The sequence below is a fragment of the Paenibacillus sp. GYB003 genome (genome assembly GCF_036577625.1).
Taxonomy (GTDB): domain Bacteria; phylum Bacillota; class Bacilli; order Paenibacillales; family NBRC-103111; genus Paenibacillus_AB.
In genome coordinates, this window is record NZ_JARBDC010000002.1 from 1 (window position 1) to 57671 (window position 57671).

Sequence of the window (57671 nt, forward strand, 5' to 3'; positions counted from 1 at the left end):
TCATCCTGCACCCTCTACAATGGAGATTTTTTTCGGTTTTGTCCACGAAAATGGTATAATATTTGGAACAAATAGTAAATTATAGATCGTTTTTTTATATGTGAGCTTTGATGCAACGCTAGTGGAGCTTTTCCCGTTCATACGCACCGAGTCTTGTCCGGAGTCAAAAATAACAGGACATTTTCCGGTATTGCGGTTCAGCATTTCGCTGTTCGCTTCAATTTTAGGCCCAATCCGGCGAAAAAAAGAGAGCGCCTCCGGGGAGCTCCCTCCTTCCGTCGGCTTACGCCGCCGCTTGCATAAAAGCGGCAATGCCCCGCCTGCCTTCTGCCTTCTGCCTCTGCCGCCGCCCGCCTCGCGCCGATGCGGCCGCTTTACTTTTGCTGCTCGGCCAGCTTCTGGTTCGCTTGGTCCTGAACCTTCCGCACGATCGTGTTGACGTCCGTCCCTCCGGCCGCAATGTCTTTTCTCGCCGCCTCCACGTAGGTGCCGACGATGCCGTCGTATTTCGTGATCGCCGGCAGGCCCGGCTTCGTCTTGAACGGCGCCTGCACGTTTTTGCCTTGAAATTCCGGCAGCTTGGAGCCGTACACCTTTTTGATGTCGTCGCTGCGCAGCACGCTCGGCGTGCCGTACTCGCTCATCAGCTTCTGCACTTCGTCGGACGTGATCACCTTCAGCACTTCGACCGCCGCCTCGCGATTTTTGCCGACGTTCGACAAGGCGAGCAGATGAATGTCGACCGACCGGCCGCGGCCCAGGTTTTCCTTGAAGTTGGGCAGCGAGACCATATCCCATTCCATTTTGGCCAGCTCCGCCCGGTTGTTGACGACCTGCAGCGCCCAAGCCGGCAGCATGGCGACGTTTTTGTCCTTGAAAAATCCGTTGGCGCCGTAATCGTATTTGCCCTGATTGACATAGCCCGGAATTTCGTAAGCCACCTTGAACATGCCGAAAATGTTGCGCCAGCTGTCGTTGTCGATCAACGCTTTGACCGTCTTCGCGTCGGCGTACGGCAGCGACAAGCCGGAGGCGACGTCCGCGACCCGTCCCGGATCGAAGCCGATATAATTGACGCCGCCGTCCGTGCGCGTAAGACGCTTGCCGAGATCGATCACTTCGTCCCACGTCATCCCGTCCTTCGGATACGGAACGGCGAACTTGTCGAAAATCGCCTTGTTGTAAATGAGCACGCCCATATTGGCCGAAAACGGCACGCCGTACACTTCCCCCTTTTCCCCGAACGACTTGATCGCGTCGAGATACGTCGCGTCGAACCGGTTCAGGTCCAGGCCGCGCGACTTGATGACGTCGCTCATGTCCTGCTGCAGCTGCAAATTCATATACGTCGGAAAGCCGACGTTGCTGCCGTAGTAAAAATCGGTGAAGCTTTTGGCGGCGACCAGCTCGTCGATCGTCGAGCCTTTGTCGTGCTTGACGACCTCGAGCGTCACGTGCGGGAGCTTCTGCTTCAGCGGCTCGATGATGAACTGCTGCAGACGCTCGTCGGAAATGTTGTTGAAATGGTTGTACATCGTAAGCTTGACCGGCTCCGGAGGCTTGGCCGCCGTTTCCTTCTCCTTCGTGCCGGCGCCGTTCGCCGGCCCGCCCTGATTGCCGCAGCCGGCAAGCGCGCATACCGCCGCGATCGCGACGATCGGGCCCATCCTGCATCCGTGCAACGCTTTCATCGTACTACCCCTCTCTTTTTGTGTCGTAACCGTTTTCATCATCATCATACATGCCGGGAGTTCCGAAAGCTTTATTCATTTAATCGTTTTTTTTGTGATTCTTCTTATGATGTTGTACGTTTTTTTTGCACTATCGTTCAAGTCGCCTCGCGCCCGACTCGCGCCCGACTCGCGCACGACTCGCGCACGAGCCGTACGGTTTGCGCGGGCATCGGGACGATCGCCGAAAGGATTTTGCCCCGCTTCCGTGGAAATACAACGTTGCAGTCATCCTGACCGCGGGAAGGGGATGGGTCGAACATGCGGTTTCCGCGCTTTCGGATCAAACAGGAATTCGTCATCCGCAAGCTGATCACTTGCTACTATTTCGAGCTGGCCAAAAACTACGCGTTCGCCGGAGAATCGCACGACTTCTGGGAGATGCTGTACGTGGACAAAGGCGCGTTCATCGTCGAGACCGAAAAAGGAAGCCATTCGCTGGAACAGGGGGAATTGCTGTTCATCGAGCCGAACGTATTCCACAGCACTCGCGCCAACGGCCAAGTCGCGCCGAACGTCTTCGTCGTCACGTTCGAATGCGAATCGCCGGCCATGCGCTTTTTCAAGGCGGGCGGCCCGTTTCACCCGGAAGAACGCGAACGCGAGCTGCTCGCCCGCATGATGGAAGAAGGCGGGGACGCCTTCGGACCGGATACGTCCAGTCCGCCGCGCAAACGGATCGTTCGGCAAAAAAACGCGCCGTTCGGAGGCGAGCAGATGTTCGTCATGCTGCTGTCCGCCCTGCTCATCATGCTCGTCCGCAGCACGGAAGCTCCGAAGTCGAAAGCGAAGCTGTCCGCCGCCGCGCGCGATAAACAGGAGTCCGATTTGACGGACAACGTGATCGCTTATTTGGAATCGCATCTGGGCGACGATATTACGCTCGATCAAATATGCAGCGCCTTTTCGATCGGAAAAACGCAGCTCAGCATTTTGTTCAAGTCGAAAACCGGCAGCAGCGTCATCGAATATATGAACCAGCTCAAAATCGAAAAAGCGAAGGCGTACATTCGCGAGGACATCTACAATTTGACGGAAATCGCCGAGCTGCTCGGCTACAACAGCCTGCACTACTTTTCCAAGCATTTTAAAAAAGTGACGGGGGCTTCGCCCTCGGAATACGCGAAAATATTAAACCGCAATTTGTTCAAGCGGGTGTAGCCGAAGCAAGCAAACAGCCGGAAACCTGGGTAGGGTTCCGGCTGCCGCCATGCTGGCATCGATTTACTTTTTCTTGTAGTCCGCGATGTATTTGAGCGCTTCTTCCTCCGACTGGCGGAACGCCGTGTTGATGTCCGCCTTTTGCTTGATGACTTGGTCGGCATACTTCGAATAGTTCGCCACGATGTTCGCGTCGTACGGCGCCTTGGCCGGGATCGGAGCGAATTTGTTGTAAAACACCGCTTTAAAGTTTTTGTCCTTGAACGGCGAATCTTGGCCGAGCGCGTTTTGCACCGCGTCGTTTTTGACGACCGGCATAATCCCTTTGCGGGACAGCTCCATCTGGAATTCGTCGGAGATCATATAGTTCAGCACTTCCATCGCCTGCTCCGGATGCTTGCTCAGCTTCGTGATGCCGAAGTAGAACGGGTACGATTGCGAGCCGACGCCCGGCTGCTCTTTGAAGGTCGGCAGCGACACCATGTCCCAGTTCAGCTTCTGCAGCTCGTCCGGGAGCACGTAGACGAGACTCGACAAGTAGGCGTACATGCCGACGTTTTGGTCTTTCAGGAACGAATTGATGTCCGGCACTTTGTTCGTTTTATCCAGCAGCTGCTTGTAACCGGCGTCCGAATACGGATCGACGAAAACCGTTTGGAAAAACTGCTTCCACTTCTCGTTCGCGTTGATCGTCGGCGTTTGCGCCTTCAAATCGACGTTCGGAATCGAAAATTGATTCATCCGGATAATATGGTTCGGCGAAGTCGTAAAGCCGACGTACTGCGTGCCGCCTTCGTTGCGCGTCAGCTTCTTGGATAACTCGAGCGCCTGGTCCCACGTCATGCCGTCCTTCGGATAAGCGACGCCGAATTTGTCGAACAGCGTTTTGTTATAGTACAGCACCATATTGTTCGTGTGTACGGGGATGCCGGTCAGCTTGCCGCCGGACGACTGCCGGATTCCTTCGACGACGGTCGGCTCCAGCTTGCTCAGATCGACCTTCTGCTTTTTGACCAGCTCGTCCATATCGATTTCGAGACCGTTGTCGAACATGACGGACTCGTAGTTGCCGGTCGAAATGAAGAAAATGTCGAATTTCGTGCCGGCCGTCAGCAGCTCCGACATCGAATTGCCTTTCGTATTCTGAATGTATTTGATCGTGTAATTCGGAAATTTTTTGCGGATCGAGTTGCCGAACCGGTAATCGAAGCTTTCCGCCGGGTCCCCGTTCGTGGAGTAAAAGACGATTTCGACCGGCTCGCCAGGCTTGGGCGTCTGGGCGCCCTGCTGTTCGCCGCCTTCGTTTCCCCCCGCTTTCGAGCCGCAGCCCGCCAAAACCGAGGCGAGCAGCGCCGCCGCCATAATCGATGCCGATGCTTGTTTCATTGCCATTTGCACTTCCCCCTTGTCGTATTGATAATGCGTAAGCCGTAATCGCTTTCGTCGTTATCATAACTGGAACCGGTTTAAAATGCTTTGTGCAAACAATCGTTTTTTTTGTCTTGAAATTTGTCTTTTCGTTCGAATAATTGGTCCATTCGTTCGCGGCGCGGAGCGCGGAAAACCGCGGCGGGATAACGCACGCCGTCGATTGCACCTGCCGAATCGGAGCAAAAAAAAGACGACCCGTTCGGAATCGTCTCTACCTATTTTACCGACTCCCGCGATGCGGCCGATTGAACTTCCGGATACGGGAACGAATCGAGCGCAATCCCCGTCCGGACGTCGAGGCGGCGCACGAAAAAAGCGCGCCGGTCGTTTCGGCGCGCTTCCTCTCAAACGCTGTTATTTGTCGATGCCGGTATAGATGAGGATCGCGTCCCGCAAAAACTCGGCCGCTCCGGGCCGATGCCGGTCGTAGTACGCTTTGAAGCGATCGTCGTCCACGTACATTTGGGCGAGTCCCGCGTGCGCTTCTTTGCTGTATTCGCTCCAATAGAACGTCAGCCACTGCTTGTGCAGGTCCGCGGCTTTTTGCGCGAGCTCTCCGGCGGGATCGCCGGTTTTGCAAGCCTCGGTCAGCGTCGCGATCACTTCGTCCGCGAGCCGCGTCAGCCGTTCGTGCTCCTCCTGCGTCATGTTTTTCAGCTTGGCGTTCGACCTGTCGACGACGTCGTCGCCGTACTTCTCGCGAATTTCTTTCCCGTATTTGCTTTCGTTATCGTCGATCAGCTTTTGCTTGAAGCCTTCGAATTTTTCTTTATCGGTCATTGTCGTTCTCCCTTCCGTCGCCGCGATCGTTTTTTCCACGTTGGCGATTAACGCGTCGAGCTGCTTTCGTTTGTCGAGAAGCTTCTCGCGATGCTCCCGCAGCGCGCGGGCGCCGTCGAAGGAAGGGGCGGTCACGAGTTGCCTGATGCTGTCCAGGCTTACGCCGAGCTCGCGGTAAAACAAAATTTGCTGCAGCCTGTCGACTTCCGGCTGACCGTATATTCGGTATCCCGACGAATTGATTCTGGCCGGCTTCAGAATTCCGATCTCGTCGTAATACCGGAGCGTTCTCGTGCTCACCCCCGCCATCCGACCCAGCTTCTGTACGGTGTATTCCATCTGCTCACCTCCCGACAAGTTCATGGTACACATTTACGTAACGTTAATGTCAACCGTTATTTTTGCGCATGACGCCAAAAACGATTCGAACGACGTTGTTCCGGGCGAAGCCGAAAAAGCCCCCGCGCTCGAAACGCGAGGGCCGGCAATGGATGAGAACGTTTCACGAAGAGAAAACTAACGTTAACGGAATGCGGAATTTCGCCCCTTCGGCGATATCGTAGCGGTATCCTTTGGCGAAATCGGTGTCGTCGGCAAAGCCGCGAACAAGCGTCAAATCGCCGATATCCAACCGATACCTGCCGCCGGCTAACGGTTCGACGGCCCGGATCGGGTAAGCGGCGTTTCGGACGCCGTCGCCTTCTACGAAGACGGTTTTGCCCGTCCAATCCGCCGGGTCGACGCTGCCGGCGTCCGGCTCGACGACCAGCTCGTTGCGCGCCGACAACGTCCGGGTAAAGTCCGCGATCGTCCCGGTTACCGCTCCCGAGGCCGAAGCGGCAGCCCGTTCCGCTTCCGGCGAGCCGATCGGAGCCAGCAGCGCGCCGTCGTGCACGTAGACGGACGAGCGCTTCCCGTCCCGCTCCGAGTAAACGCCGAAAAACCCGCGAAACTGCAGCTTGTCGCCGACCGTATACACGATGTCCGGATCGAGCGCATGGACGATATAGTCCGTTCGCCCGTCGACGAGCGTCACCTTGATCGCCGTCGCTTCGTTGCCCGTCACGAGCGCATCGCCGGACCGGATGTCGACCGATTCGATGCTTGCGATAAACCGGCTGCCTTTGTACGGCTCGATGACCGAGGCGAACAAGCTGTCCAAATCCGTTCCGCGGCGATGCGCGATCAGGTAGCGAAGCGTCTTCGGGTTGCCCGGCTTGTTTTGCGGCGGCACGCCGTCCGCGAGGGCGACTTCGTTCATTCGGCCGAGCATCGTCAGCCTCACGTGCACGTCCGTTTCCGCTCCGGCTCCCCGCCCGTACACGTTCCACGTATCCTTCACGTTCCAATCGGCGCTGAAACTGTTTTCCGGATTCACGGCCCGCGCGACGTTCCGCAAATAATGAAAGCCGCTGCCGGCATAGCCCGGACCGTCCTTGTCGTCCGTACGCTGCGCATACGCCACGTCCGCGCCGGCATAAGTGCCCGTCTCCTGCGGGACAAGCTCGAGCCCTTCCGTCTCGACTTCGCCTTCCGCACCGTGGAAGCTGAAATGATGCTCGGTTCCGCCCTTCACACGGAACAAATCGACCGCGTACGAATTCGTCCCGTCCGCCCGAATCATCGCCGTCGTTCGACGGTACAGCGACGTCTGCGGGTACGCCTTCGGCGCCTCGACATCGATCAGCTGGACGAAGCCGCCGCCGTCGAAATGCCGCGGTTCGGCTACCCATTGGGCTTCCTGCTTGCGCCGGTCCACCACGACCGTATTATGGCTGATCGTATTGACGACCCATTGCGCCCGATGCATGTCGAACACGTCCGCGTACTCCGGGTACCCGAGATCCGGCGATAAATCGAGCCCGAAGGCGTGCAGTCCGACGTTCAGCGTATCCCGGTGGCCGTGGCCGGTATTGCGGCCGTAATACATCCAGAAGTCGCGCAGCGTGCGATCGGACGAACGCCCGTCGCGCAGCGCGGCGAAGCCGTATCCGCTCAGGTTGACGCTTTCCAGACGGAGCGGCCCCCGCTCGGCGACGATGCCGCCGATCCGGTCGGCGATCCGCTGCGGCTCGTGCGAGAAGATGTCGAGATGAAGGCCGTCCGTCCGGTTGCCGTTCAAAAAAAACGCAACCTGGGCGTAAATCGGGTCCCCGAACTTGTCGAACGCTTTTACCATATCCTCCAGCTTGACCTGAACGTACGGATTGCCGGCCGCCGCCGTATCGCCGACGTTGACCGTGTAAGACTCGCTGAGAAGCAGCGGATAGTAGGCCGCAAACATTTTGCGAAACTTGGGATTCGCATACAAATCCGCGTCCGGATACAAGTCGTAGCCGTCCAAAATATCCGCGGTCAGCCGGTGATTCGCCAGCCACAAGCTGTTATAGCCCGGGGACGCTTCGTTGCCGTGACCGTCGCGATCGACCTGGGAAACGAGCGAATTGAGCACGTTGCCCCCTGTTACGCGGTACGGGTTCGCGGCCAAGCCGCCGGTTTGAAACACGAAGTCGAGCCACTGCTTCGTCTCCGGCAGCGAGTCGTAAACGACGGCGGCCATCGCCAGCGCGCTTTGGTGCATGCCGTCGTTGCCGCATATTTGCGCCGCCCGGACGGCGGGGTAAATTTGCCGGACGATGCCTTCCTCCACATTGCACCGGATGTGCGCGCCCGAGCTTTTCGGATTGGACAGCCCGTGCTTCCGCGCCCGGCCCGACAAGTACTCGACGACCGCCGGATCGTCCATCGCGGGAAAGAAAGCGTCGAAGGCGCTGACGAAAACTTTGACCAAAGACGTCTCCCAAATCGATCCGACCACTTTGCCCGTATTTTTCCGGCCGTCGGAGTTCAGAAATCGATTGCGGTCGTACGCGGAAATGTCCATATCCGGATACAAGTCGGCCACGCGGTCCAGCAGCACGATTCCCGGCAGCGCGTACTTCATGTCTCCGGTGTACAAATACGCGTCGCGAAACGAGCGCAGCGCGTCTTCGACCAGTCCGCCGGCGCCGTACCAGACGAACCAGTGCAAATAATAGGCGACGAACGTGTATACTTCGCCGTTTTCGTTTACCCAGCCGAAGCCGTCGTCGACGCCCCACGAAGCGCCCCTCTCCGGATACAGCGTATTGACGAGCAGGCTGCGGTCGGCCAGCTCCGGGCGAAAGACGCCCCGTGCGTCCAGGCCGCTCTTGTAATAGGCTCCGAATTCGTTCGTCGGAAACGTATACCCGCTGCTCGGGTCGACGATTTTCCACGGCTCCCGGAGCGCATCCCCTTTGTACGGATAATTGCCGAAACGGTCGATCTCCTTCCCCGTTACCGGGCTGCCGAGCTGTTGATTGACGCCGTAGCTGCGCGGCAGCGTTTGCGCCGGAACCGCTTCCCACAGCGCGTCCAAGCCGGCCGTCAAGTATCGTCCGGCTTTCGCCTCGGCCTCTTCGCGCAGCCGAACGGCCCATGCGTACGTTTGCGCATTGTGCCGGGCCGCCGCGACTTTGTCCGCCCTGTAATACGTCGCTCTCGTCTTTCGGTTCATCGTGCATTCGGTCCAGCGAAACGGCGCTCGCGATCGTCGGGGTGCCGGCGGCTGGCCGACTTGTTGGCATTCGGCGATCGCTTCGCCTTTCGTTCGCGGACCGTCACCTCCTTTTCGCCCGCGGCTTGCGGACTTCGGATATAGGATTCGGCGTTTCGGCTCCCGCTTCGGCAGGCCGGACGCCGATCGAACGATTCGGATATGGACGCGCTCTGTCCTCCGCGTCGCACGCTGCTGCAATTCGGTAATTTGTACCATACCCGTTATTTCTTTTATAGTGAAAGAAACGATGGAATGCAATCTTTTTTTCGCATATAATTAAAATACAGGTTACATACGGCTTATGAATTATAGACATGTTTTAGTCAGAGCATATACAGGTAAATACCTTGTAAAAGTTTGTCAAATCAATATAATAAGGTCAGCATCACCGCTGCGGTTCCGTCGTCGTTGGCGCCGGGAGCCGCGGACTTAGCGGTGTCATACCGTCAGCAACGATCGGGGGTGACGTCAGCCTGCGCTTGCATGCGCGAGCAAAATGTAAACGCTTTATAGGCAGCGCTTCCATATTGCAGGTTCGGAACGCGTTCCGACGATGTTTTCGTTTGACCGAGGGGGTAGACGGTCTGCCGAAGGACGATGCATTCGAATGCAGGTAGATGAAAGGTTTGCGCACAAAGCGGTTTTGCCGCTAATTTGAAAACGATGGATGGAGGACATGCCATGAGCAAAAAGCGTCTGGTCGGATGGATGAGTTTGATGCTTGCTTTCGTCACGGTCGCGACGACGGCTTGCGGAGGAAGCGCGGGCGGCGGAACGAACGGAGACGGCAAGCAAAGCGAAGGTGCGAAGCCGGATCCGCAAAAAGCGCAGGAGCCGATCGAGCTGCACCTGTACAGCTTGAGCGGGCAAAATATGGATTGGTTCGACAACACGTACGGCAAATATTTGTATCCGAAATTCCCCCACATCAAGTTCAAGGTGCATTTCCCTTCCGAATCGAGCATTACCGACTACATCGGCAGCAAAGGTCCGCTCGACATCGCGTTCGGGGCGTATACCGCCTTCCACTCCCAACTGCTTAACCTGAATTTGCAGAGCGACATTTCCGATTTGATCAAGCGCGACAAATTCGACCTGAACCGGATCGAGCCGACCGTCGTCGAGCTGCAACGACAACTCGCGAACGGCGGCATTTACGGGCTGCCCGCCTTCGTCGGAACGTCCGGCCTGTATTACAACAAAGATTTGTTCGACAAGTTCGCCGTTCCGTATCCGAAGGACGGAATCACCTGGGACGAGGTGTACGATCTGGCCGTCAAGCTGACGCGCAAGGACGGGGACACCCAATATTACGGGTTCGCCAACGACAATAACAGCTACCTGCAAGTCAATCAATATTCGCTCGATCTGGTCGATCCGAAAACGTTCAAGGCCAGCTTCGAAACCGACGGCTGGAAAAAAATCGTGCAAACGCTTACGAAATTTATGACGATCCCCGGCGTCGACGTCGCCCAGGCGACGGTCGCGAACTTCAACACGAAGGGCACCGTGGCGATGGCGACCAACTATACGGGCTGCTGCGGGTTTACCCCGGGCGAAGCCGTCAAAAACTGGGGCGTCGTGCGCATCCCGGATTTCCCGGACATTCGCGGCGTCGGTCCGCAAGTATTCCCGAACTATTGGTATATGAGCTCGATCAGCAAAAATCGCGACGCCGCCTTCGAGGTGATGAAATTCATCATTTCGGACGAATTCCAGGCTTCGCTTAACGCCAGAGGGCTGGCGACGGCGCTGAACAATCCGAAAATGTATGCGGAGTACGGCAAAGATCTTCCGAAATACACCGGGCAAAACGTAACCGCCCTGTTCCCGAAGCACGCGAAAATGTCCAACATTACCGAGTACCAAATTATCGCGTCCGGCCAGCTGAACGCCGCGCTGACGAATATCGCGACGAAAGGCGTCGACATCAACACCGCGCTGCGCGAAGCCGCCGAGGCGACGAACAAAAAAATCGAGGAAGCGAGAGCGACGGCGAAAAAGTAACCGCGCCGTTCGGGAACGATCGCTTTAAGAAAAGCCGCCGGAGAAAACGTTCCGGCGGTCCTTTTCACGCGCAAACATACTCTTTTCGCATGCCGGCACGGAAGCGAAGCGGGCATCGGGATTGCAGCGGCCCGGCAGGATAAGAATACGGCGGACGTGGAAACGAATAAAATCATTCCGCTTCATGCTCCAAAACCGTAACGAACCCGCCAATCGTCATCGGAGCCGAAAGCGGAAGGTTCGAAGTTGCAACGAACTCAGCTATCGCTATTTCCGGCAAATCGGATCGGTTCCTTCCACTTTCGGCCCGATAACGATGCCCCGATTCGTTAGACTGAAAACACGATCGGTTTCCCGCCGATAAGCATTGTACGATTCGTAAGCCATCCCTCCGGATCCGCCCAATTGCCGGAGAAAAACAGCCCGTGCCGAGGCACGGGCTGTTCGCCTTGCTTTTTCGGGATAACGGTCTCCGTTCGGCCGATCGTCAGCCGCCCGGGCTCCACATTCGCCGCAGCTCCAGGGCGTCGGCTTCCAGCACTCGTTTGGCGGAAGGCGCGATGTCGCTCCCCGGTTCGTTCAGCTGCTGCACAAATTTGTCCAGAAAATGGAGCGCCTGCTCCCCTCTTCCCGCGCTCCGGTGATGCTCCGCCTGCCGCATCGCATTCGTCAGCTTCGCTTCCAGCGCACGGTCGAACGCATTCGATTGCGAGAAGCCGGCGAGCAGCGTCAGGACGGATGCCGGGCTCGTCGTGACGCGTATCGTGTACGACCGTTCGACCGCGTTGCCCGCTTGGTCGCGAGCCATCGCCTTCACCGTATGGTCGCCCGGCTTTCCGGCCCATGAAACGGCCGTTCCCTCCGCATAGACCGCTCCGTTAACGGTTACGGTTTTTTCCGTCACCCCCGACAGCGAGTCTGACGCTTGCAGCGCCAGCACGGTCGTCTCGCTGTCTTCCACGGTCGTTACAGCCGACGCCGGCGAGCCGTTCACGAGAAGCTCGACCGCCGGAGCCGTCCGGTCCACGTTCAGCTCGACGGCCTGAACGGGCTCCGAATTGCCCGCCGCGTCGACGGAACGGAACCGGAGGCGGAATTTGCCTTCATCCAGCGTAATCGGTTCCGTATACGGAGCGAAATCGAAGCTTTGAAGGCCGTACGCGCTCGCTAGCACCGTAAGCGCGACGTCCGTCCGCGCGACGCCGGAATGCGCATCGTATACGTTCAGCGTCACCGTCGCCGGCGACCGGTACCAGCCGGCTTCCCCCTGCACGGCGCTCACCTGCGGCTGCGTCGCCGGAGGCAGCTTGTCGATGCGGACCGTCGTCGACTGTTCCGGTTCGTGACGGCCGCTGCGGTCGGTCGAGCGGAACTTGACGACGTGCGTTCCGCTGTCGCCGAGGACGAACGGGCCGGCATACCGGTTCCAGCTCACTCCTCCGTCCAGGCTGTAGTCCGTGGAGCTGACTTGAGCCGAATTGCCGTACACATGCAGCGTAACGGTCGCGTCTCCCGTATACCAGCCTTCCCGCTGCTCGCCGGATACGGTCGCCGCCGTCCTCAGCGGAAACGTCTCGCGCGTCAGCGGGATGCGGAAGGAGGCTCCCGCCGCAATGTCGTACACGTATCCTTCGCTGAAATCGTACGGGTCGACGAACGAGCGGATCAACGTGCTGCCGCCGATATCGAGCTTGTAGCGGCCTCCGCCCAAATCGTCGACGCCTTCGATCCGGTAAGCCGCGTTGCGCACGCCGTCGTTCGCCACGTAGATCGTGCCGCCGACCAAGTCTTGGGCGTTCGCGCCGGCCATGTTCATGTTGACCGTGATTTCGTTGCTGACGGAGGGTTCGTTCGTGAAGCTCGCGACCGTACCTTGCAAAGCTCCGGCGGATTCCGTTACCGGTTCGCCGACCGGCGCGATATACGAACCGTCGTGCACGTACCGGTACGCTTCTTCCCCGTCTTTTTCCGAGTAAACGCCCATAAATCCTTTAAACTGCAGCTTGTCGCCGACCGTATAGACGATTTGCGGATCCAGCGCGTTCACGATATAGTCGACCCGGCCGTTCGCCAGCGTCACTTTGACCGCCCTCGCCTCTTTTCCGCCGACGGTCGTTCCGCCCGTTTTCACGGCCAGCGGCTCGATCGACGCGATCGTCCGGCTGTCCTTGTACGGCTCCAGCACCGACGTGAACAAGCTGTCCAGATTCGTTCCGCTGCGGTGGGCGACGAAATAGCGCAGCGACTTCGGATTGCCCGGTTTATTTTGCGGCGGCACGCCGTCAGCGAGCGCCACGTCGTCGACCGGTCCGAGCATTGTCAGCCGGAGGTGGATATCGGCCGGCGCCGGCAGCGCTTTCCACGTGTCGACGACCTTCCAGTCGATGCTGAACTGTTCGGGCGGATTCGCGTCGCGCGACACGTTTTTGAGATAATGGAAGCCGCTGCCCATGTAGCCCGGGCCTGCGACGTCGTCCACCCGCTCGCCGTATTCGACGTCCTCGCCCGCATACGTTCCCGTCGGCTGCACGACGAGGTCGAGCCCTTCCGCCGTCGCCGTTCCTTCCGCGCCGTGGAAGCTGAAATGATGGTCGCTGCCGCCCTTCACCCGGAAAAAGTCGACCGCGTACGAATTCGCCGCGTCGATTTGAATCATCGCGGTCGTCCGCTTGTACAGCTCCGTCTGCGGGTAGACGTTCGGCGCTTCGACGTCGATGAGCTGCACCATGCCGCCGCCGTCGAAATGTTTCGGATTCGCCACCCACTGGCCCGACTGCTTCCTTTTGTCGACGACGACGGTATTGTGGCTGATCGTATTGATCACCCATTGGGCGCGATGCATGTCGACGCTGTCGGCGAATTCCGGATACCCGAGATCCGGGGACAAATCGAGCCCGAAGGCGTGCAAACCGAGATTGAGCGTATCGCGATGCCCGTGTCCGGTATTGCGTCCGTAGTACATCCAGAAATCGCGCAGCGTATTTCCTTGCGGGCCGGCGTTGTCCCTCGCCTCGCGCGCCTGCGCGTCGAGCAGGTTCAAAAGTCGCACGCCCATTTTGTAATTGGTCGACGACGGATGCTTGCCGACGCCCTCGAAGCTGATCTGATGCGTCCCCGCCGTCAGCGTCATCCGGCCGAGCACCTCGAATGCGTTCGAATTGGAGCCGTAAAAATCCATCTCCTTGATCGGCTGCCCGTCGACGGAAATCCGGTATATGCCGTACGAGGGCGCCTTGAACGGGAGCAGGTCGAGCTCGTAATCGTCCGTCTTCGGCACCTGGAAGCTGTACGTCACGATCGCTCCGGGAGCGTTCGCCTCGAGCTGCATCGTGCCCGACGCCTCGAACAGCTTGACCTCCGTGTTTTGGTAAGCGATATCCATTGCCGGAAACGCGTACGACAGCCCGAAGCTGAAAAATTCGTTTTTGCCGTCGCGCAGCGCCGCGAAGCCGTACCCCGTCTTGTGATCGCTTTCCATCTGCAGCGGCCCGCGCTCGGCGATGACGCTGCGGATCCGCTCCGCGATCTCGTTCGGATTCGAGCGGAATACGTCCAGGTGAATGCCGTCCGCGCGGTTGTTGTTCAGAAAATAGGCGAGCTGCGCATAGATCGGATCGCCGAACTTGTCGAACGCCTTCACCATGTCGGCCAGCCTGACCGTCGAGATGCCGGGATTGCCCGTCGAGCCCGTATCGCCGATATTCGCCAAATACTTCTCGCTCAAAATAAGCGGATAAAAGGCGGAAAACATTTTGCGGAACTTGACGTTGTCGTACAAATCCGCACCCGGATACAGGTCGTACCCTTCCAAAATGTCCGCCGTCAGCTGGTGTGCGGACAGCCAGAGGGCGTTGTAGCCCGGAGACGCCTCGTTGCCGTGGCCGTCGCGGTCGACCTGGGAGACGAGCGAATTGAGAATGTTCCCTCCGCTCACGCCCGGCGGATTCGACGTATTGCCGCCCGTCTGGAACGTGAAGTCGAGCCACTGCTTCGTCTCGGGCAGCGTGTCGTACACGACCGCGGCCATCGCCAGCGCGCTTTGGTGCATGCCGTCGTTGCCGCGGATTCGGGCCGCCTGCACGGCCGGGAACACTTGCCGGATGATGCGGTCCTCGATGTTGCGGCGAATGCCGCCCGCGGCGCTTTTATCGTTCGCCAGACGGTACTGCTCGGACTTGGCGTTCAAAAATTGCGTCAGCTGCGGGTCGTCCATCGCCGGGAAAAAGGCGTCGTACGCCGAGATGAAAACTTTGACGAGCGACGTTTCCCAAATCGAGCCGACAGCCTTGCCGAGACCGGTGCCGCCGTGCGAGTTCAAATAAATCGTCCTGTCGTGCATCATCGTATCCATGTCCGGATACACGTCGGCGACCCGGTCGAGCAGCACCGTCCCGGCTCTGGCGTATTTGACGTCGCCGGTGTACAAGTAGGCGTCGCGGAACGCCGTAAGCGCATCCTGAATCATACCTGTACCATACCAGGCGAACCAATGCGTATAATACGCGATAAACGTATACCTTTCGCCTTTTTCGTTGACCCAGCCGAAGCCGTCGTCGACGCCCCACGTCGGCCCTTTTTCCGGATACAGCGTATTGACGAGCAAGCTTCGGTCCGCCAGCTGCGGCTGAAAAATGCCGTGCTCGTCGAGCCCGCTCCGGTAATACGCGCCGAAATCGTTCGTCGGAAATTTGTAGCCGCTGCTCGGATCGACGATTTTCCACGGATCGTTCAGCGGATCCGCTTGATACGGATAGTTGCCGTACTTGTCGATCTCCCTGCCGGTAATCGGGCTGCCGAGCGTCTGGTTGACGCCGTAGCTCCGCGGCAGGTTCGGTCCGGGCACGATGCTCCACAGCTCGTCGAGAGCTTTCGCCAAATAGTTGTCCGCACGGACGACGGCTCCGTCCTTCAAGCTTTTCGCCCAGCCGTACTGCTGCACGTTTTGTCTGGCGGCGTCGACTTTGGCCGGCGTATAGTACGTCGTACGCGACTTGCTGCCGGTCGCCGTATTCGCGCGCCGGAACCGGACGTCGTCGAAATAGGCCGCGCCGCTCGCTGCGGCGATTCGGACGGTCGCCATAACCGCTCCGGCCGGAGCTTCCCCGGCGACCGTCAGCTTCTTCCATTCCCCGGTTGCGCTATCCTGCGCGGGGATCGAAGTCAGCAGCGCCCCGTCATCGTCCCGGAATTCCAGGTATAGCGCCGAAGCCGATTGCGGCGAGTACGTCTGCGTCATGACGGTCGCCTCATATCGATCGCCTGGCGCCGCTTGGACCGGAAAGCTGGTCAATCCGGACGCGGCGTTACCGGCAGGCGGCGTCAAAACCACGCTTTTCGTCCCGTCGTACGCGTTGCCGGCGGTCCGCTCGACCGTTCCTCCCGTCACGCTCCAGTTCGCCGGCTTGCCGGCCGCATCCGCGAGCTCGAAGCTGCCGTTGTTCAAGTTCGTCGTCGCGTCCGGAGGAGCGGCGCGGAACGTCGCATCGTCGAAATAGGCGGTGCCGACATTGGCGCTGTGCAAGTAAAACCGTACCGTCGCGTAAGCCGATTTGTCGGGAGCGACGCCCGTGACGTTGATTTGCTTCCATCCGTTCAGCGTGTTGTTCGTGCCGGTCAAAATCGTCGTATAATTGCCGCCCGCGTCCCAAAATTCCACATACAGCTGTGAGACGCCCTGCACATTGTACGACCGAACCGTCGATTCGTATTTTTGTCCCGGCGTTACGGCGATTTGATGGCTTCGCACCGTTACGCCCGCCGTACTGCTCGGATCGTTCACCTTGACGCTGTACGCGCCGGAATGGGCCCGCTCCGCGGACGATTGCGCCGTCGGCGCCAGGCTCCAATATTTCGGGGCGCCGTTTGCGAGCTCCTCCAAGCCGCCGTTCAGCAGCGCCGGCTGCGGTCCGGTCAGCACGCGTTCGAAAGCGGCGTCGTCGAAGTAGGCGGTGCCGACATTGGCGACGTGCAAATAAAGGCGCAGGCTGGCGGCGACGGTCCCTTCCGGCGCCTGGCCGGTCACCGTTATTTTGCTCCATCCGCCCGTCGTCGAGTTCCGGCCCGTATAAATTTTCGTGTAATTGTTGCTCGCGTCCCAAAATTCCAAATACAGCTCGGAGACGCCCTGCACGTTGTACGAGTAAACGGACGCGCCGTACGTCTGACCGGCGGTAACCGGCAGCCTCGCGCTGCGCATCGCCGTCGACGACGTGGCGCTTGCGTCGGTCAGCTTGACGCTGCTCGCTCCGCCGTGCGTTTGCTCCGCGGTGGACGCGACGCCGCCGCTGACGTAAGACCAACCGTTCGGCCGTCCGCCGGAAACGTCCTCGAACCCGCCGTTCGGCAATTCCGCATCGCCGGCCAGCAGCAGCGCCGCCGTTTCCGCCATCGGCTCGGCCTCCGCCATCGGCTCGGCCTCCGCCATCGGTTCGGCCTCCGCGGTCGGTACGGCTTCCGCCGTCTCGGTTGCGATCTCCTCTTGCGCGGCCGCGAGCGTAAAGCCCGGCATCGCGCCGAACAGCAGCAGCAGCGTCGTCAGAAGCGCGACGAATCGCCCCGCTCGGCCTGACACCATTCGAACCATCATGCCATCCATCCCCTTTCATTATGGGCGACGGCTTCTCTGCCGCATCGTTCGCTCTCGTGTCCGACTTCGCTCTCGTTATCCGATGCGCCTTCTCCTTCCGAACGTGACGCAAGCAAGCTTCCGAACGAATTCCTTATCGATCTCCTCCTTTACCGGTAAATGGTTTGGTGCGGCTCTGGATGCGGGCTTGTCCGATCCCCGCGGATGCGGAAACGGCAGAGCGGATGTGCGGGTATTGGCGGAGCGGCACAGGGGGACGGATACCCCCATTTTGCCAGAATTTGCCGAATGTTGAAAGCGCTTTAATTTGTCCATAAATACAAAGCGTCCCGGGAAAGACGCTTTAGCTCCTACCCTTGAGGCTGCATGCCGTCAACTGCCGCAAGTACGCGGTTGCCGACTTCGCAAACGCTCTTTCCGGTGCCGGGCTGCAATGACTTTAGGCATAAGGACAGTCATGCTACCGGTAAAACCTCCCGCTGATTTTGCCGATTCCCGTTTAGCCGGCCGCATTTGCAGGAAAACGTCCCGCTAATCTCGCGCGAGTCGCGCTATTTGGCTGTGCGCTGCCGGTTTTCCGGGAGCTTTTCCCGTTCATGCGAACCGGCGCTCATACGGCGACGAGATAGCGGGAGAAATTCCAGTTTTATTCCGGAGCCGAACATGAGATGGAATGGCCGGACGCGTATCCGATGGAAGGCAAATCGGCTGCCGTCCGTCAGGCGCAGGCGATGCCGTCGCAGGCAATGCCGACGCAGGCGATGCCCACTCAGGCAATGCCGACGCAGGTGAAGCCGACGCAGGCAATGCGGCCACAGCCGGGAACGAGCCTCTTTTCTAACGATTGCCATGAATCGACCGGCGCGGCTCCCCGATTGGCGGACGCCTTGCTTTCAGACGCGCGCCGCCGGAGCGACCGCGTGTTGGCGTAACACTTCGAGGCGGGTCAAGGTCCTCCCGCTTCTATCGAATCGCAGTATGCTTATAGGCCGAAAAAACGATGAGCCTGAACTTCTAACGAATCCTCGTATCGTTATCTAGCCGAAAACAGCGGAAAACGACCGGATTTGCCGGCAATAACGATACTGGAGTTCGTTACAATTTCAAACCGCCGCATTCGGGCCCAATAACGTTTGCCGGATTCGTTAGCCGCACGACCGATTCTAGTGCAAAGGTCGAAAACGCCGGCTCCCCGTACCAACCTGCGGCGATGGCCGACAATAAGATGCTGCGCGTCGCGTCAACGCTTGACAAGCGGTTGCGTCCGATCGCCTATGCGTTCCCGCATCGACGCCGAAAAGCCGCGCGGGACCGAAGTCCCGGCGACTCATTCGTCCGGCGGACGCAGCGGTCCGGCGCCGACGTGTCCCGCGTTGATCGCTTCCCACAAATAAAGCGACGCGATCGTGCGGTACGGCCTCCACCGCTCGCTTCGCCGCTCCAGCGCCGGCGATCCGCCCTGCGGCTCTCTCTCCTCCGCGTACAGCCAGGACGCGGCCCGGCGCAGTCCGGCGTCGCCGAGCGACAGCACGTCCTCGCGCCCGAGCGAAAAGATCAAAAACATTTCCGCCGTCCACCGGCCGATGCCCGTCACCTTCGTCAAAACGCCGACCACTTCTTCGTCGTCGAGCCCGGCCAAACGGGCGAAATCGAGTCCGTCGTCCAGCACGTGCCGCGCGAGCCCTTTCATGTACCGGATTTTCGGTGCCGACACGCCGGCCCCGCGCAGCGCCTCATCGGAAACGGCCAAAATCGCCTCCGGCGCCAGCTCGCCGCACAGCTGCCCGACCCTGCCGCAAATCGTGGCGGCCGCCTTGACGGAAAGCTGCTGCCCGATCAGCGACTTGGCCAAAAATGCGAACGCGTTGTCCGGCTTCGAAACAGTCAGCGGACCGATCAGCCTCGCAAGCCGCGCCAGCTGCGGATCAGCTTCGCCTAACCGGCGGACGCGCGGCTCCGCCGGGCCCAGCTCGTATAAAAGCTCCATGCGCACCTCCGCCTCATTTCGTCATCCATTCCGTTAGCCTCCATTATGCACGAGTTTGCGGGCGGATTCCAGCGCCTTCGGACGGCGCTCCCAATTGACGAGCACGATGCCGGCGCAGATGAACAAGCCGCCGACCCCGACGTACCATGCGACCGTCTCGCCGAGCAGCAGCCAGCTGAATGCGACGCCGAACAGCGGAACCAGGAACAAAAACGCGCTCGTTTTCGCCGGATCGCCGTTCGAGAGCAAGTAAAACCATGCCGCGAACTGGACGACCGAGCACATGACCGCGAGCCAGACGACGATCGTTACGGATAGCGGCGTCAAAACGAACGAGAACGGCTCCGTAAACGCGCTGAGCACGAGCAGCGCCGCGCCGCCGGCGAGCATCTGGTACGCGGCCAGCACGGTCGTGTCGAACGACGGGCCCCATCGTTTGACGAGCAGCGTTGCCGCGGCGAAGCAGAGCGCGCCGGCGAAGCCGATAAACGTTCCCGGGTTCAGCGTCATATGGAAGCCGAACGTGACGGCGACGCCGACGAAGCCGATCGCGACGCCGAGCCATTGACTCGCGCGGTAAACGGTCCCGGCGAACAGCGTGCCGAGCACGACGACCAGCAGCGGATTCGTGCAGGTGATGATCGACGATTCGCCGGAGGTGATCCAATGCATGCTGTAGTAGCAGCAGCCCATCACGCCGGCCGATTGGATCAGGCCGACCGTCGCGGCCCGCGCCCATTGCTTCGCACCGCGCGGCTGCGGCTTCTTCGCCGTCAACGCGGCGAGCAGACCGCCGGCGAGCACGAACCGGATGCCGGTCAGCAAAAAGGGCGGCGCGTACGCAAGACCGATTTTGCCGACCGGAAACGCGACCCCCATCAACATCGTCGTAAACAGCAATAGCGCGGTATATTTCATTTTGCTCATGTCCGTATCCTCCTGTCTCGATGTGATGAGCTTTATTGTAACGGAGGTCCGGTTTTAAGTATAATGATTATAAAAGATGCTGGCCATCGATTGAAGTGATATCAGAATCGCAGCAGGACAAGGAGGTTGTCGAAATGGAAAGCGCGGATTTGCGCATTTTTCAATCGGTCGCCCGGGAAGGCTCGATTTCGAAGGCGGCGGCGAAGCTCGGCTACGTCCAGTCGAACGTCACGGCCCGCATTCAGCAGCTCGAAGCCGAGCTCGGCACGGTGCTGTTCATTCGCCATAATCGCGGGGTGACGCTGTCATCGAGCGGCAAAATGCTGCTCGCCTATGCGGATAAAATCGTCGGCCTGCTGGACGAAGCGACGAAAGCAGTCGCCGCTTCCGACGAGCCGAACGGGCCGCTGACGATCGGCTCCACGCAAACCGCCGCCGCGGTCCGGCTCCCCGGCCTGCTCGCGGCCTATTACGAACGGCACCCGAAAGTGCTGCTCTCGCTTACGACCGGCCATACCGATTTTTTGACGGAAAACGTGCTGCATTACGAGTTGGACGGCGCCTTTATCGGAGCCGACATCGACCATCCGGAGCTCCGGTCGATTCCCGCCTTCGTCGAAGAGCTGGCGATCGTCTCCGCCGCCTCGGTTTCCGGGATGGAGGAGGCGATGACGAAGCCGATTCTCGTGTTCACGTCCGGCTGCTCGTACCGGAACGTGCTGGAGAAATGGCTGCAGGCGAGCGGCTTGACGAATCCGGTCATTATGGAGTTCGGCATGCTGGAAGCGATCGTCGGCGGCGTCCGCGCCGGGCTCGGCATCTCGCTCATGCCGAAGGCGGTCATCGGCAAGCAAGCCGCGGAAGGCGCGATCCGCATGCACGACATTCCCGAGTCGTATCGGCATATCCGAACGAATTTCATTATGCGAAAAGACGGTTACGTCAGCAGCGCCCTGCGCGCCTTTCTGAACATGCTGCCCGAAGCGGCCGCGCAAACGACCTAAGACAAAGCTCCGGTCCGACCGTTCGACCGGGAGGGAATGTTGCGTTCCCTGCCTTCGGTTGTCGAACGGCGGACCGGAGCCGACGTTTTATTGCGTCGCCCCGACCGGCTTGGCTTCCAGCGCCTCTTTCGGTACGACGATTTCTTTGATGCCGTTATAGTTCGCATACGTGCCTTCCATATTTTGCACCATATGCGTCTTCTGGCCTTCGACCTCGATTTCCATATCCATGATCACGTTCATGCTTTTCGGAAAATTCGTCTTCTTGTCGATCGCGAACGTGTATTCCACTTTCTTGATGTTCGGGGTCGCGCCGCTTTGTTGGAGCAGCTGCTCCGCGCCCGGATTTTTCCCGAGCAGTTCCTTCATCTCGTTTTGGATGAATTCGTTGAATTTGTCGCCGTTCGCCGACAGCTTGACGGTATAATCGTTGCCGTTTTCCGTCATCGTGAAGTCGTTCGCGAACTGCTTCAGCTTATCGAGCTGCTTCGAAGGGTCGAGCTGCGCCTCGGACATCGCGCTCGTGATCAAATCCGACTGCTCCTTCGGCAGCTTCATCCATTGTCCGGGCTCCCCCTGCTTCATGAAGAAGCCGTCCTTCGTCATGTACGATTCGAGCTTCACGTCCTGTCCCATCATGTTCATCGACATCGTCTGCTTGAACGCCATTTGCGGCTTCATGACGACATCCATGTCGATTTTGGACTGGATGTCCATTTTTTGACCGGCTTGCTCGATCGCCTGCTTCATGTTCATGTTCACCGAGAAGCTTTCCAGCTTGGCCGTCGCTTCCATCGATTTCATGAATACGTCGCCGGCCGTCTTCGGCTTCGGCGTCTCCGTCGTTTGATTCGACTCGGGAGCTTTGGCGGGCGTTTCCGCGTTCGGCGCTGCAGCCTGCTTGGATCCGTCTTGCTCGGGCTTTTGGCCGCAAGCGGCGACCGCCATCATGCTGACCGCCAGCAATGCCGTCGCAGCCGCCCGCGTCCATTTGTTCGTTCTCATTTTTATTCTCTCCTCCTATCCGCTAGTGGATTTTACCATATCGTTACAATTGGGCATAAGGGGCTTAAGACCTATTACCCGCAAACAAAAGAAAGAAGACCCGGGCGAAATCACGGGCCTTCCGACATATCGTTCTTCACATGATTCCCTGGCCGTCAGCGCACGCCGCCGGCCGCGACCGGCTCCGGCCGAAGCAGCAGGTCGCGAATGTGCAAGCAGCTCGCGATTTTTTCCAGCAAATCCTGCGTCGTGTAAAAATAATGGTTGCTCGCCTCGTAGCCGATCCGCGAATCGCGGCGGACGAGCTCGTACAGCGACCGGGCCAGCTCGATTTCCTCGTCCGCGATCGCGACCAGTTTCCGTCTCAGCCTTTCGCGCACCCGTTCGCTCTTCGCCCGCAGCCAGCGGTTCCGGCAACGGACGAAATCGATCTGCAAATAGGCGCTGCGGAAATGGAAGTATGCGCCTTGGGCGGCATGAAGCAGGTCGGCGAACGGCTCCTCCATGCCCGGCGTCACATGGCGGCGCGCCTTGACGAGCTTGTCGATCCCTTTCTTCCAGCCGATCGACAGCTTCCGGAACTGGGCGGCGAACGCAGGCTCCGGATAAATCGAACGCCATCGCCGCAAGTCGTCGTAAGGAAACCCGACCATCGTCGCATCGTAGCCGGTCGCCTCGAGCCAAAGCAGGTTGGACGGACCGTAATTTTGCGGCGCGGTGTACGCGACTCCGATCTGAAAAGGAAACTCGCGGAACGCCGAGCTGAACAGTCTTGCCGCTTCCGCGACGACGGCCCCCGCCTTCTCCCCGAATTTGCCGCGCAGAAGGCCGTTTTTGCCTTTGGCGCCTTGTCCGGCCGATCCGTCCGCGTTATCCGGCGACGTTTCCCAATAGTAGTCGGACGCAAGCTCCAGGCTTAACGAAGGATATCCGCCGAGCGTCCAGCTGAGCATAAGCCCCGATACGCCGGATCGCGCCAAATTCGTCAAATGCTCCTCCACGAGATCGAGAACGGGGAGAAACGGAACGGCCGCGCACTCCCACGTGTTGTTCAATTGCACTTTGGCGGCCGCGGCAAGACCTTTGGCGGTAGCCGCCTTCCAGTTATGAAGCGCTCTCTCGCCCGGCCCGACGATCGAGATCGAATAATCGGACACTTGTCCGCGCACGCCGGCCACGTTCGTCGGCATCCGGTCCTCGCTGTTGCTCATGACGCGGACGCCGTCCGGCAGCAGCGAGATGGCCCGCGCCACCTCCTCGTCGGACCACGTCCAGCCCCACGTCCAGCAAACGATGCGCGCGTCGGGCTTCGCGCTGAAGGCGCCTTCGGCGATGCACCGGTTCACCTCCGCGACCACTTCCTCCTTCGGCCGCCGGCTGCAGCGCGGGCATTCCGTCTTGCCTCCCGGCGCCCGGGAGTAGCAGTTCGTCAAATTTTCCGACATCGTAATGGTGAACAAGCCGGCCAATCCCGGAACTTCGCGGAACAAACGGGCCGTGCTTTCCTTCAGATAACGCCGGACCTCCGGCTGCGACGTGCATAACGAGGCGTGAATGCCCATTTCGGAATGCCCTTTCCACTCCGGCCGTTTGTCGAAAAACGGCAGCGGCATGGCGCGCGGCTCGTTGTAGTACAAGTAAACGCCGATGCCGTAATCGGCGGCCCGCTCGACCAGCCGGCGCAGCCCGTCCAGCCGCTTCTCCCAGCCGGCGGAAAGCTCGGGCGCCTCCTCCCACGGGATCAGGTTGTACAGCACGCTTTGCAGCCAAATCCCGTTCACCCCGAGCTCGGACAGCCGTTCGAGCAGGTCGTCCGGATAAGGATCGAGCTCCGGATCGATGAGCGGATCGCCGTAAACGGCGAAATACGAGTAAACGTAGCGCAGGTCGATTTTCGTCTCGCGGATCGTGCGGCCATAGGCGACGTGCGGACCTCCGCGGCGCTCCATTTGCCGTTCGAGCCATTGCAGTCCGCGGAGCAGCCCCGGCTCGTCGACGGCTTCGACGATGACGCCGTTCGGCGCCGCTTCGATCGAATGGCTTTCGGCGAGCCTCGCGCCATCGGAAACGACGCGCAGCCGCAATTCCGGACGATCACCCGTTTCGCGGCCGTCTTCGTCGGGTCGGATCGTCAAGCCGATTCCCCAGCGCCGCTCCATTCGGGCGGCGAATCGCTCGACAAACGCTTTGGCGTGACGAAGCCGCGAAGGGTAGACGACCGCCCAGCGTTCGTCGAGCGTCGCCTCGTCCGGCTGGGCTGCGCGGCCGGACCGCCCGTTCCGTCGTTCGGGCTTCCCGCTGAATTTGCCGAGGAAGGCGAACGGTTCCTCCCGCTCGCCGTCCGCGACGCCGGACGGGACGTATTCCGCCATCCGCTCCCGCAGCTTGCGCGTCGCCTCCGCTTCCTCGCTCGTCAGCGGCCGATACAGCACCGGCTCCGTTCGGGGCTTCAGAGCGCCCATTTTGACCCATAAAAAGTCGTCTTCCTTGAGCGCGAAGGCGAGCTGCTCCTCCGTCCAGCCGAGCAGCCGCAGCAGCTGCCCGTACGGAAGCAAATGCCAGTTGGCGCGAATGATCGTAATATACCCTCTCGACTGCCAAAGCGGGTTTACGATCGGGTCGGCGGGCAGCCCCATCGCGGCCGCCGTCGCCCGCACGTCCGTTTCCCGCGCCTGCAGCGTTTCGGCGATGCGCCTGACGGGGACGAGCCCCCAATTGCGCCAAACGACCGCCTGCATGCGCGTCGGGAAATGCGGAAATTCGAGCGCCTTCTTCCCACGGTCATCCCGATATAGATCCAGCATCGGGCCATCCCTCCTACTCTCGGTTTGTCATGGCCGGAAACGGACTGCGTCCGGCCATGACTCCATCAATAACCATTCAACATTATATATAATACATAATATTGATAAGTTTGGGTATAGTTTTTCAAGCAAATTTGATATGATAGATGCAAACATTCATTCGCATCGGAAAGGAACGTTATCGAATGCACTTCCGACCGACCGGAGACGGTTCGGCTTGGCGCGGCAGCGGCGCCGGCGGAATGACGCCTTCCGGCATTTCTGATCAAGACGAACGATTATCGAACGAGGTGCTCGCGCTATTTCAAAGCAAGCCGCAGCGATCCGTCGGCATCCGCTTTTTGGCCGACAGCCGGACGCCGCTGGACGCGGAGTTCATCGTCGGCCTATACCGGTACGGCTACCGGCGAACGATGATCGGGGTCGAAATGAAGCTCGGCCCGAAACGGCTGTACGTTGTGCCGAAAATCAAGGAGCTGCTGGACAAAATCGACCGCGGCGAATCGTTTCCGTTCACGAAGCATTTCATCTACGATCCGGAGCTGCACCGGTTCCGGCCCGAGGACGAAGCCGTCGTTCGGCAGCTCGTCCGCATCGTTCGCGACGAGAGCCTCTACCTGGAAACGGCATACCCGCATCCCGGCCAATCCCGCATCGCGCGGAGCGACCGGATGCTGCTCGTTCCGCCGTTTCACGCGGAATCGTTTTGGCCGCTGCTCGCCGCGGCGCCCGGCGCGAAGCTGGAGCTGGACGGCCGGCCGACCGGCGATTTCCGGCTTTCCGACGAGCCGCTCCCGCTACGCTTCGAATTCGACGAAGCCGAAGGCGAAGGCGAATCGGGATACCGGCTGAACGTGCAGGGACTGGATGACGTTACCGTGCTGGAATCGTACGGGCTCGCCGTCGCAGACGGAAAATTGGTGAAGATGCGATCCGAGGACTGCCGCCGCCTTGCGGAGCTGAAGCATATGCTCGACGTATCCGGCCGGGATCATATTCGCATTCCGGCCGGGCGGATGGAGCCGTTTATCGAGAAGGTCGTTCCCGGACTGACGCGGCTCGGCGGCGTTCGCATCGCGGATCGGGTGGCGGGCCGCATTTTGCAATCGCCGCTCAAGGCGCGTCTTTACCTGGACCGCGTCAAGGACCGGCTGCTCGCCGGACTCGAATTCCAGTACGGCGACGTCGTCATCGATCCGCTTGCGGACGACGAGCGGAAGCGGAACCCCGGCCGCATCGTCATGCGCGACGGCGAGAAGGAGCGCCGCATTTTGGAACTGATGGAGCAAACGCCCTGCGTCAGAACGGAAGGCGGCTATATTTACGGCGACGAAGAAGAGGAGTACGAATTTTTGTATCATACCGTGCCGGAGCTCGAGAAGCTGCTGACCGTGTACGCCACGTCGGCCGTAAAAGCGCGGGTGCTTCCCGCTCCCGTCGCGCCGAAAGCGTCGGTCCATGTGGACGAACGCACCGAATGGCTGGAAATCCGGTTCGACATCGGCGGAATACCGGAGGCGGACGTACGCGAGGTGATCCGGACGCTGGAGGAAAAACGGAAATTTTATCGGATGCCGGACGGCGCGCTGCTGCCGCTGGAAAGCGAGCCGTTTCAGGAAATGATCCGTTTTCTGAACGGCTTGGGCGTTCGCGCCGGGGACATCGACGGCCACGCCGTCCAGCTGCCCGCCGTTCGCGGACTTCGGCTGCTCGATGCGCCTCCTCCCGGAGACGCAATCCAACTGGGCAAATCGCTGCGCCGGCTGCTCGAGCATATCCGCAACCCGGACCATCTCGATTTTCCGGTTCCGGACAGTTTGGCGGGCGTGCTTCGCGATTACCAGAAGTACGGCTTCGGCTGGATGAAGACGCTGGCCCATTACCGGTTCGGAGGCATTCTCGCGGACGACATGGGGCTCGGCAAAACGCTGCAAAGCATTGCGTACCTCGTCTCCGTGCTGCCGGACATCCGCACGCGGAATACGCCGGCCCTCGTCGTCGCTCCGGCTTCGCTCGTCTATAACTGGCTGAACGAAATCAAGACGTTCGCGCCGCACATGCGGGCGGTCATCGCCGACGGCACCAGGGACGAGCGGGAAGCCGCGATGCAGGACGCCGCCGGAGCGGACGTGCTCATCACGTCCTACCCGCTGCAGCGGCGGGACGTCGGACTTTACGCCGGGCAGCCGTTTCATACGCTCATCCTGGACGAAGCGCAGGCGTTTAAAAACTACGCGACCCAAACGGCGCAGGCGGTCAAGCAGATCCGGGCCGACTTCCGCTTCGCCCTTACCGGAACGCCGATCGAGAACTCGCTCGAGGAGCTGTGGTCGATTTTCGACGCGGTTTTTCCCGGTCTGTTCCCGGACCGCAAAGCGTTCGGCGACATGCCGCGGGAGGCGATCGCGTCGCGCATACGCCCGTTTCTGCTGCGCCGGTTGAAGATCGACGTGCTGAAGGAGCTGCCGGACAAAATCGAGACGGTGCAGACGTCCGAGCTGCTGCCCGAGCAAAAGAAGCTGTATATGGCCTATTTGGCCAAGCTGCGGCACGAAACGCTGAAGCATCTGGACGACGAAACGTTTCCGCGAAACCGGATCAAAATATTGGCCGGCCTGACGCGGCTTCGCCAGCTGTGCTGCCATCCCGCCTTGTTCGTGGAGGGCTACGCGGGGAGCTCCGGCAAGTTCGAGCAGCTGATGGAGCTGATCGACGAATGCCGGGACGCCGGCAAACGGTTGCTGCTGTTCTCGCAGTTTACCGAAATGCTCGGACTCGTCAAACGGGAGCTCGGCTTCCGGGGCGTTCCGTTCTTCTACTTGGACGGCCATACTCCGGCCGCCGAGCGGGTCGAGCTGTGCGAACGGTTTAACGGGGGCGAACGGGAGCTGTTTCTGATCTCCTTGAAGGCGGGCGGCACCGGTCTCAACTTGACCGGTGCCGATACGGTCGTGCTGTACGACCTGTGGTGGAATCCCGCCGTCGAGCAGCAGGCCGCGGACCGGGCGTACCGGATCGGGCAAAAGAAGGTCGTGCAAGTGATCCGTCTCGTCGCGCAAGGCACCGTCGAGCAAAAAATGTACGAGCTGCAGCAGCGCAAAAAAAGCTTGATCGACGAAGTGATCGACGCGGAGCGCGATCCGCTGTCGTCGCTCACGGAGCAGGACATACGCGAGCTGCTTACGGTTTAGACCGTCGAAAACCAAAAACGCCTCGCTCCGACCGAACGTCGGGCAAGGCGTTTTTCGTATGCGGACCGTTGTCCGTTGTTCCGTTCACTCGTCCGCTTCGGGGTAACGTTCCCGGCAAAACGATTCGACGGCTTCGAGCTCGTCCGGCTCCAGCTCGAACTCCAAATAGCGATGGGTCGTCCTTTCGAGCAGCTCGTATTTCACGATGCCGGTCCGGCCTTCTTCTTCCTTGAAGACGACCCGGACGAGCAAGCCGTTGTCGGAGTGGAGCTCGTCCTCCTCGTCCACCTCGACCTCGAGCATAAACTCGTACCGGTTGCCGGACAATATGCCGAACTGGTCTTTGATCCGTTCTACCGTATAAGCCGTAATGTCGAACATGGAACCATCCTTTTCCTCGGGCATTCCTTTTATTATAGCGATATCGGCCCGAAATGGAAAGGGAGGCGGCTTACGGCTTCAGCGGGATCGTATAATTCCGGTCGACGACGATCGCGTCGTTGCTTCTCGACAACGTAACCGTGTAGCGCTCCAGCTTCGGCGCAGGAATATACACGTCCAAATAAGCTTTATCGGCGTAATCCTCGGCTATGCCGAAGCCGCTGACGCGAAACGCCTCGCGGTCTTCACCCGACTTGCGGGTGTACGCCTCGTACGCTTGCGGCCCTTCCTTCTCGAATTTCGCCGTCATCTCCTCTTTCTCTGCGATGTCGAACGATACGCCTTCGAGCGACGTTTGCCCGGGGCGCTCCTTTTTCAGCTTCAGATGAAGATAGCCGCGCGGCACGTAGTCGGCTCCTTCGACGACGATCGATTCCTTTTTGAAGCGAACCGTTTTCGGAAAATCGCCCTCCAGCGACAATTCGAACCGGTCGCTAGGCTCCCATTCGCCGACCGTCAGCTTCCCGATATGCAGCGTCAGCGAACGAACGTCCGGATCGAAGAAGACGGACGACGAGAACGGCAGCTGCATCGCGCCATCGCCGAGCGGAAGTAGCGGACCGGAAGGATCGTAACGGTATACGTTTCCTTTGTCGTCCTTCAAGTAGGGCGCCGTTCCGTCGTCTCTCGGGAAGAAGTACGACCAGTCTTTCGGCCCTCGCAGGACGACATTCATCGATGTCGGTTGAATCGTCAGCTTCTCCAAAGTCAATTCGCCGATATCCGGATCTCCGACCGCGAGCTTCAGCTTTGGCTCGACCACACGATTGTGCAGCAGCTTGCTTGCCTGAACCGGAACCGATATGCTTCCGAGCTCCTTCCATTCGTCGCGTCGCGACTCGGAATACGACGTATTCTGCACGACCGCGAGGCGCAGCTCCGTTTCCTTCGCCAAAAAGTCGCGTACCGCGCCTTCCCGAAGCCGATATTTGTACGTTACCTGCAAAATCGGCTTTTGGCCGCCGTCCGCCGGCGGAATGACGGCTCTGTCGGTCGTCGAGCCGCCGCCGGTCAAGTTTACGGGATGTATGGATAGATGAACCGCGCTGCGCGGATCGGTCGCGTCGAAATCGTCGCTGCGGATAAAGCTTTTGAACAGCAGCTCCTCGTCGGTCAAGTACATGTCGCCGATCGTGATCGTGGTCCCTCCCGTCTGCCACGTCACCGGCTCGTTCGGCGTATAGCCGTTGTTTATCGCCGTTTGGACGCCGTCCCGCTCCCGAACATGGGTCAGCCAGTCGACGGCGATATCGAAGCCGGGCACCCCTTTGACGAACGAGGCGAACGCCGGCGACACTTTCACGCCGACCGAAAACGTGACGGCGACGATGACGGCCGCCGCAGCGCTTTTCGAGCAGGCGCTCCGACTGCTCCTTGCGCAGCAAATCGTCCAGCGGCGAAGGCGAAACGTCCTGAATGTCCATGCCGTCGATGTGACGTTATGCTTGTAGCCCTGCTCCTTCCTCGCGATATCGATCGACCGGAGCGCGACCAGCTTGCTGAACCATGCGCGCAGATGGAAATCTCTTTGCCGCTCATAATGGCGGAATAGAGCTCGATCAATGCATTTTGTACGGCTTCCTCGGCCAGATGCTTGGACCGAAGCATCATATAAGCGGTACGGTACGCCTTCGGAATGAGCGGATTCGCCAGGCTGCGGAACGCTTCTTTGTTGCCGTTCCTGACCTCGTCCCATAGTATTCGTTCCGCATCCAAATTCATAACGCCACTCCCTTAGGTATCGTTCCTATACGATAGGCGTAACGGTTTCCCATTCGGTTCAAACAACGCGCCGATTATTTGACAAAAAAAGATTGCAAATGCTGCCACAGCATGTCGGACGTCATATACGGCTCGCCGGCGTTAATTCGTTTGACGATCCGGCCGCCGGGCTCGTTCATTCCTTCCTCCGTCGAGAAAAACAGTTCGATGCCCGCCTTCGTCCCTTCCTCGATGACCGCATCGCTGAAACTGCCGTAAGGAAACGCAAGCAGCCGGCGCCGATCGCCCAGTTCCTCCGAAAGGCGCTTTTCGAGAAACGCCAAATCGCTATAAATTCGTTTGCGGTAATCCGCCTCGGACTCCGCCCGCTGCCGTCCATTCATGTACATCCGGGAGGTCAATGCGGGCATGAGCGTTCCGGCGCGATCGGTCGGAACGGTTCTGTGCAGATTGTAAGTATGGCTGTATATCCCCATGCCGCACTTTTTCAATTCGCCCATCTGCTCCCAGTTCAGGTGCGGATCGGCTTCGGAATTGAACAAATCCGACGAAATGCCCACGATAAAGTCGGATGCCGTCGCCCCGTATCGCTCCAGGACGGGAACGGCTTCCTTGTAAAACGATTCGTACCCGTCATCGAACGTAATGGCGATCGCATTGGGCGGAATGCTGCGGCCGTTCAGCATAAATTGGACGAACGTTTCCATCGAAATGATGCGAAAGCCCCGGTCGTTCAGCATCCGAAGATGATCGCCGAAAAGCTCCGTACTTATCGTACCGGCGGAAGCCGACTCCGCTTCCGCATGTTGCCTTACGTCATGATAAATCAGGACAATCGCTTTGTCATCGTAATAAACGTCCCTCGCGACGGCCGTTTTCGTGTCCGGGCCGTTAATCGCCGGTATAAACAGTCCGATGCATATCGCGATCAATGCCAACAATCGAATGGACCTCATTTCCTATGCTGCCTCTCGTGCCTTGGTGTAGCGCGCGCTCACTACTAAGGCGCAGTCGGGCGGGAAACGGTTCAATGCGATCGGTTCGTAAAAGCGTGCGGCGCGTTCGGTCGTCAAAATGCGGCAAATATCGCGCCAGCGCCCCAAAAACGAAAGCCGGTCCCGAAAGTTATGGGGACCGGATCAATTTGGCAAAACATAAGCGGTGGAAGGTGAGTCCGATGAGCAACTCCAAAGATTTCGTGCAAAACCAATTCAAAAAATGGAAGCATGCCGCATCCCAGCTCATTTCGAGCGAAACGAGCGGCGAGCCGCTCGACGAGTCGCTATTCGTCGAACTCGAGCCCGACTATTACGAGCGCTGCCGCCAGCTGGCCGAAGCCCGGAATACGACGGTTTCCGCCGTCGTTCATTATATGCTGAAGCAGCAATTCGCCCTGCAAAGTCACGATCGCCCGATCAAGTCGAATATCGAGCAACTCGAGCGCAATCCGCTGCTCGCGCTCGACGGGCTGACCGGCCGCCGAAAAAACCGGGAAACGGGAGGAGATGAAAGCCGTGAATTCGCATGAACAGCCGCGCCCGTCCCATACCGTATTCGTCGAGCAATCGGCCTGGATGGCGTTTATGAACCCGGACGACCCATATTACTTGCAGGCGAGAAACGTCTTCTACGAGATGCACGACCTGGAACGGTCGCTGTCGACGACGAACTACGCCGTATTCGAGACGCACCGCTGGCTGCGCGACCAATTCGATTACGCCGACGCGACGATGTTCCTCAACACGGTGGACAAGGCGGTCCAGCAAAACGTGCTGACGATCATTCCCGGCAGTCCCGAGCTGGAAACCGAAGCGAAGCGGCTGCTGATGGAATATCCGGACTGCCGGTTTTCGCTGGACGAAGCGCTGAACGCCGTCGTGCTGCTCCATTACCGCATCAAGCGGCTGTTCGCGTTCAATCCGAACTATTCGTTCTTATCCCGCATCGACCGGGACATCAAAGTGTTCCCGAGCGCGTGGTAAATCCGTCGCGAACGCAAGCCGGCGTCTTAACGCGAGACGCCGGCTTTTCGGGTTTCCGTATTCGCGGCTTACGGACCGCCGGGAACGTCCCGGTCGTTTCGCAGCGGCGCTTCCGGCTCTTTCGCGAACATCGCTTCGATTTTGCGGCTGACGATCAGCGAAGCGGCGATAAACAGCGCGACGTAAAGCAGCAGCAGCGGATTATCCGCATAACGGGAAACGTCGTAGCCGATGTAGGAAACGACGAATACCATAACCGCTTTGCCCGCCGCGACGGCGAGCGCGAACGAGCGGAAACGCATGCCGGCGAGCGCGGCCGCCACGTTGATGACGACGAACGGGCCTACCGGAAACAAGCTGAGCACGAATACATAGCTGAAGGCGTTGCGCCGCACCCAACGCATCCCTTTTTGCACCTTCGGCTTGCGGGCCCATCGCTGCAAGAAGGCGCTCCCGGCGATTTTTCGCACGATCGCGAACGTCGTCAGACAGCCGGCGACCATCCCGAGCCACGAATAAAGAAAGCCGAGCCAGAGGCCGTACACGAGCGCATTGACGCCTACGATCAGCAGCGTCGGCAGCGGCGGCACGAACGATTTCATAAACGTAAGCAGCATGCCCGGCAGCGGTCCGAACGAGCGGTATCGCTCCAGCCACTCCGTCAGCTGCTCCTCGGTCAAACTCGATAATAGGTCCGCAATTCCCATTCAGCCAATCACCTGTTTCTGTTATGCATCGCCGAGCTTTCCCGGCGCCATTAGTCGTATGCGGAGTAAGTTTCCTCGTCCGCGATGCTTTGCACTTCATCGCTGCCGATCCACATATAACGGTAACCGTCCTTCGCCTGCTTGTCCAGCGCTTTCCGCTTGTAAAATCTAGGGCTTCCTTCCCCGCGTTCCTCGTCGTAAAACAGCAAAATGCCGTCCGTTTTCCGAAACAGCAGGTCGTCCCGCGCCGTCAGCTGCCAAACGCCGCTGTACGGCTGATTGCTCACCGTGCCGTAATAATCGAGCTGCCGTACGATATCCCGGAACAGCCGCTGCTTCTCTTCCTTCCATTTTTCGTCCGGGTTCAGGTAGGCCGCGACGATCGAGCATTTCAGACGAGGGTAACGCTTTTTCAGCTCGAATGCCGCCTCGCACGCCCACAGGTCGACGCCGTACTGGCCGGGCGTAACGATCCACTCCAGCCCTTCCTCGATCAGCGGCTCGAGCCGCGCCGCGATCGCTTTCTTAATGTAGCCGATCCCTTTGTGCTTCTCGTCGAAAATGTTCAGCTCGTGCGCCCGGTAGCCCGTGACGAGCAAATTTTTCATGCGCGCTTCCCCTTTTCCTTCGCCGTTCCGAACCGTACTACCACTATACCGGATTCCGGTCGGCATATCCATGCGAGGCCAAAAAAAAATCCGCTTCGCAGCGGATTTTCCCGTTTCCCCGTCAGTCGGAAACGACATAATATTTTTTGCCGTACAGCTTCGAAACGCCTTCATTGCTTATTTTGTCCCCGCTGCTGTGAGCGAGGGATTGCATGAACTCGTACGCCTTCTTCTGATCGCTTTCGTTCAGTTTGTCGAATAAATGGAGCACCTTTTCTTTCCGGGTCATGACCGTTCTCCTCCTCTCGATATTCGAACACGTTGCGGAGGCGGGGGATCAGAAATACACAAAAAACACAAGGCTAGACCTTGCGTTCCATAACGAAATCTATCCTCCCCACATTCGCTTACGAGGTTAGCTGACGGATTCGGGCGGTGAGAAATCGCCCTACGATACGCGGCTTGAAAGCGCGTATCGATTCACCCCATAAAACTTGGTTCCCCCGCTTTTCTTAAACAAGAAAATTCAGCGACAATGACTATTAAGTTTAAACTTAATTATACCCACGATATCGATTGTTGTAAAGAATCATTTTCAACATTTTTTCACATGCCCGTTCGGAGCTTTTTATGGTACCATAAATTACCACGACGAAAAGGAGCTGGACTATGAAGCTTACATACGGCACGCCCGAGGAAGCGGGAATGTGCCCCCGACGCATCGATTATATGGAACGGCTGGTGGAACGTTGGGCGGCCGAACGGGTGTCGCAGGCGTTCTCGATCGTTGTGGCGCGAAAAGGGAAGATCGTCAGCGAGCGAACGTTCGGCACCGTTTCTCCCGAACCGGACGCCCCCCCGCTTACGTCCGAAACGCTGTTTCCGCTCGCTTCGATCACGAAGCCGATCACCGCGACGGCCGCGATGATTTTGGTCGAACAAGGATTGCTCTGCTTAAGCTTCCCGGTCGCCTACTACATTCCCGAGTTTGTCGGCGAAGGCAAACAAAACGTGAAGGTGCATCATTTGATGACGCATACGTCGGGTTTGCGAAACAGCGACGTTTACGAGCACGCGAAGCGGAAGGAGCCGCACGCGGACGTGCCGCCGGCCGATCCGAACCAGCATCCCGACCTTCACCGCAGACTGTATCTCGGCTACGACGCGCCGCTATGGAAGCCGCCCGGAACGGAAATGTCGTACTGCGGCTACAATATCGAACTGCTCGGCGAAATCGTCAGAAGGCTGAGCGGACGGACGCTGGAATCGTTTTGCCGGGAGCATATTTTCGAGCCGCTCGAGATGAACCGGACTTATTTCGTCGTACCCGAAACGATGTACGATCAAGTTATTCGCCGGGACGAACAGCTTCCGGGCGGCCAACGGTTCCATACTCCCGAAGCGATGTCGTTTCCGTCCGCCGCGGGCGGGGCGTACTCGACGGCGATGGATATCGCGCGGTTCGGCCAGCTGTTTCTGAATAAAGGCAAGTACGGCGACCGGCGCGTGCTGAGCCCGGCATCGGTTACCGAAATGATCCGCGATCAGGCGCCGCATGTCTCCTCCACGTACGGGGCGCAGTATTTCGTCGACGCTTCGTACGGGTACTGCTGGCCGGTCAACAACACGAAGCGGGACAGCGGCGATCTGTTCTCGCCGAAAGCGATCGTATGCGGCGGGGCCGGCGGGGTAAACATAACGGTCGATCCTCATTACGAAACGGTCCAAGTCATTTTCTCGATCGAAAGCAAACGGAACGACGGATACGACGTCTGGTTTCCGTGCATGAATCTGTTCAACAACGCCGTTATCGCCTCGATCGAGGAATAACGGGGCATGACTGAAACCGGCAGCGCGAACTGCCGGTTTCGTCTTGTTTATCGTACAGGCTGGGCGGGAACGCCGCCGTCTTGCTTCTTCGTTCGCTTTTCCTTGTAGTGCCTGACGACCATGATCGCTATCGGAATGAGAGCGCCGGCGACCAATACCGCGATCAAATACGGCTGCTTCCAGGGCAATTCGCCGTAATAGTTCGCCTCTTTCGCAATTTCCAATCGTTTGGGAACCGTCAGCAATGCGAATACGCCCAACAAAATCGATATCGTCACCCTCCGCTTCGGCGCCAGAACGCATGCGGCGTAGATGGAAAAGGCGACGCAAAACAGCTGGTCGTACAAATGGGTCAGCACGAATTTCAGCTGAAACCGGTCATTCGCGATCGGGTCGATCAGCATGCGAATGACGAACATGCGAGCGAACGTGCGCAAAAAGAAGAAGCTGAGCACGAACATCGGCAAAACGAGCACCCATTTCAACGCCGCAATCCAATTCGTCTCCGAATCGCGCAAACGAACCGACTCCCTCCGTAAGAAGCCCTATACGCCTTTATCCTTTGATTATGGGAGGAAGTTTTGGAAAAATCAACTAAAACCGCGATCTTTCCATCGTCCGAATTTTCCGCACCCCGTTGTTTACAACAACGAACGAATCCGTTCAAGCAGCGGTCGACCTTCGATTTCAAGCTCCCGAATCCGTACGAGCAGCTCGGAGGCTTGCTCCCGGCGGTCCGGATCGAGCAGCGGCTCGCGCGGCTGCATCCAAGGAAACATGCCGTTCAGCGTTCGAAACGATTCCGCGATCCGCCCGTAATGTTCGGCCGCGGCGTCCAGGCGTTCGGCAATCGAACCGCCCAGCCTGTCGCCCGCTTCCCGCAAAAACCGTTGCGCATAATGCCGGCTTTCATGGAACAAGTCGACGTAATAGCCCATAAAGAAACATTCGATCGTTCCGCCGCGCACCGCTTCGATCCACCTGTCCAGCGCGCGAATTCCGCCATAAAACGTTTGACCGTCCCATTCGTAAGCTTCATCGCGCGAAAACTCCGAAGCCAGCTCCAGCGCCGCGCGGATCGCCGAGGCGTCGTCGGACGGCTCGGCTTTGTCCGCCCAGTGCAGCGAAATGAAACCGCCCGGCTCCCGCCGATCCGAACGATGCCGTTCGTTCGAACGATCGGCCGCGCAGGCGGCGCACGGACAGTAGCTTCGGCCGAGCATCATCCACGGAATGACGTCGTCCGCGCCTTCGTGTCCGGTGCCGCCGTGCCACGAATGCGTGTAATAGCCCGTATCGTCGAAGGCGTAAACCATCGACGTTTCGTCGCCTAGATCAAGCTGCTTGGCGAAAACGGGCAGCCCTCGCCTTAACGCGTTCCGCGCCCCGTCCCAAGCTTCGGCCTGCAGCCGGCGAAACGAATCGTCGTCCGCCGCAATCGTATAAAAGCCTTCGATGCTCAACCCGAGATGACGCGCCGCCTCGAATAGGCGAGGCTCGGGCTCGCCCCGGTTCGGAGCCGTCATCCGTTCGTCGACGACCGACAGAAACGCATTGCCGGTTATGCCGTACACCCAGGCGACCGAATGCGGAACGTTCCAATAATCGAGGCACGACTTGATCGCGCCGATATGCGATTTATGAAGCCCGGAAAAACGCAGCCGGTCCAGACTGACTTTCGATATTTTCGTCATCGCGCGCCTCCTAAGGCTGGTTACGTGCCGTTTAGCTGCCGGACGACCTCGCGGAATGCGGCGATCGCCTCCTCGTCGAACCGTTTCGCATCCGCGAGCAGCGCCGCGGCTTCCAGACGGCGCTCCGTATCTTCGAGCAATCCTCGCGGCTGCTCCCAAGGGAACAATCGGTACACCCGATTGATCGTATCGCTGACGGCGCCGAAGCTTTCGATCGCATCGTCCAATGCCGGCGGCGCGTCGTCGGACAGTCGGCGCTTCGCTTCGACGAGAAACTTGCGGCCGTTCGTCCGGCACGTATCCCATTCGTGCGTATGGTAGGCGAAGTACCAGCCGTCGACCGTACCTTGGCGAAGCTCGCGGATCCAATGGTCGTAAGCCGCCGATGCGACGCGGGTATGCGGCCCGGTCAGCTTTCCGTCCGCGAAATCGACGGCCAGCGAAAGCGATTCCCGAACCGTGCGGCGGTCGTCCTCCGGCTGTCCGTCCGGCAGCATCCAGTGCAGATCGACGAGCCCGTCGCGCTCGCCGAGCGTTTGCCAGCGAATCGGCTTGACGCCGTGCCAGCAGCCGATCGTATATTCCTCCGTCGATTCCGAATAGCCTTGGACGACGCTCGTTTCCCCGTAGTCGAAATAAAAGCCGCGGCCGAAGCACGGATAGCCTTCGTCGATCTTCCGTCTCGCCGTATCCCACGCTTGCTTGCGAAGCGTCTCCAGCTCCTCCCCCTGCGCCGTGCGGCTGAACCCTTCCGTGCGGACGCCGAGGTTGTTCAGCAGCGCCACGATGCGGTCGTGCGGCAGCTCGTTTAAGATGGGCGCGTAATTTACCTGCTCCCCGACCCGGAACAGAAACGGAATCGCGATCGCTCCGTACAGCCACGGCGTATGCGCGTACGGCTTGCCCAAATATGTCAAGCAAGCGCTGTAAACGTTAATGTTGGACAAATTGCTGCGAGCCCCGTTGTACTTGTATCCTTCGAGCGATTTTCCGATTTGAACGTCCATAAGTCGATTCCTCCATGATCAAGTTGACAAGGAAAGGTCGAGACACCGGCATAACCGTTCCAATGCCGCGATTCCCGCCTCTTCCTCCGTTTTCGCCTGCGCGAGCAGCCCGACCGCCGCGCCTGAGGCGGACGGATCGCCCGGCGCGCCTCCGTCCGGAAAAGGAAACAACCCGCTCAGTGCGGCAAGCGATTCCGCAACGCGGCCGTACCGCCGCCCGGCCTCGTCGGCGAGCGCGGCGGCCGCCGTCCGGCCGTCGCCCGTCAGCTTCGGCCCGAGCCCGCGCAGGAATGCCGCCGCATGCGATCTGGCGTCCGCCGCGACACGCGCGGTGTAAGCGTTGCCGAGCGGCTGGACCGCGCCCCGGCGAAACGCATCGATCCAGCAATCGTAAGCGGTCAAGCCGCACACGTAGCCGACGAACGTAAGCTCCCCGTACGCATGCCGAATGGCCGCGCGAAGGGCGCGGCGAACCGCCTCCCATTCCGGAATCGCTTGCTCGGACGTTACGGACAGCACAAAAAGTCCTCCCGCTTCCCCTTTGCCGAGCCGATCGTACGGAATCGTCCGTTTCGCTTTCGCATCCTCCGCGTACAGCAGCTGTTCCCGATCGTCGTAGCCGTACACGAGCCCGAACTCCGGCGAAAACAAGTCCCAGCCGATAACCGGCACGCCCCGCATGATCGACTTCCGGATGAGCGCGATGCCTTTGCCCAGCATATAAGGGGTCGGCGGGACGCCGCCGTCGCCGGAATGCTCGCTTTCGAGGCCCACATTCAGCAGTCCGTCGCGGAACGCCGGCTCCCAAAAGTACATGGACGGACCGGACGCGTCGACGGACTCCGCCTCGACCGTCAGGCGGAACGCCTGGCTCGTCAATCCCATCACCTCGGTCAGCGAGCAGGCGCGCGCCCCGGTATACGGCAGCAATGCGTAAACTGCGCCCGCGAACGAAGTGCCGCACCGTTTCCACGCGCGGGAGCGAGGCCCTTTGCGAAGCGCGACGACCGCCCGCTCCAGCGCGTTCGCGTCGCGCCTCTCCCGCAAATAGTCGCGATACCGCTCGCGGCTGCGTTCCTCCTTCACCTTTTGCCGGACGCGGCTGATCGACTGGTATACGCTGTCGGTCGACGTGTCGAACAGGCGGGCGATTTCCGCGGGGGACAGCTGCTTGAAAAAATGCGCCTCGAAAACGGCGCGTTCCTTTGCCGTCAAGCAGCGAAGCAGCCGGCGAATCGTCTCGACGAACTCTTTTTGCGCCAAACGAATCGACGGATCGCCGTCCTCGCCCGCTTGTCCTCCGTCGCCGTACATATAACGCAGCAGGCTGTCCAAATCCGACCAGTCGACTTCCCGCGAATCGCCCCGAGCGGCCCATAGCCCCGTAAACGTTCGTTCCCGGCCGGAATGCTCGCCTTTCCGCAGCTTCATCAGCGCTTCGTTGCGGACGATTTGATGCAGCCACGGCAAAAACCGGTTCATGTCCGCCAGCGAACCGAGGTGCAAAAAAGCACGCAGCAGCGCCTCCTGAACGATATCCTCCGCCAAATGCGGGTCGCGCGCCACGCGGCGCGCCCAATCGAACGCTTTCGACCGGTGTCTGCGCACAAGCTCTCCGAACGCGTCCGAATCGCCGCCGCGCGCCCTTCCGATCAAATCTCCGTCCGTCGCCTCATGCTTCATGCTTTCGGTTGACCTCCTCGACTATATAGATGCATGGGCGTCTCCGTTTCTGAGCCGTTTTTCGCAAAGTTTCAAAAAAAATGGACGCAAACGGAAAAACACACTCGTCCGTTCCGCGGAACGCGACGAATGTGTCGGCAAGCTGACGTTTTTCCAGTCATGATCGGCGATTACTCCGCCCGAATCGGGTAGTCGACGACAACGACATTGTCGAGAATCCCGTCCAGCATGCGGACGAACTGCCGATGAACCGGATGCGGCCCGTATTGGCGCAGCGCCTCCCGGTCCCGGAACGTAATGCGAAGGCCGAGCGAGTAGCCGTGCCTATTGTCCGTTTCCTCCGTCACGTTCACGCCGGCCGTCAGGTCGACGATGCCGGGAATGCGCTCTTTGAAAGACAGCAGCGTATCGAGCAGCCGCTGTTCCGTCTCCGGTTCGTATTTGTCGTTGAATTTGAAGCATACCAAATGCTCGAACATCGTTACTCCTCCTGTTTGTTCGCGAAATCCGTCCATGTACGTTAATCCGCCGCCATGCGCGAGTAGCCTTCCTCCCGCATATACGTTTCCAGCTCGTCGTACGTCTCAAACGCCGCATCGAGATTGAGTCCGGCGTACACGTACCATAAATCGTCCTCGAAACGCGCCTCCAGCACGTGCTTGTTCGGGCCGATCCACCGTTCCCGCTTCGGTTGCCGGCTTGCCTCGCCGCGTACGTCCGGGGCCGCCGACAGCGAGCGGATCGACTGCTCGACGACGGCGCGCAGCTCGTCCTCCGAAAAATCGCGAACGTTGACGAAGCCTTTTTCGTCTGTCCGGTACCCTTGCAGCAGCCCGCCGTAAACGAAGCCGTTGCCGTTCGGATGCAGATGATAGGCGACCGTTTTTTTGTCGCGAGCGCTTTCTTCGTAATGGTAATTGACCCGCCCGAGCGATACGTGCTTGCGCCGCAGCTGCGGGAACGAATCCAAGATCGCCAGCTTTTGTTCGAAACTGAGCATGCTTCGATTGCCTCCAAAGGATAGAAATTGGTTTCGATCCGGCGCGACGATCGCGGCTCGAACCCGATCGCGGCGACCGCTTGTCCGCCATGCCGGATCGTCAAACGGTCTCGCGCGGGCTCGGACGGAATCGATCGGCGCCGGAGTTCTCGTTATCGCGCGTTTCCCTCTCCGGACCGGTCGGCCGGATCTTCGCCGGAATGCGCGGCGTCGCAGGACGATTCGTACCCGTGCAGCACCGCGGCGAGCAGGCCGGGAAACCGGGCTTCCAGATCGTCCGAGCGTATCGACAGAAACCGCTGCGTGCCGTGCATCCGGACGCGGACGACGCCGGCTTCCCGCAGCGTCCGGGAATGATGGGACAGCGTCGATTTGACGACCGGAACGTCCATATCGCCGCAGGTGCGCTCCCCCGCCTTGTACAGCTCGGCGACGAGATACAGCCTGACGGGATCGCTCAAAGCGTACAGCACCGATGTCAATTGAATGTCGTCACGGTCGGGATGATGTAATGGTTTCATGCCGGGACCCCCTTTTTTCCATGAAAACCGATGATTGAATTTTATCATATCGCGTGTTATATTTCTATTGTTCGATTATCATCGAATATTAGAACATAAAGCGAGGGATCGTCATGTCAACAGCTTCTCCTGAAACGACGGCTCGTTTTCCCGGGCAAGCGGCCGTCCGGGAACGGGCGATAACCGCCATGCTCGGCGCCGCGATCGTCATGGTCATTATGAACACGATGATGTTCAATTTGGCGCTGCCGAGCGTTTCGCGCGACTTCGGCATGTCGACCTCCGTCGTCTCCTGGATCGTGACCGGCTACTCGATCGTGTTCGCGATAGCCTCCATTACATACAGCCGGTTGGCCGATTTCATTCCGATCCGCCGGTTGTTCGTAATCGGGCTGTTATCGCTCAGCCTGGCGGCGATTGTCGGCTGCTTCAGCAACAGCTTCGCGCTGCTGCTCGCCGTCCGCATCGTGCAGGCGTCCGGGGCCGGTGCGATTCCGGCTTTGTCGCTCGTCCTCGTCAGCCGCTATATTCCGCTCGAACGTCGCGGCAAGGCGATGGCCGCGATCATGTCGGCCGCATCGCTCGGACTCGGGCTCGGCCCGGTCGCCGGTGGCGCCATCGTGCAGCTGCTCGGCTGGCATTATTTATTCGTCGTCACGGCGTTAACGCTGCTGCTCGTTCCCGCGTTCGCGAAGCTGATTCCGGAAGAAACGCCGCGACAAGGCACGTTCGACGTTTGGGGCGCCGCGTTCGTCGGCATAGGGACGACCGGACTGCTGCTGTTTTTGACGACGCAATCGTGGCTCGCCTTAACGATCGGCGTCGTATCGCTCATCCTGTTCGCCGCGCGCATCCGCACGGCCGCCGATCCTTTCGTGCAGCCGTCGCTGTTCGCGAACCGGCCGTATTTGACGCTTGGCGCCGTGGGGATCGGCGCGTACTTGTGCAGCTTCGCGACATTGTTCATCATGCCGCAAATATTGCTGAACTTATACGGGTTGAGCGCGATCGAAGCGGGACTCGTCATTTTCCCGGGCTCGCTGCTCGCCATGCTTCTTTCGCGCAAAGTAGGCGCCATGATCGACCGGTTCGGCAACGGAGGCATCATTCGCAACGCCCCGCTGCTCCTCCTGGCTTCCGCAGTGCTGTTCGCGTTGTTCGCGGGGACGACCTATATCGCGATCCTGCTCATTTACATGCTGCTCAGCGTCGCGTTCACGTTCCTGACGAGCAGCATCTCGAACGAAATGTCGCGCATATTGGACTCGCGGCAAATCGGTTCGGGCCTCGGGCTGTTCCAGCTGCTGCAATTTTTCAGCGGCGCGTTCGGCGTCGCGGCAACGGCCAGCGCGATGGCCGTCCAGCAGCGGCTGCCGCAGCGAATCGCCTACGGCAACATTTATTGGGGAATGGCGGTCATCGCGCTGGCGGCGATCGTTTGCGCGTACTTGTACCGGCGGTCGACGGCCGCCGCGGCCGGGCGCGCCGGCGCGAAGGCGTGAAGGCGTGAAGACGTGAAGGCGTAAACGGAACGAAGCGGGCCGCTTCGGGCTCCGACTGATTCCATGACCGGCGCTTACGAATCGTGTTAACGTTATTTAGGCCGATTTCTAGCCTGATTCGTTTTAACGAATCCGAGTATCGTTATTTGGCTCAAACTCGCTCCGGAAGCCGCAATATCCGATGAATAAGACCTGCCCGGTTCATTACGCTAATGTATGATTCATTTTGACGCAAATAAGGGTTCTACGGTTCGTTAGGCTCGATCGGCTATCGGTGCGGGGCGCGGTTGAAAAAGCCGAGAGTGGTCGGAGGCGGGCGCGATCGTCGGCTTCCCCGGCACTCCCCTTATACAAACAAACAAGCGGCTAGCGCGTGGCGCTGGCCGCTTGTTTGTTTGCTGCTCCTAACTGTCGGAGCCGCCTTTACAGCTCGAAATCGACGACGATGCTGTCGACGCGGCCGACCTCCCGGATAAACGCGGCGACTTCCTGATGCCTGGGGTTCGGTCCGTACGCCTCCAACGCCGCCCGGTTTTCGAAGCGGACGGACAAGACGACTTGATGGCCTTGGCTTTTGTCCGAAAAGTTAAGGCCGGCTTGCAGGTCGACGACGCCGGTCAAATGGCCGCGCAGCGCCTTGAAGCGCGAGACGACCTCGGCGAGCTGCTCCGGCGTCGTCGACGGTCCGAACTTGACGAGCACGATATGATCGATCATGGCTGCTGTCCTCTTTTCTATGTATAAGTCATGTCCACTATACCATGTGTGACGGCGAAAATCGATCGGCTGTCGCGCGGAGCCGAGGCCGCGCCGGTTAGGCGAAATGCCGGTTTGGGCTCCGCTTCTTCGCCATTCCGCCCCGGAACGCTCTGTCCGTCGTATTGACGGACGACTTCTTCGTAGCCGGAATGCGCCTGTGCTTGTCCCTCCGGACTACGGAAGCCGGTCATCCTGCCGCCCGGATCGATCGATAGCGTTGTCCCGCTTCCGCTCCCCGCCGATCATCGTCCACTCGACCTCGAATTCGTCGTTCAGCAAAACGAGGTCGGCGCGGCAGCCCGGAGCGATGCGCCCCGCGTCCCGCAAGCCGAGAATGTCGGCCGGGGTCGTGCTGGCCATGCGGACCGCTTCCGTCAGCGGAATGCCGAGCTCGGTCGTATACCGGAGCGCCTTGTTCATCGTGACGGTGCTCGAAGCGAGCGTGCCGTCCCGGAGACAGGCGACGCCGTCCTTCACCCGGACGAGATGGCCTCCGAACGTATACGTTCCGTCGCCGAGCCCCATCGCCTGGAGCGCGTCCGTGATCAGCACCATTTTGTCCGCGCCTTTGACGCGGTGCATCAGGCGCACGATCGCCGGATGGAGATGAACATGGTCGACGATCGCCTGCAGGCTGACGTGCTCTTCCTCGAACGCCGCGACGACAAGCCCCGGGTCGCGGTGATGGATCGGCCGCATCCCGTTGAAGCAGTGCGTGACGTGGCTCGCCCCTTCGGCGAACGCCCGCTTCGCCTCCTCGTACGTGGCGTCCGAATGCGCGACCGCGACGATCGCTCCCCGCTCCCGCAAAAAGGCGATCATTTCCGTGCCGCCGGGCAGCTCCGGGGCGATCGTCACCATGCGGATCAGCCCGTCCGCCTCGTCGAATATCCGTTTCATCTCGCCGATGTCCGGATGCCGCAAATAAGCTTCGTTCTGCATCCCTTTGCGCTTCGCGTTCAAATACGGGCCCTCGAGATGGAGCCCGGCGATCGACGCCCCCTTCTCGCGTCCGACCGTCCGCTTCACGCTGCGAATCATGGCGAGCAGCGAGTCCAGATCGGAGCTGACCGACGTCGCCAAAAAAGAGGTGCAGCCGGTTTCGGCGCACGCCCGCGACACTTGCTGGACGCTTTCTTCCGTGCCGTCCATCATGTCGCAGCCGTTCGCCCCGTGAATATGAACGTCGATCATGCCCGGAACGAGCAGCATCCCTTGTCCGTCGATTCGCTCGGCATCGGGGACAAGTCCCGTCCAGGCGGCCTCTCCCGACCCGATCCGCTCGATGCGCCCGTCCGCGACAAGGACGGCGGCGGACGGCACGATCGACGTTTCGGTTACGGCGCGAACGTTCGTAACGATTTTGCGATTCATGGTGCAACAGCTCCCTTCGGTAAATGGCCGAACTTTGCGTTTGGCCGCTCTATCGCTGCGCGGCCTGTGATATAGTAGAAAGAAACGACAAAAAAGGAACGATATCGTCCTATGACCGCTACCCGTACCGAAAACGGTCTTCCCGCGCCCGAAAACCGAAGCTACGTCCGCCGTTTGGCCGAAGTCGGGCTCGCGTCGGCAAAGCTCGGCCTCACTTCGTTCGGCGGCCCGATCGCTCATATCGGCTATTTTCATCACGAATACGTACGAAGGCGGAAATGGCTGGACGAGCGCGGCTACGCCGACCTGGTCGCCCTATGCCAATTTCTCCCCGGACCGGCCAGCAGCCAGGTCGGCATCGGCGTCGGCCTGATCCGCGCCGGGCTGCTCGGCGGCGCGATCGCCTGGCTCGGCTTTACGCTGCCGTCCGCGGTCGCGCTCGCATTGTTCGCGATCGTGTGGCAAAGCTTCGATATCGCCGGGGCCGGACCGATTCACGGACTGCATCTGGCCGCCGTCGCCATCGTCGCCCAAGCCGTGCTCGGCATGGGACAAAAGCTGGCGCAGGGCCGCAGCCGGGCGACGATCGCCGTCTGCGCCGCCGCCGTCGCGCTGCTGTGGCCGTCCGCGCTCGGTCAAGTCGCCGCCATCGCAGGCGCCGCCTTGATCGGATGGTTGCTATACGCGAAGGAGCAGCCGGCGGACGACGCCCCCGCGCTGCAGGTCCCGGTCGGACGAAAAACCGCGGTCGTCTGCCTCGCGTTGTTCGCCGCGCTGCTCGTCGCTCTTCCGCTCGCGCGACTGGCCGCTCCCGGCGTCTGGCTGTCGATGATCGACAGCTTTTACCGGTCGGGCTCGCTCGTGTTCGGCGGCGGCCACGTCGTCCTTCCGCTGCTCGAGCGCGAGTTCGTGCCGGCCGGCTCGATCGCGCGGGAGTCGTTTTTGGCCGGCTACGGCGCCGCGCAAGCCGTCCCGGGACCGCTGTTCACGTTCGCCGCTTACATCGGAGCGGCGATGAAAGGCGCGGCGGGAGCGGTCGTGGCAACGATCGCGATCTTTTTGCCGGCCTTTTTGCTCGTTGTCGGCTGCCTGCCATACTGGAATTCGCTGCGCCGCTATCCGGCCGCGCAAGCCGCCATGGCCGGAGCGAACGCGGCCGTCGTCGGCATCCTGCTCGCGGCCCTGTACAGCCCGCTGTCGGTCGCCGCGGTCGGCAAGCCGGCCGACTTCGCGCTGGCGGCCGTCCTGTACGCCGCGCTCGCCTTCTGGAAGCTGCCGCCGTGGCTCGTCGTGCTGGCTGGCGCTTTAGGCGGCTCGCTGGTCGCGGCGCTATAGCCTGCCGGGAAAGGCGATTCGCGTGCCGGCCGCGACCTCGTTCGGCGGACGCTCCGGAAACAGCCACAAGGCGGGAGTGTCGCGAATCGCCGGAATGTCCAGCTCGAACGGGCCGTCCGGCAGCCGCTCCGCCCGCAAATAAAGCCGGTTGCCGTCCACCCGGATCGATTCGGTGCGGGCTCGCCGGTACTCGCCCCGTTCGTGGATGCCGAACCGGTCCGCCAGCTTCCGGCAGCTGTCCGGGTCGATCCGTTTATTGAAGCCGATCAGCAGCTCCGACCCGGAAAGCCGCGTTCCGTAAAACGGAAACGGTGCCGTCTCGTACATCGTGCCGCCGATATGGAATTCGTAAGCGGTCCACGACGAATAGCGGAGACTCCGCGCCGTTTGATGGAATACGTGCAGCCACTCCCGGCCTTTGACCATGTTCCGCGCCGAACCGATGTCCGCCTGCACCGCAAGCGGAATGTCCGGGAAGGCGCGCCGGATGGTCCGGACGAACGGCTCGTACCGTCGGACGTAATCGCCCGGCAGCGACGGCTTCGTCCAGTCCGGCCAATGCGTTTGCAGCACGTGCAAGTCCGGCCTCACCCGCGCGATCATCGCCGGGGCGTCCAAGCCCTGCATTTCCCGCAGCCGCTCGACCGAATCCGCTCCGGCGTCGACGGCGAGCGACCAGGTCGCGACCGCGATATCGGGGCGGACCGAACGCGCCCCCCCGCTCCCGTTGATCATCTCGTCGAGAAAGCCGTTCACCGCTTCGACCCGAAACCGGACCCAGGCGTCGTAACCGGCTTTGTTCGTCTTGTAATAGTTCGGCGACCGGCGATTGACGAAGTCCGGCATCTCCATTCCGTACGCCCGCTTGAACGCTTTTGCGGCGAGCGGCCCCACGTCGCCGTATACGCCCCGCCGGATCCCGTCCCATTCCGGAAAATACGGCTCGGCGATTTCGATGCCGTCGAACCGGTAATTCGACAGCACGTCCGCGATCGCCCGCTTTTTCCAGGCTACGTACCGCTCGCTGAAATACGAGAACCGCTTGTAGCCGTCGTCGCACGGCTTGAGCAGCCCCATCTGCCAATCCGGCCAATCGTCCGGATACCCTTCCGTCGAAAACGTGCCGTTGCCGAGCACAAGCGCCCATACGAACATGCCCCGGGAGCGAAACGCCTCGATCAGCTCGCCCTTGACGTTTTTCTCGCTGACGATAAAATAGCGGACGATCGAATAGCCCGCCGATTGGATTTCTTCGGCGACGCTGTCGGGCGACCGGTCCGCATAGTACGGGAACAGCGGATCGAATTGGATGCTCGGACCGAATACGCCTCTTTCCTTATTCGACATGCGCATCTTCCACGCCTCCTTTCACCGCAACACCCGGATCCGGCCGGGTCCGATAATACCGTTGTATTCGGACGCGGGCGATCGTATGCGATCGTCGCGGCGCAAAAGCCGGGTAGGCGATTCGCCCCCGGCTTCTTTATCATGATGTCCTCGTTACGCGCCGCCGTGAAGCTTGTGCAAAAACAGCGTCGCGTTCATATACCGCCTCGCGAGCGACTGGAAGTAAGACGTCTGCACCGACACCATCGCGATGAACACCGTATTGCCGACCGCCTCCTGCTGGTCGCGGCTGAGCGATTGGAGCGTTTCCGCGAATTTGCCGGAAATATCTTTGAGCATATGCTCCAGCATATGGTCGTGGTTTCGTTTCCCGGATTCGTGCCCCGATAAGTCCAGCACCTGGTCGTTGTTTTGGTCGAGCTCCTCGAATATCGAGGAATAGGCGGCGTACAGCCGCAGTGGGCCGATCAAATCGTCCTCGTCGTTCTGCGGATCGCCCAAAACGAGCGTCAGCAGCTTGCGGATCGATTCGAAATCGAGCGTCGCCTTCAAATCGTCGATCATGAACAGGACGGCGGTTTGATCGATCGAATATTTTTTTCCGTTGCGGGGCGGGCCGATCAAGTCTTTGAAGTCCCGCTTCACCCAATTTTGCATCGACGTCACCGAATAATGGCTGTATTCGATTTGATTCCCCAGGGCGACGATATCCGTCAGCGAAAACCCTTCCCCCGTCTGCTTCATCTTGATAATTTTTTCGAAAATGGGCGGGAGCGACGTCGAAACGAACGCTCCGAGCGTTTTGCCGTGCTCCACGTCCGTTTTGTGCGCTTTCGCCCACGCTTCCTGCAGCATGGCGATCGGAGTTTTGTCCGTCTCCCCTTTCAGAGACAGCAGCAAACCGGCCATCTGCTTGCGCGTTAAATAGAACGTCTCCACGCGTTTCTCCCTCCCGCAAATTTCAAGTTCATATGAACTTATGATAAGACTTAGCCGGAAGAATGTCAAAGCCCGCCCGAAAATAAAAGAGCGGGATGCCCGTCGCCCCGCCCAACGGCGAATTTGCCCGTTTTTCCGCTCATACAGGTCGATTCCGGCTTTGCACTTCGGAAGACGGTTTCGTATTATAGGTTCATAAGAACTTATATAGATGGAGTTCTAAAAAATATTTCATCCGAAATGGAGGACGGAATGATTACTCTCAATTTGTTGTTGGTCGCTTTGTTGATCGCCCTCACCGCGTTTTTCGTGGCGACCGAGTTCGCCATCGTCAAGCTTCGCGCAAGCCGCATCGACCAGCTCGTGCAGGAAGGGCGCAAAAACGCCGACGCGGTGAAAAAAGTGACCGACAACCTGGACGGCTATTTGTCCGCCTGTCAGCTCGGCATTACGATTACGGCGCTCGGCCTGGGATGGCTCGGCGAGCCGACGGTCGAGAAGCTGCTGCATCCGGTGCTGGAGCCGCTCCACTTGCCCGGCGAGGCGATTTCGTTTTTGTCGTTTCTGGTCGCGTTCCTGCTCATGACCTATATCCACGTCGTGCTCGGCGAGCTTGCGCCGAAAACGGTCGCCATCCATAAGGCGGAACGGATCGCGCTGATCACGGCGAAACCGATCATGTTTTTTTACAAAGCGATGTACCCGTTCATTTGGTTGTTGAACGGCTCGGCCAATGCGCTCGTCCGCCTGTTCGGCATGAAGCCGGCCAAGGAGCACGAAGAAGCGGCCTCGGAAGAGGAGCTGCGCATCATTTTGACCGAAAGCTACGAAAGCGGAAAAATTAACAATACCGAGTACGGATACGTCAGCCGCATTTTCGCCTTCGACGAAATGCTCGCCCGCGAAATTATGGTGCCTCGTACCGATATGGTTTGCTTATATTTGGAACATAATACGGAAGAAAACTTGCGCATCGTCAAAGAAGAACAGTACACCCGCTTTCCGGTAGCCGGCCATGACAAGGACGAAATCGTCGGCATGGTCAACACGAAGCAGCTTTTTTTGCGGCTCGGCGACAACCCGAATCTCGAGCTGTCCGAGTTGATTCTCCCGGTCATGAGAGCCCCGGATACGATTCCGATCAAGACGCTGCTGCGGAACATGCAGCGGGAGCGCGTCCATATGGCCGTGCTGATGGACGAATACGGCGGCACGTCGGGGATGATTACGATCGAGGACATTTTGGAGGAAATCGTCGGTGAAATTCGCGACGAGTTCGACGAGGAGGAGCGCCAGGAAATCGAACCGATCGACGATCGAAGATGGATCGTGGACGGGAAAGTGTCGATCGGTCATTTGAACGATCTGCTCGGCATCCGCATCGAAAGCGACGGTCCGGATACGATCGGCGGATGGCTGTACGGTCTGAATGCGGATTTGAAGAAGGGCGGCGAGTGGCATTTCCGCAACTATACGTTCGTCGTCCGCGAGAAGGATCGGCACCGCATCCGCAAAGTGGAAATCGTGAAGCACGATTTGCCCGAACAAGAGTCTTTCGAAACCGCCGCCAATCGAGGAGAATGAAATGGGTACGACTTGGGAGCTTCTTAAGAAAGGCAATACTTCGTCGCTGATGGCGGCGCTGGGCAATGCGGGCGTCGCGGTCGTGAAAGGAATCGGCGCCGCTATGAGCGGAAGCGGCGCCATGTTCGCCTCGGCGATGCATTCGGTCGCCGACGCCGTCAATCAAGGCTTCGTGTTCGCGGGCAGCGTGCTGGCGGAGCGCAAGCCGACGAAACGGTTTCCGACCGGCTTCGGCCGCGTCATCAATTTATTTTGCATGGCGGCGGTGCTCGTCGTATCGTTTATGGCTTACGAAACGATACGGGAAGGCATTCACCTGCTCGCCCACCCGGCGGCGGCGACGAGCTTTTGGCTGAACTTCTGGATTTTGCTCGTCGCGATCGTCATCGACGGCGCCATTTTGTGGAAGGCGATGAAAGAAATTAACCGGGAAGCCCGCGTCGAAGTGAAAGGCGCGTCCGTCATCCCCTCGGCGTTCCGCAACGTCGGGCGCGCGGCGCCGCCGACCCGGCTCGTGTTCTATGAAGATATCGTTGCGACGCTCGGGGCGACGCTCGCCTTGATCGCCGTCGTCGTGACGCAGTTTTCCGATTTCGCGCTGCTCGACGGCGTCGCTACGATATTGATCGGCTATCTGATGATCGTCGTGGCGTTCAAGGTCGGGTACGACAATATGGTCGGTTTGATCGGCGTAGCCGCTCCGAAGGACGTGGAGACGAAAGTGGCCGAGCTGCTGCTGTCCGATCCCGACGTTCGCGACATCAACCGGCTGCGCGTGCTGCAGGAAGGGCGGGCTTATCACGTCGAAGGCTACGTCGAGCTTCGCGTCGGACTTTCGCTCGCCGACGCCGACGATATCAAGCTGCGGCTCACGATGCTGCTGCTCCGCGACCCGGACATAACCGACGTGACGCTCGGCATATTGGAGGAAGACGGCGTCCGCACCTGGAATGCGGCGCCGTCGTGACGAAGTGGAAAGCGTCGAAGCTGCAGCCCGGCGGCATCCCGACGAAGTAGACGGCATTCGCATGTGGAGCCCGGCCGCCTCCTTCGAAATAGAATGCATTCGCATATGGAGCCCGGCAAAGTCCTGTCCAAGAAGGCTGCGAGTCGATCGCAGCCTTTTTTCGTCAGAAGGCAATGGCATTGCGAGCGATCCAGTCGCACATACTTCTTTTCCACGCAGGAAATTACAGGAATTCCTCCCGCTATTTATCAGCCCGTTCGGAATCCGTTGGGGATAAAGGGAAAAGCTCCTGTTAAATCGGCCTTACATGGGACAAAAGCGCAATTTCGGCGAGAATAACGGGAGGTTTTCCTTTACATGCTCCTAAAACGGGACCCCCGGCTAAATTACCGGGAGGAATGGACTTCTGTCAAGAAAGTGGACACTGCATTCTGAGAATTACGGTACAGCCGCGGCTTGACATGGAGCCTCCGGCGGGCATGACTTCTCGCGATCGGGCGATGCCTATTGGACCATAGCATCGCTGCGGCTAGCCAGCCTATCATGCCCGCCCCTCCATGTAAAGCCCCTTTAGCAAACTTGAACGTTTTTTCTGTCACCCCCACTATGAAATAGGGCTGCAAAACGAACCGGCGACATGTAGCCGAGTGCACTGTGGATCCGTTTTCGATTGTAAAAGAACTCGATGTATCGATACATTTCTTCATATGCTTGTTCCTTGGTCTTCATTTTTTTGCAGTATATCAATTCTTTCTTCAGTATGCTGTGAAACGACTCGATGCAGGCGTTATCGTAACAGTTACCCTTGCGGCTCATACTGGCTGTCATGTTGTACGATTCCAACTTGCTCCGGTAATCTGCAGACGCATATTGCGAGCCGCGATCGGAATGGTGGATAAGCCCCTTTTTCGGCTTCTTGGCCTTATACGCGTCCTCCAGTGCCTGGAGAACGAGTTCGGCCGTCATTCGATCTCCAAGCCCAAGCCCCCAGCCCACAATTTCTCGCGTACAGAGGTCCATAATGCTGGCCAGGTACAATCGGCCTTCTCGGCATGGGATGTACGTAATATCCGCTACCCACACCCGATTCGGCTCCGGTACGGTAAACTCTTGATTGAGCACATTAGGCGCAATGGGAAGGTCATGCTTGGAATCGGTAGTTGTCGCCCTGAACTTTCGTGCGACGCAGGATCGCAGGTTCATTTCTTTCATGTATTTGCTCACCGTACGCTCACTTACATGCAGGCCTTCTAGCTTCAGCATATGGGTAATTTTCGGACTGCCGTACCGTTTCTCGGAATCGTAGAAATGAAACCGGATTCGCTCCTGCACCTTGGCTTTGCGTACCTTTTGAGGGCTCGGTTTTGTCGCCCTCCATTTGTAATAACCGCTCCTGGAAACCTCAAGCACTTCGCACATCTTCTCCACTCGAAACTCGGAGCGATGATTTTCGATGAATCGGAACTTCAGTTCCTTGGTTTGCTGAAGATGTGCATGGCTTTTTTTAAGATGGACAGCTCCTCGCGCAGGTCTAGGTTCTCGCGCTCTTTTTCTTGATTTTCACGTTCCATTTCTTGTAAACGTCGCTCCAGTTCGCGTATCTTTTCGCGGCTATCCACCTCTATCTCATTCTTGAAGTCTCGATACTTCGCTACCCAATCATACAGGGTACCTACTGGAATATTGAGTTCCTCCGCAATCTGCTGAGTCGTCTTTGTTTGTTCTTGAATGTACTTAACGGTTTGTTTCTTAAACTCTTCGTTATACCGTTGCCTCACTTCTCCCATACATAGGACACTCCTTTCGTTAAGTTTCATTCTTAACGTGTGTCCACTTTTTATTCTAGTCGCAGAATTCCCGCTCATTCGGCCTGTTCGATGCACGGTTTTGGCCGAGGCTGTCCATAGGCGGCGATGGGATTGCCTGTTTCTACGGGTCGTCGGAGCGATTGAGCGGCAATGTCCGGCCCGCGTCTGTCCGCCCTATTCTATTCGAGCCTATGCGGATTGCGCTATAATGGGAAAAGCATACGAATGACGCGGAGGGACCGCATGTCCGAAACGAAACGAATCGATTGCATGAAATGCCGGCACTTCTACATCACGTGGGACCCGAAATTTCCGAACGGCTGCAAAGCGTTCGGCTTCAAGACGCAGTCGCTGCCGAGCCGCGACGTGTTGGCGTCGTCCGGCAAGCCGTGCCTGACGTTCGAAGCGAAAGCGAAGGCGGGACGTTAGCGGCACCCGGCAAAACGTCGCATGTTCGCTCCGATCCATGCTCAAGCACCGCTTCATATACACCCGGCTGTTCCGGGCTAATGCGCCTTTGATCCCGCCGACGACCACGGCGAACGCCATCTCCGCTAACGTTGCTTTCCTGCCAAAAGCAAAAGGCGCCTTCCGAAAAAGGCGCCTTTCGCTCGCGCGTATCGCGTTCGCCGTATAGTCCGCTCATGCTCGATCCATCGTTTTGCAGCTTCCGTCCCGGCGGCCGATGATGACGCGATGGGCCATGGACAGGAAAAGTCCGTTGTCGACGACGCCGGGAATGCCGTTGATCGCCCGATGAAGCTCATCCGGCCGCTCGATCGTCCCGAATCGGCAGTCGGCGATCCAATGGCCGTTGTCGGTTTCGAATTCGCGGCCGTCCGCAAGCCTGACAGCGGCGGCGCAGCCGAGCGACTCCAGCTTCGCGATCGTCTGGCGCGTGCCGAACGGCACGATTTCGACGGGAAGCGGAAACGCGCCGAGACGCCGCACGAGCTTGCTTTCGTCGGCTACGACGACGAACGTCCGGCTCGCCGCCGCGACGATTTTTTCCCGCAGGAGCGCCCCGCCTCCTCCTTTGATCAAGCTCAGATCGGGATCGATCTCGTCCGCTCCGTCGATCGTCATATCGATCCGCTCGACGTCGTCGAGCCGCACGATCGGAATGCCTAGCCGGATCGCGAGCGATTCCGAGCTTTCCGACGTTGCGACCGCCCGAACGTTCAAGCCGCCCTGGACGAATTCGCCGATTTTATGAATCGCCCAGTAGGCGGTCGAGCCCGTTCCGAGACCGACGACCATGCCGTCCTCGATCAGGCGGACGGCCGCTTCGGCGGCAAGCCGCTTCATGTTCGTCGCATCCATCGCAGCACCTCCCAGCTTATAGCACGGTCAACAGCGGCCAATGCTCTTTCCATCTTTTTGCCCGCACCCGTTCCAAAACATACGTCCGGTCCCCGAACAGCGGGCTTTGCCTGACGATCATGCCGAACAAGTCATCCAGGCCGTGCGGGGCGCATATCGCGATCGCATTGCCGGCATCGACCATGACGCCGACGGCGGTCGCGGTTTCCGGCCACCGGGCGAGCGAGTCGGCAACGGACCGGTAAGGCGCTTCGCCGTTGCGCACATGCATCCTCGCCTGATTTTTGACGGACCACGCCTCGTTTCCCGTTTCGCGAATCAATTCGTATTCAAGCGTAACGTCCCGTTCTTCGGACAAATCGTCCGGATCGTAATACACGACATCGATATCGTGATGCTTGCCGCGATCTTCGTACCCGTGCAGACGGTCCCAGACGTAGTTGCGGATGCGCCCCGCCGCCACGAAGCATTGAGGCAAGTCCAGGCGGCGCGCGGCGTGCAGATCGTTCATCAGCCGTTCGTTTTCCCGCAGGAAGCGGATTAAAAGCTGCTCGTGCAAATCGTTCCCCACTTTCGGCTCATAATGCCAGCGTTACGCATTCGTTTCGACGCCTGTCCGGCGAAAACCTTTTTGTCCGCGCCGAAAAATCCGTTTTAACCGTTCTCGCCAAGCGCTACGATTGTCCGGCCCCCGACGGGGCTTTTGCCCGTCCTTCTCCGAACAGCGGCAGCAAAAGCAGCCCCCCGAAGACGAACAATAGCCCGCTCAAGCCAAATACGGCGAACAACGAGAACGACTGCTTGAGCGCGCCCGCCGCCGACATGCCGACGACCATCATCCCCATAAAAAGCGGACTGAGCGCGCCTCCGACGCGACCGACGAAAGCCGCTTCCGTGTTGCGCAATATCATCGTATTGATGCCGACGAGAATGGTCGGATAAACAAAGCCGGTTACCGCTCGAAGCGCCAGCGTAAGCGGGATGCTGTCCGACCAGCCGATCCCGACCGTCCCGACCGCGCTGACGACAAGACCGGTCGCCAGAAGCGCCTGCGGACTGATCTTTTTCGCCGCGCTCATCATGACCGCTCCGCCGACCAGCATCGCCGCGCCGTTCACCATAATGAGCCACTGCAAAAACGGTTTGTCCGATTGCAAATTTTCGAGCGCGACGTACAGCATGAGCGGTTGAATGAGACCGACCGCCAGGCCGGACGCCGCGAACGAGCCGCCGAGCAGCCGCAGCGTGCGGTTCGACCAGACATAGCGCAAGCCGTCCGTCATCTCTTGTTTGAAGCTTCCCGCCGATGCCGCGCCCCTTTCCTCGTCGCGAGGGAGGAACGACAAAATGAATGCGGACGCGAGGAACATGACGACCGTAATGCCGATCGACACTTCGATACCGTACGTCTGGTAGACGAACGTGCCGATCGCCGGACCGATAACCGTAAAAACGGTCATCGCCGTTTGGTACATCGCCATCGTGCCCTGAAGCTGCTCCTCCGGCACATGCCGCTTGAACAGCTTCATCGCCGACGGCTGCGAAAATTGCGATAAAATCGCGGAGCACAGCGCAGCGAAAAGCAACGCATGCCACGATCCGAGGATTACGACGAGCAGCACGACGAGTACGGAAACGGCCGACAGCACGTCGCACCAAATCATCGTTCGCTTCGGTCGCCATCGGTCGGCGAACGTGCCGCCGATTATGGCGAAAACGAAAATCGGCGCGAACTCGGCGACTGAAATGAGCGACACATAAAGCGGGTCGTTGTTCGTCATGTCGGTCACGTACAGCAAAATGGCGAAGTTTCGGACCCATATGCCGAGCTGCAGCACGGTCCGGGACAATAGAATCGTTCCGACGTATCGATTGCGTAACAAAATGAATGCAACTCCTATCTGGCGTCCGGTCGGAAGACTGCAGTTCTTCGGACCGCATGTCGCTGCGCAGCACCGTCAACAACGTCAACATGAACATCGTCATTTTATAGACGTTTATGTTTAATGTTTGTTTGACAATAGATATATTACAGTTGTGTCTATATAAAAGTCAATCCATTTGCAATAAAAAGATCCCGTTCGCACAAGGAACGGGATCTGATTTACCATATAGCGAATGCGACTTTCTGTACCAAAAACAAACAACCGCTCAAACGCGAATACACCTCTCGTCGAAAAGCTTCGATCAGCAGCTTTTTAAAACGCCAGCTGTCCGCCGTCGACGACGATCGTTTCGCCCGTGATGAAGGCGGCGTCGTCCGAGGCGAGGAACGCGAATACGCCGGCGACGTCCTCCGGCCTGCCGACGCGGCCGAGCGGAATTTTGTCCCGTACGTACCGCTCCACGAATTCGGCGTCGTCGATCGCCTCGGACATCGGCGTTTGGATATAGCCCGGGCAGACGGCATTGACCCGGATCCCTTTGCAGCCGAGCTCGACCGCCATCGTCTTCGTCAGCAGCACGACGCCGCCCTTCGAGGCGTTGTAGTGCGCATAGCCGGCTTCGCCGACGAGTCCGTTCGTCGAAGCCATATTGACGATCGCACCGCCGCCCTGCTCCGCCATCCGTTTGGCGGTCGCTTGAGCGACCCAGAACATGCCGTTCAGGTTGACGTCGATTATTTTTTTCCACCGGTCCGGCTTAATGTCCAGCACCGGCTCTTCCCAGGCGATGCCCGCGTTGTTGACGAGCACGTCGATCCGGCCGAACCGGTTCGCGGCTGCGGCAACGGCCGCTTCGACGCGGCGCTCGTCGGACACGTCGACGATGTACCGTTCCGCCTCGACGCCTTCGGCTGCAAGCTCGTCGGCCGTTTGCCGCAGGTCGGCCTCCACGTCGGACAGCAGCGCGAGCTTGGCGCCTTCGGCGGCGAAACGGCGGGCGATCGCTTTGCCGATCCCGCGGCCCGCGCCGGTTACGAGAACGACTTTCCCGGCGAATCGGTTCATGTCCCTCGCTCCTTTCCGTTCGGCGCCTCGGCGATCGCGTCGATTTCGACCAGTATGCCGTCAAGGCCACCTTCGTAACACGTTCGGGCGGGCATCGGCTCGCGAAAATAAGTCCGGTACACGTCGTTAAATTTGTCGAAATCGCCGATATGCCGCAAAATGACGTTCACTTTCACGACATCGTCCATCGTGCAGCCGGCCGCGGCCAATATGCGTTCGATATTCCGCAGCGTCAGCCCGGTCTGCTCTTCGATCGTTTCGCCGACAACGTTTCCGTGCAAATCGAGCGGGCCTTGTCCCGATACGAAAACGAACCCTCCCGACAAGACGGCCTGGGAGTACGGCCCGTCGCCGGCGAAAGCTTCCCGCGTGCGAATCGCTCGTCTCATGCTTA

46 protein-coding genes, 1 pseudogene and 1 riboswitch (1 of these 48 running past the window's edge) are annotated in these 57671 nt (G+C 59.4%); of the genes and pseudogenes, 13 read left to right on the plus strand and 34 right to left on the minus strand.

The window, feature by feature from the left end; genetic code table 11:
* Positions 1-374 precede the first annotated feature (374 nt).
* Positions 375-1691 (minus strand): ABC transporter substrate-binding protein, encoded by a 1317-nt coding sequence (locus PV407_RS02135; RefSeq protein ID WP_332088214.1) that lies wholly within the window; start codon positions 1689-1691, stop codon positions 375-377.
* 300 nt (positions 1692-1991) lie between these two features.
* Between PV407_RS02135 and PV407_RS02140 the strand changes: the two genes are divergently transcribed.
* Positions 1992-2891 (plus strand): AraC family transcriptional regulator, encoded by a 900-nt coding sequence (locus PV407_RS02140; protein WP_332088215.1) that lies wholly within the window; start codon positions 1992-1994, stop codon positions 2889-2891.
* Between the two features lie 63 nt (positions 2892-2954).
* On the opposite strand, the gene PV407_RS02145 is transcribed toward PV407_RS02140, so the two are convergent.
* The 3 genes from PV407_RS02145 to PV407_RS02155 form a co-directional block, all read right to left on the minus strand.
* The gene (locus PV407_RS02145; RefSeq protein ID WP_332088216.1) at positions 2955-4283 is read right to left on the minus strand and encodes an ABC transporter substrate-binding protein; all 1329 of its coding nucleotides are present in this window, start codon (positions 4281-4283) and stop codon (positions 2955-2957) included.
* A gap of 393 nt (positions 4284-4676) precedes the next feature.
* Positions 4677-5441: a MerR family transcriptional regulator gene (locus tag PV407_RS02150; RefSeq protein WP_332088217.1), complete on the minus strand. Its 765-nt coding sequence runs from the start codon at positions 5439-5441 to the stop codon at positions 4677-4679.
* Positions 5442-5604: 163 nt separating this feature from the next.
* Positions 5605-8640, minus strand: a complete 3036-nt coding sequence (locus tag PV407_RS02155) for a heparinase II/III domain-containing protein (RefSeq protein WP_332088218.1) — start codon at positions 8638-8640, stop codon at positions 5605-5607.
* A gap of 723 nt (positions 8641-9363) precedes the next feature.
* Here PV407_RS02155 and PV407_RS02160 point away from each other — a divergent pair.
* Entirely contained in the window at positions 9364-10689 is a 1326-nt protein-coding gene (locus tag PV407_RS02160; protein ID WP_332088219.1) for an extracellular solute-binding protein, read from the plus strand.
* A 487-nt stretch (positions 10690-11176) separates the two neighbouring features.
* Here the strand turns inward: PV407_RS02160 and PV407_RS02165 are convergent, their stop codons facing one another.
* Positions 11177-17275 carry an OmpL47-type beta-barrel domain-containing protein gene (locus tag PV407_RS02165; protein ID WP_332088220.1) on the minus strand — a complete coding sequence of 2033 codons (6099 nt, stop codon included), beginning with the start codon at positions 17273-17275 and terminating at the stop codon, positions 11177-11179.
* A 668-nt stretch (positions 17276-17943) separates the two neighbouring features.
* On the opposite strand from PV407_RS02165, the gene PV407_RS02170 reads away from it, so the two are divergent.
* Positions 17944-18207: a hypothetical protein gene (locus PV407_RS02170; RefSeq protein ID WP_332088221.1), complete on the plus strand. Its 264-nt coding sequence runs from the start codon at positions 17944-17946 to the stop codon at positions 18205-18207.
* 395 nt (positions 18208-18602) lie between these two features.
* Here the strand turns inward: PV407_RS02170 and PV407_RS02175 are convergent, their stop codons facing one another.
* Both PV407_RS02175 and PV407_RS02180 read right to left on the minus strand, forming a co-directional pair.
* Entirely contained in the window at positions 18603-19262 is a 660-nt protein-coding gene (locus tag PV407_RS02175) for a DNA-3-methyladenine glycosylase family protein (protein ID WP_332088222.1), read from the minus strand.
* 33 nt (positions 19263-19295) lie between these two features.
* Positions 19296-20189, minus strand: coding sequence for a DMT family transporter (locus tag PV407_RS02180; RefSeq protein ID WP_332088223.1), 894 nt, complete (start codon positions 20187-20189; stop codon positions 19296-19298).
* A gap of 134 nt (positions 20190-20323) precedes the next feature.
* Here PV407_RS02180 and PV407_RS02185 point away from each other — a divergent pair, with 134 nt between their 5' ends.
* Positions 20324-21193 carry a LysR family transcriptional regulator gene (locus PV407_RS02185; protein WP_332088224.1) on the plus strand — a complete coding sequence of 290 codons (870 nt, stop codon included), beginning with the start codon at positions 20324-20326 and terminating at the stop codon, positions 21191-21193.
* Between the two features lie 87 nt (positions 21194-21280).
* Here the strand turns inward: PV407_RS02185 and PV407_RS02190 are convergent, their stop codons facing one another.
* Together PV407_RS02190 and PV407_RS02195 are read right to left on the minus strand one after the other, a co-directional pair.
* Positions 21281-22198 carry a DUF6612 family protein gene (locus tag PV407_RS02190; protein ID WP_332088225.1) on the minus strand — a complete coding sequence of 306 codons (918 nt, stop codon included), beginning with the start codon at positions 22196-22198 and terminating at the stop codon, positions 21281-21283.
* Between the two features lie 155 nt (positions 22199-22353).
* Positions 22354-25002 carry a hypothetical protein gene (locus PV407_RS02195; RefSeq protein ID WP_332088226.1) on the minus strand — a complete coding sequence of 883 codons (2649 nt, stop codon included), beginning with the start codon at positions 25000-25002 and terminating at the stop codon, positions 22354-22356.
* A gap of 185 nt (positions 25003-25187) precedes the next feature.
* On the opposite strand from PV407_RS02195, the gene PV407_RS02200 reads away from it, so the two are divergent.
* On the plus strand, positions 25188-28193 hold the full coding sequence (locus PV407_RS02200; RefSeq protein ID WP_332088227.1) for a DEAD/DEAH box helicase: 3006 nt from the start codon (positions 25188-25190) through the stop codon (positions 28191-28193).
* Between the two features lie 84 nt (positions 28194-28277).
* Here the strand turns inward: PV407_RS02200 and PV407_RS02205 are convergent, their stop codons facing one another.
* From PV407_RS02205 to PV407_RS02220, 4 genes are all read right to left on the minus strand, one after another.
* Positions 28278-28574, minus strand: coding sequence for a DUF6509 family protein (locus PV407_RS02205; protein WP_332088228.1), 297 nt, complete (start codon positions 28572-28574; stop codon positions 28278-28280).
* Between the two features lie 70 nt (positions 28575-28644).
* The gene (locus PV407_RS02210; RefSeq protein WP_332088229.1) at positions 28645-29937 is read right to left on the minus strand and encodes a DUF4179 domain-containing protein; all 1293 of its coding nucleotides are present in this window, start codon (positions 29935-29937) and stop codon (positions 28645-28647) included.
* Positions 29934-30356: an RNA polymerase sigma factor gene (locus tag PV407_RS02215; RefSeq protein ID WP_332088230.1), complete on the minus strand. Its 423-nt coding sequence runs from the start codon at positions 30354-30356 to the stop codon at positions 29934-29936. Before PV407_RS02215 ends, PV407_RS02210 begins: the two co-directional genes overlap by 4 nt.
* 74 nt (positions 30357-30430) lie before the next feature.
* On the minus strand, positions 30431-31297 hold the full coding sequence (locus PV407_RS02220) for a polysaccharide deacetylase family protein (protein WP_332088231.1): 867 nt from the start codon (positions 31295-31297) through the stop codon (positions 30431-30433).
* Positions 31298-31533: 236 nt separating this feature from the next.
* Here PV407_RS02220 and PV407_RS02225 point away from each other — a divergent pair, with 236 nt between their 5' ends.
* Both PV407_RS02225 and PV407_RS02230 read left to right on the plus strand, forming a co-directional pair.
* Positions 31534-31884 (plus strand): hypothetical protein, encoded by a 351-nt coding sequence (locus PV407_RS02225; RefSeq protein WP_332088232.1) that lies wholly within the window; start codon positions 31534-31536, stop codon positions 31882-31884.
* The gene (locus tag PV407_RS02230) at positions 31871-32338 is read left to right on the plus strand and encodes a type II toxin-antitoxin system VapC family toxin (protein ID WP_332088233.1); all 468 of its coding nucleotides are present in this window, start codon (positions 31871-31873) and stop codon (positions 32336-32338) included. The genes PV407_RS02225 and PV407_RS02230 overlap by 14 nt, the downstream gene beginning before the upstream one ends.
* A gap of 68 nt (positions 32339-32406) precedes the next feature.
* On the opposite strand, the gene PV407_RS02235 is transcribed toward PV407_RS02230, so the two are convergent.
* From PV407_RS02235 to PV407_RS02245, 3 genes are all read right to left on the minus strand, one after another.
* Positions 32407-33045 carry a TVP38/TMEM64 family protein gene (locus PV407_RS02235; protein ID WP_332088234.1) on the minus strand — a complete coding sequence of 213 codons (639 nt, stop codon included), beginning with the start codon at positions 33043-33045 and terminating at the stop codon, positions 32407-32409.
* A gap of 50 nt (positions 33046-33095) precedes the next feature.
* Positions 33096-33653 (minus strand): SLOG family protein, encoded by a 558-nt coding sequence (locus tag PV407_RS02240; RefSeq protein ID WP_332088235.1) that lies wholly within the window; start codon positions 33651-33653, stop codon positions 33096-33098.
* A gap of 121 nt (positions 33654-33774) precedes the next feature.
* Positions 33775-33942: a hypothetical protein gene (locus PV407_RS02245; RefSeq protein ID WP_332088236.1), complete on the minus strand. Its 168-nt coding sequence runs from the start codon at positions 33940-33942 to the stop codon at positions 33775-33777.
* 99 nt (positions 33943-34041) lie between these two features.
* Positions 34042-34195, minus strand: a riboswitch (cyclic di-AMP (ydaO/yuaA leader).
* Positions 34196-34322: 127 nt separating this feature from the next.
* On the opposite strand from PV407_RS02245, the gene PV407_RS02250 reads away from it, so the two are divergent.
* Positions 34323-35483: a serine hydrolase domain-containing protein gene (locus PV407_RS02250; RefSeq protein WP_332088237.1), complete on the plus strand. Its 1161-nt coding sequence runs from the start codon at positions 34323-34325 to the stop codon at positions 35481-35483.
* Between the two features lie 47 nt (positions 35484-35530).
* Here the strand turns inward: PV407_RS02250 and PV407_RS02255 are convergent, their stop codons facing one another.
* The 7 genes from PV407_RS02255 to PV407_RS02285 form a co-directional block, all read right to left on the minus strand.
* The gene (locus PV407_RS02255) at positions 35531-36001 is read right to left on the minus strand and encodes a hypothetical protein (protein ID WP_332088238.1); all 471 of its coding nucleotides are present in this window, start codon (positions 35999-36001) and stop codon (positions 35531-35533) included.
* Positions 36002-36124: 123 nt separating this feature from the next.
* On the minus strand, positions 36125-37177 hold the full coding sequence (locus PV407_RS02260; RefSeq protein ID WP_332088239.1) for a hypothetical protein: 1053 nt from the start codon (positions 37175-37177) through the stop codon (positions 36125-36127).
* A 20-nt stretch (positions 37178-37197) separates the two neighbouring features.
* Positions 37198-38184 carry a hypothetical protein gene (locus PV407_RS02265; RefSeq protein ID WP_332088240.1) on the minus strand — a complete coding sequence of 329 codons (987 nt, stop codon included), beginning with the start codon at positions 38182-38184 and terminating at the stop codon, positions 37198-37200.
* Positions 38185-38202: 18 nt separating this feature from the next.
* Entirely contained in the window at positions 38203-39867 is a 1665-nt protein-coding gene (locus PV407_RS02270; RefSeq protein ID WP_332088242.1) for an RNA polymerase sigma factor, read from the minus strand.
* 170 nt (positions 39868-40037) lie between these two features.
* The gene (locus PV407_RS02275; RefSeq protein ID WP_332088243.1) at positions 40038-40346 is read right to left on the minus strand and encodes a Dabb family protein; all 309 of its coding nucleotides are present in this window, start codon (positions 40344-40346) and stop codon (positions 40038-40040) included.
* Positions 40347-40387: 41 nt separating this feature from the next.
* Positions 40388-40867 carry a hypothetical protein gene (locus tag PV407_RS02280; protein WP_332088244.1) on the minus strand — a complete coding sequence of 160 codons (480 nt, stop codon included), beginning with the start codon at positions 40865-40867 and terminating at the stop codon, positions 40388-40390.
* A gap of 152 nt (positions 40868-41019) precedes the next feature.
* A complete protein-coding gene (locus PV407_RS02285) occupies positions 41020-41388 on the minus strand; it encodes an ArsR/SmtB family transcription factor (protein ID WP_332088245.1) in 369 nt (122 codons plus the stop codon).
* 113 nt (positions 41389-41501) lie between these two features.
* Between PV407_RS02285 and PV407_RS02290 the strand changes: the two genes are divergently transcribed.
* On the plus strand, positions 41502-42890 hold the full coding sequence (locus tag PV407_RS02290) for an MFS transporter (protein ID WP_332088246.1): 1389 nt from the start codon (positions 41502-41504) through the stop codon (positions 42888-42890).
* 423 nt (positions 42891-43313) lie between these two features.
* On the opposite strand, the gene PV407_RS02295 is transcribed toward PV407_RS02290, so the two are convergent.
* Both PV407_RS02295 and nagA read right to left on the minus strand, forming a co-directional pair.
* Entirely contained in the window at positions 43314-43607 is a 294-nt protein-coding gene (locus PV407_RS02295) for a Dabb family protein (protein WP_332088247.1), read from the minus strand.
* A 216-nt stretch (positions 43608-43823) separates the two neighbouring features.
* Positions 43824-45023, minus strand: coding sequence for an N-acetylglucosamine-6-phosphate deacetylase (gene nagA, locus PV407_RS02300; protein WP_332088248.1), 1200 nt, complete (start codon positions 45021-45023; stop codon positions 43824-43826).
* A gap of 111 nt (positions 45024-45134) precedes the next feature.
* Here nagA and chrA point away from each other — a divergent pair, with 111 nt between their 5' ends.
* Complete coding sequence (gene chrA, locus PV407_RS02305; protein ID WP_332088249.1) at positions 45135-46358, plus strand: chromate efflux transporter; 1224 nt, start codon at positions 45135-45137, stop codon at positions 46356-46358.
* Here the strand turns inward: chrA and PV407_RS02310 are convergent.
* Entirely contained in the window at positions 46353-47711 is a 1359-nt protein-coding gene (locus PV407_RS02310; protein ID WP_332088250.1) for an N-acyl-D-glucosamine 2-epimerase, read from the minus strand. The two genes, chrA and PV407_RS02310, sit on opposite strands and share 6 nt — an antisense overlap.
* 147 nt (positions 47712-47858) lie before the next feature.
* Positions 47859-48644 (minus strand): DUF1836 domain-containing protein, encoded by a 786-nt coding sequence (locus PV407_RS02315; RefSeq protein ID WP_332088251.1) that lies wholly within the window; start codon positions 48642-48644, stop codon positions 47859-47861.
* Between the two features lie 252 nt (positions 48645-48896).
* Between PV407_RS02315 and PV407_RS02320 the strand changes: the two genes are divergently transcribed.
* Entirely contained in the window at positions 48897-50228 is a 1332-nt protein-coding gene (locus tag PV407_RS02320) for a hemolysin family protein (protein WP_332088252.1), read from the plus strand.
* A 1-nt stretch (position 50229) separates the two neighbouring features.
* A complete protein-coding gene (locus PV407_RS02325; RefSeq protein WP_332088253.1) occupies positions 50230-51195 on the plus strand; it encodes a cation diffusion facilitator family transporter in 966 nt (321 codons plus the stop codon).
* Between the two features lie 570 nt (positions 51196-51765).
* On the opposite strand, the pseudogene PV407_RS02330 reads toward PV407_RS02325, so the two are convergent.
* A pseudogene (locus PV407_RS02330) lies at positions 51766-52982 on the minus strand (IS3 family transposase).
* 264 nt (positions 52983-53246) lie between these two features.
* On the opposite strand from PV407_RS02330, the gene PV407_RS02340 reads away from it, so the two are divergent.
* Positions 53247-53432: a uracil-DNA glycosylase gene (locus PV407_RS02340; protein ID WP_332088255.1), complete on the plus strand. Its 186-nt coding sequence runs from the start codon at positions 53247-53249 to the stop codon at positions 53430-53432.
* 213 nt (positions 53433-53645) lie between these two features.
* Here the strand turns inward: PV407_RS02340 and rpiA are convergent, their stop codons facing one another.
* The 6 genes from rpiA to PV407_RS02370 form a co-directional block, all read right to left on the minus strand.
* Complete coding sequence (gene rpiA / locus PV407_RS02345; RefSeq protein ID WP_332088256.1) at positions 53646-54326, minus strand: ribose-5-phosphate isomerase RpiA; 681 nt, start codon at positions 54324-54326, stop codon at positions 53646-53648.
* 16 nt (positions 54327-54342) lie between these two features.
* Positions 54343-54897: a nucleotidyltransferase family protein gene (locus PV407_RS02350; protein WP_332088257.1), complete on the minus strand. Its 555-nt coding sequence runs from the start codon at positions 54895-54897 to the stop codon at positions 54343-54345.
* A 103-nt stretch (positions 54898-55000) separates the two neighbouring features.
* Positions 55001-56209 (minus strand): MFS transporter, encoded by a 1209-nt coding sequence (locus PV407_RS02355; RefSeq protein ID WP_332088258.1) that lies wholly within the window; start codon positions 56207-56209, stop codon positions 55001-55003.
* 315 nt (positions 56210-56524) lie between these two features.
* Positions 56525-57277 (minus strand): SDR family NAD(P)-dependent oxidoreductase, encoded by a 753-nt coding sequence (locus tag PV407_RS02360; RefSeq protein WP_332088260.1) that lies wholly within the window; start codon positions 57275-57277, stop codon positions 56525-56527.
* Entirely contained in the window at positions 57274-57666 is a 393-nt protein-coding gene (locus PV407_RS02365; RefSeq protein ID WP_332088261.1) for a RidA family protein, read from the minus strand. Before PV407_RS02365 ends, PV407_RS02360 begins: the two co-directional genes overlap by 4 nt.
* A gap of 2 nt (positions 57667-57668) precedes the next feature.
* Positions 57669-57671, minus strand: the 3' portion of a protein-coding gene (locus tag PV407_RS02370) for a M20 family metallopeptidase (protein ID WP_332088262.1). The gene runs 1212 nt beyond the window's last position; 3 of the gene's 1215 nt are visible here — the last part of the coding sequence; its start codon lies beyond the right edge, outside the window; its stop codon occupies positions 57669-57671.

Excerpts from the sequence above, each read along its gene's own strand:
- PV407_RS02235 (WP_332088234.1), bottom strand. The coding sequence starts at position 33,045 with ATGGGAATTGCGGACCTATTATCGAGTTTGACCGAGGAGCAGCTGACG.
- PV407_RS02225 (WP_332088232.1), top strand. The coding sequence starts at position 31,534 with ATGAGCAACTCCAAAGATTTCGTGCAAAACCAATTCAAAAAATGGAAG.
- PV407_RS02265 (WP_332088240.1), bottom strand. The coding sequence starts at position 38,184 with ATGGACGTTCAAATCGGAAAATCGCTCGAAGGATACAAGTACAACGGG.
- PV407_RS02250 (WP_332088237.1), top strand. The coding sequence starts at position 34,323 with ATGAAGCTTACATACGGCACGCCCGAGGAAGCGGGAATGTGCCCCCGA.
- PV407_RS02205 (WP_332088228.1), bottom strand. The coding sequence starts at position 28,574 with ATGTTCGACATTACGGCTTATACGGTAGAACGGATCAAAGACCAGTTC.
- PV407_RS02185 (WP_332088224.1), top strand. The coding sequence starts at position 20,324 with ATGGAAAGCGCGGATTTGCGCATTTTTCAATCGGTCGCCCGGGAAGGC.
- PV407_RS02365 (WP_332088261.1), bottom strand. The coding sequence starts at position 57,666 with ATGAGACGAGCGATTCGCACGCGGGAAGCTTTCGCCGGCGACGGGCCG.
- PV407_RS02155 (WP_332088218.1), bottom strand. The coding sequence starts at position 8,640 with ATGAACCGAAAGACGAGAGCGACGTATTACAGGGCGGACAAAGTCGCG.
- PV407_RS02320 (WP_332088252.1), top strand. The coding sequence starts at position 48,897 with ATGATTACTCTCAATTTGTTGTTGGTCGCTTTGTTGATCGCCCTCACC.
- PV407_RS02325 (WP_332088253.1), top strand. The coding sequence starts at position 50,230 with ATGGGTACGACTTGGGAGCTTCTTAAGAAAGGCAATACTTCGTCGCTG.
- PV407_RS02180 (WP_332088223.1), bottom strand. The coding sequence starts at position 20,189 with ATGAGCAAAATGAAATATACCGCGCTATTGCTGTTTACGACGATGTTG.
- PV407_RS02200 (WP_332088227.1), top strand. The coding sequence starts at position 25,188 with ATGCACTTCCGACCGACCGGAGACGGTTCGGCTTGGCGCGGCAGCGGC.
- PV407_RS02195 (WP_332088226.1), bottom strand. The coding sequence starts at position 25,002 with ATGCTGGATCTATATCGGGATGACCGTGGGAAGAAGGCGCTCGAATTT.
- PV407_RS02310 (WP_332088250.1), bottom strand. The coding sequence starts at position 47,711 with ATGCGCATGTCGAATAAGGAAAGAGGCGTATTCGGTCCGAGCATCCAA.
- PV407_RS02165 (WP_332088220.1), bottom strand. The coding sequence starts at position 17,275 with ATGATGGTTCGAATGGTGTCAGGCCGAGCGGGGCGATTCGTCGCGCTT.
- PV407_RS02140 (WP_332088215.1), top strand. The coding sequence starts at position 1,992 with ATGCGGTTTCCGCGCTTTCGGATCAAACAGGAATTCGTCATCCGCAAG.
- PV407_RS02270 (WP_332088242.1), bottom strand. The coding sequence starts at position 39,867 with ATGAAGCATGAGGCGACGGACGGAGATTTGATCGGAAGGGCGCGCGGC.
- nagA (WP_332088248.1), bottom strand. The coding sequence starts at position 45,023 with ATGAATCGCAAAATCGTTACGAACGTTCGCGCCGTAACCGAAACGTCG.
- PV407_RS02135 (WP_332088214.1), bottom strand. The coding sequence starts at position 1,691 with ATGAAAGCGTTGCACGGATGCAGGATGGGCCCGATCGTCGCGATCGCG.
- PV407_RS02190 (WP_332088225.1), bottom strand. The coding sequence starts at position 22,198 with ATGAGAACGAACAAATGGACGCGGGCGGCTGCGACGGCATTGCTGGCG.
- PV407_RS02285 (WP_332088245.1), bottom strand. The coding sequence starts at position 41,388 with ATGAAACCATTACATCATCCCGACCGTGACGACATTCAATTGACATCG.
- PV407_RS02360 (WP_332088260.1), bottom strand. The coding sequence starts at position 57,277 with ATGAACCGATTCGCCGGGAAAGTCGTTCTCGTAACCGGCGCGGGCCGC.
- chrA (WP_332088249.1), top strand. The coding sequence starts at position 45,135 with ATGACCGCTACCCGTACCGAAAACGGTCTTCCCGCGCCCGAAAACCGA.
- PV407_RS02260 (WP_332088239.1), bottom strand. The coding sequence starts at position 37,177 with ATGACGAAAATATCGAAAGTCAGTCTGGACCGGCTGCGTTTTTCCGGG.
- PV407_RS02170 (WP_332088221.1), top strand. The coding sequence starts at position 17,944 with ATGGAATGGCCGGACGCGTATCCGATGGAAGGCAAATCGGCTGCCGTC.
- PV407_RS02150 (WP_332088217.1), bottom strand. The coding sequence starts at position 5,441 with ATGGAATACACCGTACAGAAGCTGGGTCGGATGGCGGGGGTGAGCACG.
- PV407_RS02280 (WP_332088244.1), bottom strand. The coding sequence starts at position 40,867 with ATGCTCAGTTTCGAACAAAAGCTGGCGATCTTGGATTCGTTCCCGCAG.
- rpiA (WP_332088256.1), bottom strand. The coding sequence starts at position 54,326 with ATGGATGCGACGAACATGAAGCGGCTTGCCGCCGAAGCGGCCGTCCGC.
- PV407_RS02145 (WP_332088216.1), bottom strand. The coding sequence starts at position 4,283 with ATGGCAATGAAACAAGCATCGGCATCGATTATGGCGGCGGCGCTGCTC.
- PV407_RS02160 (WP_332088219.1), top strand. The coding sequence starts at position 9,364 with ATGAGCAAAAAGCGTCTGGTCGGATGGATGAGTTTGATGCTTGCTTTC.
- PV407_RS02245 (WP_332088236.1), bottom strand. The coding sequence starts at position 33,942 with ATGACCCGGAAAGAAAAGGTGCTCCATTTATTCGACAAACTGAACGAA.
- PV407_RS02175 (WP_332088222.1), bottom strand. The coding sequence starts at position 19,262 with ATGGAGCTTTTATACGAGCTGGGCCCGGCGGAGCCGCGCGTCCGCCGG.
- PV407_RS02290 (WP_332088246.1), top strand. The coding sequence starts at position 41,502 with ATGTCAACAGCTTCTCCTGAAACGACGGCTCGTTTTCCCGGGCAAGCG.
- PV407_RS02275 (WP_332088243.1), bottom strand. The coding sequence starts at position 40,346 with ATGTTCGAGCATTTGGTATGCTTCAAATTCAACGACAAATACGAACCG.
- PV407_RS02295 (WP_332088247.1), bottom strand. The coding sequence starts at position 43,607 with ATGATCGATCATATCGTGCTCGTCAAGTTCGGACCGTCGACGACGCCG.
- PV407_RS02215 (WP_332088230.1), bottom strand. The coding sequence starts at position 30,356 with ATGAATTTGGATGCGGAACGAATACTATGGGACGAGGTCAGGAACGGC.
- PV407_RS02340 (WP_332088255.1), top strand. The coding sequence starts at position 53,247 with ATGTCCGAAACGAAACGAATCGATTGCATGAAATGCCGGCACTTCTAC.
- PV407_RS02240 (WP_332088235.1), bottom strand. The coding sequence starts at position 33,653 with ATGAAAAATTTGCTCGTCACGGGCTACCGGGCGCACGAGCTGAACATT.